Source organism: Bacillus sp. SDLI1 (genome assembly GCF_001553895.1).
In the GTDB taxonomy this organism is placed as follows: domain Bacteria; phylum Bacillota; class Bacilli; order Bacillales; family Bacillaceae; genus Bacillus; species Bacillus siamensis.
In genome coordinates this window covers 2,082,501-2,137,595 of record NZ_CP013950.1, presented here as the reverse complement: position 1 = coordinate 2,137,595, position 55,095 = coordinate 2,082,501, and the positions used below count along the sequence as shown (strand labels likewise).

Here is a 55,095-nt window from a genome sequence, read left to right as displayed (position 1 = left end):
GAGATTGCTTGAGCATATGGTCGATACCGTTCTATACTTTGAAGGAGAGCGGCACCATACATTCCGTATTTTGCGGGCTGTAAAAAACCGTTTCGGCTCAACAAATGAAATGGGCATCTTTGAAATGCGGGAAGAGGGGCTTACAGAAGTGCTGAACCCTTCGGAAATTTTCTTGGAGGAGCGTTCTGCCGGGGCTTCGGGTTCGAGTATCGTTGCGTCAATGGAAGGAACGAGACCGATTCTGGTTGAAATTCAGGCGCTCATATCACCGACCAGCTTTGGAAACCCGCGCCGCATGGCTACAGGGATTGACCACAACAGGGTGTCGTTAATCATGGCTGTGCTTGAGAAGCGGGTGGGGCTATTGCTTCAGAATCAAGATGCGTACTTAAAAGTCGCCGGCGGGGTCAAACTGGATGAACCGGCGATTGATTTGGCAGTAGCCGTCAGCATTGCTTCAAGCTTCAGAGATACACCGCCGAATCCTGCAGATTGCTTTATCGGTGAAGTGGGTCTGACAGGAGAAGTCCGCAGGGTGTCAAGAATCGAACAGCGCGTAAAAGAAGCGGCGAAACTCGGCTTCAAGCGTATGGTCATACCTGAGGCGAATGCAGGCGGATGGACAATACCAAAAGGGATTGAGGTTGTCGGAGTAGCAAATGTTGCAGAAGCGCTTCGTACTTCATTAGGAGGATCATAATAGATGGAAAAAGAGAAAAAAGGGGCGAAACAAGAGCTTGACCTGTCTGCAATTCTGCAGTTCGTTGCACCGGGCACGCCGCTCAGAGCCGGGATAGAGAATGTACTTCGGGCAAATACGGGCGGCCTGATTGTTGTCGGATACAATGATAAGGTAAAGCAAGTCGTGGATGGCGGTTTTCATATTAATACATCATTTGCGCCCGCTCACCTATACGAGCTGGCCAAAATGGACGGTGCCATTATTTTAAGTGATTCCGGTCAGAAAATTCTTTATGCGAATACACAGCTTATGCCGGAAGCGACCATTTCTTCTTCAGAAACGGGAATGAGGCACCGTACGGCGGAACGGGTGGCGAAGCAGACCGGCTGTCTCGTCATCGCCATTTCTGAACGCAGAAATGTCATTACGTTATACCAGGACAGTATGAAATACACACTGAAGGACATAGGATTTATTTTAACAAAAGCAAACCAGGCCATTCAAACGCTAGAGAAGTATAAAACCATTTTAGACAAAACGATTACGGCTTTAAACGCTTTAGAGTTTGAGGAGCTCGTGACATTCAGTGACGTGCTGTCCGTTATGCACCGCTATGAAATGGTGCTCCGTATAAAAAATGAAATCAACATGTATATTAAAGAACTCGGAACGGAAGGCCACTTAATCCGTCTGCAGGTGATTGAACTGATTACAGATATGGAAGAAGAAGCGGCTCTTTTCATCAAAGACTATGTAAAAGAAAAAATCAAAGATCCGTTCGTGCTGTTAAAAGAGCTTCAGGATATGTCCAGCTACGATCTGCTTGATGATTCCATTCTGTTTAAGCTGCTTGGATATCCCGCTTCTACCAACCTTGATGATTATGTGCTGCCGAGAGGGTACAGACTGCTGAATAAAATTCCGCGTCTGCCGATGCCGATTGTTGAAAATGTGGTTGAGGCGTTCGGATTTTTGCCAAGCATAACGGAAGCCACTGTTGAAGAGCTGGATGATGTGGAAGGCATCGGCGAGGTGCGCGCTCAAAAAATCAAAAAAGGTTTAAAACGTCTTCAAGAAAAACACTATATAGATAGACAGCTTTAAGTATCGCTTAAACCTGTCAGAATCCGGGTATATTATTGTTAGTTTTTGTTTATTCTGATATTTGTAGGCTTTGACAGCCTGCTGAAAAATGTTACTTAAAAGGAGGTGGAGGTATGTTAAAACGAATAGTTCAGGCGTTCTTCATTATTGTGGGCGGCGTTGTCGGTATCTTTTTAATACCTGAATTGTTTGTACTGTCAAATATACAGGACATACCTTTAATAACAAACGCATATACGTCTGCTGCAATTGGTGCTATTATCTTTTTTCTCATCAGTATATGGACGACAGAATATGTGATTAATTGGGTGAAATGGATTGAAGATTCTTTGCTGAGAGCTCCGGTGCCGGATCTGTTATTCGGAAGTCTCGGATTGGTTTTTGGACTTATCATCGCATATCTCATTGTAAACGTGATTCCGCTGGACAATATTCCGTACCGTATATTCAGCACCATCATCCCGGTCTTTTTGGCTTTCTTTCTCGGTTATCTGGGCTTCCAGGTCGGATTTAAGAAAAAGGATGAACTGATCGGTCTGTTCTCCATTTCTGCAAGAATGCAGAAGAAAAAGGGAAGTGCGGATGAGGAGCAAGAGGAGCAGGAGAAAAGGCTGAAAATCTTGGATACAAGTGTTATTATTGATGGGAGAATTGCAGATATTTGTCAGACGGGCTTTTTAGAAGGAGTCATTGTCATTCCTCAATTTGTGCTTGAGGAATTACAGCATATCGCTGATTCTTCAGATGTTTTAAAACGCAACAGAGGACGCCGCGGACTGGATATTTTGAATCGCATTCAAAAGGAACTGGATATTACGGTTGAAATTTATGAAGGCGACTTCGAAGACATTCAAGAGGTTGACAGCAAGCTTGTCAAACTTGCGAAGCTGACATCCGGTGTCGTTGTGACGAATGATTTTAATTTAAATAAAGTATGTGAGCTTCAGAAGGTTGCGGTACTGAATATTAATGACCTTGCAAACGCGGTGAAGCCGGTTGTGCTCCCGGGTGAAGAAATGAATGTGCAGGTGATTAAGGACGGGAAAGAGCATAATCAAGGTGTGGCTTACTTGGATGACGGAACAATGATCGTTGTGGAAGAAGGCCGCAATTATATAGGGAAACATATTGATGTGCTCGTAACCAGCGTGCTGCAGACAGCGGCGGGGCGAATGATTTTTGCCAAGCCTAAGCTGCTTGAGAAGGCTCTTTAAGAGGGAGTTAATGATGGAGTATGTCGTAGTCATTCCGGCTGCCGGACAAGGGAAACGGATGAAGGCCGGGAAAAATAAGCTGTTCATCGGCTTAAAGGGTGCGCCTGTTATTATACACACACTGCGGGTTTTTGAAAGCCACGCACCTTGTCAGAAAATAATCCTGGTGATAAACGAGAGTGAACGGGAAGATTTTCGTCAGCTGCTTGCCCAGTTTCCGGTTAAAGCGGAAATTGAGCTTGTCACCGGCGGAGCGGAGCGTCAGCATAGTGTATATGAAGGACTGAAAGTGATTAATAAGGAGTCCGTCGTCCTTGTTCATGACGGGGCGCGACCGTTTGTCACGCATCAGCATATCGATAAACTCGTTGAAACAGCAGAAGAGACGGGAGCGGCTGTCCTGGCTGTTCCTGTGAAAGACACGATAAAACGGGCGGAAGGCTCCCGGGTCGCGGAGACCTTTGACCGTTCAAGCTTGTGGGCCGTTCAAACGCCGCAGGCTTTTCGTCTTTCTTTATTGAAAAAGGCGCATAGGGAAGCGGAAAACAAAGGCTTCTTAGGTACGGATGATGCCAGTCTCGTCGAGCGTCTTGATGGATATCAGGTGAGTATCGTTGAAGGCAGTTATACCAATATTAAGCTGACAACGCCGGATGATTTGATATCAGCGGAAGCAATCATGAAAGCGGAAAGTGGGAATCATAATGTTTAGAATCGGACAAGGATTTGACGTGCATCAACTAACGGAAGGCCGTCCTCTCATCATCGGCGGAATTGAAATTCCTTATGAAAAAGGGCTGCTCGGGCATTCCGATGCGGATGTATTGCTGCACACGGTTGCAGATGCGTGCCTCGGAGCGGTGGGTGAAGGAGATATCGGCAAGCATTTCCCGGATACTGATCCGGAATTCAAGGATGCGGATTCTTTTAAGCTGCTTCAGCATGTCTGGAACATTGTCAAAGAAAAAGGGTACGTACTCGGAAATATAGACTGCACGATTATTGCGCAAAAGCCGAAAATGGCGCCGCATATTGATGCGATGAGAAAACGAATAGCGGAAGGCCTTGAGGCAGACGTCTCTCAAGTAAATGTAAAAGCAACAACGACAGAAAAGCTCGGGTTTACCGGAAGAGCCGAAGGAATTGCCGCTCAGGCGACCGTTCTGATCCAAAAAGCCTGATCATTATTTTGATGCCCGGTCTATTTGGTGGTAGAATAGATACATATATTCGGCTAGAGGCTACAGATGAGATGAAAGGAAGTATTTGAACATGGGAAATGAAGTACGCGTCCGCTATGCACCGAGTCCGACCGGACATTTGCATATCGGTAACGCCAGAACGGCGCTTTTTAACTATTTATTTGCCCGCAGCCAAGGCGGAAAGTTTATTATCCGGATTGAGGATACGGACAAAAAGCGAAATATCGAAGGCGGGGAGCAAAGCCAGCTTAACTATCTGAAATGGCTCGGCATAGACTGGGATGAAAGTGTGGATGTCGGCGGAGAATACGGCCCGTACCGCCAGTCTGAACGAAATGACATTTACAAAGAGTATTATGAAGCGCTTCTTGAGAAAGGGCTTGCTTATAAATGTTTCTGTACGGAAGAAGAACTTGAGAAAGAACGTGAAGAGCAGATCGCCCGCGGGGAAATGCCGCGCTATTCAGGCAAACACAGAAACCTGACTCAGGAAGAGCAGGAGCAGTTTTTAGCCGAAGGAAGACAGCCGAGCATCCGTTTCCGCGTGCCGGAAGGGAAAATCATCACTTTTAACGATATCGTAAAAGGCGAGATTTCTTTTGAATCAGACGGTATCGGCGACTTCGTCATCGTTAAAAAAGACGGTACACCGACGTATAACTTTGCTGTCGCAATTGACGATTACCTAATGAAAATGACGCACGTGCTCCGCGGTGAGGACCATATTTCAAATACACCGAAACAAATCATGATTTTCCAGGCGTTCGGCTGGGATATTCCTGAATTCGGACATATGACGCTTATCGTGAATGAAAGCCGCAAAAAATTAAGTAAACGTGATGAATCAATTATCCAGTTTATTGAGCAGTATGATGAGCTGGGTTACCTGCCTGAAGCGCTGTTTAACTTTATCGGACTTCTCGGCTGGTCTCCTGTCGGTGAAGAAGAGCTCTTCACAAGAGAACAATTTATTGAAATTTTTGATGTGAATCGTTTATCTAAGTCACCGGCTCTGTTTGATATGCATAAACTGAAATGGGTCAACAACCAATATGTCAAAGCGCTGGATCTTGATCAAGTTGTTGAACTGACCCTGCCTCACCTGCAAAAAGCAGGAAAAGTCGGCACTGAGCTTTCTGCTGAAGAGCAGGAATGGGTGCGTAAGTTAATCTCTCTTTACCATGAGCAATTGAGCTACGGTGCTGAAATTGTCGAGCTGACTGATTTGTTCTTTAAGGATGAGATCGAGTATAATCAAGAGGCAAAAGCCGTTCTGGCAGAAGAACAGGTGCCTGAAGTGCTCAGTGTATTTGCTGCGAAGCTTGAAGAGCTTGAAGAATTCACGCCAGAGCAGATCAAAGCCTCAATTAAAGCCGTTCAGAAAGAAACAGGCCATAAAGGCAAAAAGCTGTTCATGCCGATTCGTGTAGCGGTTACCGGCCAGACGCACGGTCCGGAGCTTCCGCAGGCTATTGAGCTGATCGGCAGAGAAACAGCCGTAAAACGCCTGAAAAGCATTTGAATATACGATTGTTGACAGGGAAGAGTATAAAACAATGACCATTACAGAAAGAATCTTCATCGGCTGAGAGAGATTCATGCGTTATGTTTTAGAAGTGCGCCCTTAAGACCTTTGAAGAACATTTCTGCGGAAATCAGTATTTAAAGGCGGCCGCCGCCGTTACCGGCTTTAAAGTTGGGAAAACATCGTTTTGTTTTTCAAACAGAGTGGAACCGCGCGGTAAAAGCGTCTCTGTCATGTTTACATGCAGAGGCGCTTTTTTTATAGGCGGAAAAACAGACTGGAGCGGGGAGAGAATGGGGGGAAGCATGTGTTTTTTAAAATGCTAAAAGAAGACATAGATACAGTGTTCGATCAAGATCCGGCAGCAAGAAGCTATTTTGAAGTTGTTTTAACTTATTCTGGTTTACATGCTATATGGGCGCATCGGATTGCACATGCTTTATATAAACGGAGATTTTTCTTCCTTGCGCGCCTGATATCACAGATTGCCCGTTTCTTTACCGGAATTGAAATCCATCCCGGCGCGACCATCGGGAGAAGGTTTTTCATTGATCACGGTATGGGGGTCGTCATAGGGGAAACATGTGAAATCGGCAATAACGTGACGGTATTCCAAGGTGTCACTCTCGGGGGAACGGGAAAAGAAAAGGGAAAGCGGCATCCGACCATTAAAGATGATGCTTTAATTGCAACGGGGGCGAAGGTGCTCGGCTCTATAACAGTCGGGCAAGGCTCTAAAGTAGGTGCCGGCTCCGTTGTGCTGCGTGATGTTCCCGACTTTTCAACCGTTGTCGGCATACCTGGAAAAGTCGTCATTCAGAACGGAAGAAAGATCAAACGCGATCTCAATCACCAAGACTTGCCCGATCCGGTTGCTGACCGGTTAAGAGCATTGGAGCAGCAGATTTTTGAGCTGCAGGCTGAACTGGAAGATAAAAAAGAAAGGATCAACCAAAAATGACCATTACACTTTATAATACATTGACACGGAAAAAGGAAACATTCGTTCCTCTTGAGGAAGGAAAAGTAAAAATGTACGTGTGCGGACCGACTGTATACAACTATATTCATATCGGAAACGCCCGTCCGGCGATTGTGTATGATACCGTACGCAACTATTTGGAGTATAAGGGATACGATGTTCAATACGTATCGAATTTTACAGATGTTGATGACAAATTGATTAAGGCGGCTAATGAGCTCGGCGAGGACGTTCCGACCGTTTCTGAGCGGTTTATTAAAGCTTATTTTGAAGATGTGGGCGCCCTCGGATGCCGGAAAGCGGACCTTCACCCTAGAGTCATGGAGAACATGGACGCCATTATTGAATTTGTCAGCGAGCTGATTAAAAAAGGCTATGCTTATGAATCGGAAGGCGACGTCTATTTCAAAACAAGAGCCTTCGAAGGCTACGGCAAGCTTTCACAGCAATCAATTGATGAACTCAGATCGGGCGCCCGTATCCGTGTCGGTGAGAAGAAAGAGGATGCGCTGGACTTTGCTCTTTGGAAAGCCGCCAAAGACGGAGAAATTTCATGGGATAGCCCTTGGGGAAAAGGCCGCCCGGGCTGGCACATTGAATGCTCCGCAATGGTGAAAAAATATTTGGGTGACGAAATCGATATTCATGCCGGCGGTCAGGACCTGACATTCCCGCACCATGAGAACGAAATCGCCCAATCTGAAGCATTAACAGGCAAGACATTCGCAAAATACTGGCTTCACAACGGTTACATCAATATAGATAATGAAAAAATGTCAAAATCGCTCGGCAACTTTGTTTTGGTGCACGATATCATTAAGCAGTATGACCCGCAGCTTTTGAGATTTTTCATGCTGTCCGTTCATTACCGCCATCCGATCAACTATTCGGAAGAGCTGCTTGAGAAAACAAAAAACGCATTTAACCGCCTGAAGACGGCCTACAGTAATTTAAACCATCGTTTGATTAGCAGCACGAATCTGACTGACAATGATGATGAATGGCTCGCTAAAATCGAAGAGCACCGCACTGCATTTGAAGAAGCGATGGATGATGATTTTAATACGGCGAATGCGATTTCTGTCTGGTTTGATTTGGCGAAGCTTGCCAACTACTACATGCAGGAGGACAATACGGCGGATCACGTCATTAAAGCCTTCATCAGCATGTTTGACCGAATCGGATCCGTTCTCGGACTTACGCTCGGCGAAGAAGAGCTTGTCGATGAAGAGATTGAAGAATTGATCGAGAAGAGAAATGAAGCCCGCCGCAATCGCGATTTTGCTTTGTCAGACCAGATTCGCGATCAGCTGAAAAGCATGAATATCATTCTTGAAGATACAGCTCAGGGAACTCGCTGGAAGCGGGGAGAGTAAGCGGATGCTTCAATTTGAACAAATCAAAGATTCAAAGCAGTTAAACGGTCTTGCGCTCGCTTATATGGGTGATGCCATTTTTGAAATATATGTCCGGCATCACCTGCTTAAGCAGGGCCATACGAAACCGAATGACCTTCATAAGAAGGCGAGCCGGATCGTATCGGCAAAATCACAGGCAGACATTCTGTTCCGCCTACAGGAAGAATCCTTTTTCACGGAGGAAGAGGAAGCCGTGGTGAGAAGAGGAAGAAACGCGAAATCAGGGACGACGCCTAAAAACACAGATGTACAGACGTACCGCCATAGTACAGCTTTTGAGGCTTTGCTCGGATATCTTTTTCTTGAGAAAAGAGAAGAAAGACTGAATCAGCTGATTACAGAAGCTATACAAGTCGGGACGTCAGGGAGGAAAACAAATGAGTCAGCAACATGATTACGTCATAGGAAAAAACGCGGTAATTGAGACGTTAAAGTCGGATCGCAAACTCTATAAGTTATGGATGGCGGAAAACACGGTAAAAGGACAGGCGCAGCAAGTGATGGAACTTGCTAAAAAGCGCGGCGTCACCATTCAATTTGTGCCGAGAAAAAAACTCGATCAGATGGTGGAGGGGCAGCATCAGGGAGTTGTCGCCCAGGTGGCGGCATATGAATATGCACAATTAGACGAATTATATAAAAGAGCGGAACAGAGAAACGAACAGCCTTTCTTTCTCATATTGGACGAGCTGGAAGACCCTCATAATCTCGGTTCTATCATGAGAACGGCTGACGCTGTCGGCGCGCACGGCATCGTGATTCCGAAACGCAGAGCGGTCGGGCTGACTTCAACAGTCGCAAAAGCATCGACCGGTGCCATTGAACATATTCCCGTCGTGAAGGTGACCAATCTTGCCCGGACACTTGATGAGATGAAGGAGCGGGGCATTTGGATCGTGGGAACGGATGCATCCGCCCGGGAAGACTACCGCGCTATGGACGGCAAAATGCCTTTGGCGCTCGTTATCGGAAGCGAAGGCAAAGGAATGGGCCGTCTTGTGAAAGAGAAATGTGATTTTCTCATTAAACTTCCGATGGCCGGAAAAGTCACGTCTCTGAATGCATCGGTAGCGGCCGGCCTTCTGATGTATGAAGTCTACCGGAAACGCAATCCTTTAGGGGAATAAAGACAAATGGACATCCTATTAGTAGACGGATACAACATGATCGGAGCTTGGCCGCAGCTAAAGGATTTAAAAGCGAACAGTTTTGAAGAAGCGAGAGATGTGCTGATTCAGAAGATGGCGGAGTATCAGTCGTACACGGGAATCAAAGTCATTGTGGTGTTTGACGCACATCTGGTAAAAGGCATAGAGAAAAAACACACGAATCACAGAGTCGAAGTGATTTTCACACGGGAGAATGAAACGGCGGATGAGCGAATTGAGAAGCTTGCACAGGCGCTGAATAATATCGCGACACAGATTCATGTCGCAACCTCTGATTACACGGAGCAGTGGGCGATTTTCGGACAAGGGGCTCTCCGCAAATCCGCCCGGGAGCTGCTGAGGGAAGTGGATGCGATAGAACGCCGGATTCAAAGACGGGTTTCAAAGATCACTTCCGAAAAACCCCCGGGTAAAATCGAACTGTCCGAAGAGGTTTTGAAAACGTTTGAAAAGTGGCGGCGCGGCGGCCTGGATTAGGTTGACGCTTTTTCGCCCATTAATGTATAATATTTCTATCTACGTGCGCCGGGGGGATCGCAGTGAATCTACAGAACAGCAAGGGAAAATTCAACAAAGTGCAGTTTTGCCAGTTGGAGGACGAGCAGGTCATTGAAAAGGTTCATGTTGGGGATAGTGATGCGTTAGATTACTTGATTACGAAGTACCGTAATTTTGTACGGGCGAAAGCCAGGTCTTATTTTTTAATAGGGGCTGACAGAGAAGATATTGTACAGGAAGGGATGATAGGCTTATATAAGTCTATCCGAGACTTTAGGGAGGACAAGCTTACTTCATTTAAAGCTTTTGCAGAATTATGCATTACCCGCCAGATTATTACCGCAATAAAGACAGCTACCCGTCAGAAACACATTCCTTTAAATTCTTATGTTTCTTTAGACAAGCCAATTTTTGATGAAGAATCAGACAGAACACTGCTTGATGTCATTTCGGGCGCAAAAACGTTAAACCCTGAAGAAATGATTATTAATCAGGAAGAATTCGATGATATTGAGATGAAAATGGGAGAACTGCTGAGTGATCTGGAGAGAAAGGTGCTTGTTTTGTACTTGGACGGAAGAAGTTACCAAGAAATTTCAGATGACTTAAACCGACACGTAAAATCAATTGATAATGCCCTGCAGCGCGTGAAGCGCAAGCTTGAGAAGTATTTAGAAATAAGAGAAATCAGCCTGTAGCGGGTTTCTATGTCATATTGACAGAATTTTTCTGACTGTGCTATTTTATTAAGATAAATGAATGTCTATTTAGGAAAAGGTGTATCGACATGAGAAAAAAGATTACGCTGGCATGCAAAACATGCGGAAATCGTAATTATACGACAATGAAAAGCTCTGCATCAGCGGCTGAGCGGTTAGAAGTTAAGAAGTACTGCAGCACTTGCAATTCACATACAGCTCATTTAGAAACAAAATAGTGTTTGCTTTTTAAATTGTGGAGGTCTTTTACATGCGCATGATGAGTTTCTTTAAAGATGTTGGGAAAGAAATGAAAAAGGTTAGCTGGCCTAAAGGCAAAGAGTTAACGCGCTATACGATCACGGTGATTTCAACGGTTATCTTTTTTGTTATCTTTTTTGCCCTCCTTGATACAGGAATTTCTCAATTAATTCGTTTAATAGTTGAATAATGATCAGCAATACGTGCTATAATAGATCATAATATCGTTTGCCAAAACCCGTTCAGCGGGTTTTTTATTGTGTTGAAAAAAGGATTCATAGGCTCTGAGCCTATTTTTTGTTTTACACTTCATTTTTAAATGCGGGGAGGGAAGGACTGCAGAGTCCTGATAGAATGGAAAAGAATTGGTATGTTGTTCATACGTATTCCGGTTATGAAAACAAAGTAAAAGCAAACCTTGAAAAACGTGTGGAATCAATGGGAATGCAGGATAAAATTTTCCGCGTGGTCGTTCCTGAAGAAGAAGAGACTGATATTAAGAACGGCAAGAAAAAAGTAGTCAAAAAGAAAGTGTTCCCGGGTTATGTGCTTGTTGAAATCGTCATGACTGATGATTCTTGGTATGTGGTCCGCAACACGCCGGGCGTTACCGGTTTCGTCGGATCAGCCGGTTCAGGCTCAAAGCCGACTCCGCTTCTTCCTGGCGAAGCGGAAACTATTTTAAAACGGATGGGCATGGATGAGCGGAAAACCGACATTGATTTTGAATTGAATGAGACAGTCAAAGTCATAGACGGGCCATTCGCCAACTTTACAGGATCAATTGAAGAGATTGATTATGATAAGAGCAAAGTGAAGGTATTCGTTAACATGTTCGGCCGTGAAACGCCGGTTGAACTGGAATTTACCCAGATCGACAAATTGTAATGTGAAAAAACTTGAAATTGCTATATATTAATGATAATATAGCAAAGGTACGTCTTGGACTAATCCAAGGCAGCTAGCTTGATATTTCGTCATTCATATAAAGAATGAAACCTTGAGTGGGAGGGTTTACCCTATTACCACATCACGGACTTAAGGAGGTGTGTCTCGTGGCTAAAAAAGTAGTAAAAGTTGTAAAATTGCAAATTCCTGCTGGAAAAGCTAACCCAGCGCCGCCAGTTGGACCTGCACTAGGTCAAGCCGGTGTAAATATCATGGGATTCTGTAAGGAGTTTAACGCTCGTACAGCTGACCAAGCTGGTTTAATCATTCCTGTTGAAATTTCGGTTTACGAAGACCGTTCATTTACATTTATTACAAAAACTCCACCTGCTGCAGTATTGCTTAAAAAAGCAGCTGGAATTGAGTCTGGTTCTGGTGAACCAAACCGTAATAAAGTGGCAACCGTTAAGCGCGATAAGGTTCGCGAAATCGCTGAAACGAAAATGCCTGACTTAAACGCAGCAGACGTTGAAGCGGCAATGCGCATGGTTGAAGGTACTGCCCGCAGTATGGGTATCGTTATCGAGGATTAATTTGTTTCTTGTCGGGTTGCGAGTTTTCACAAGTTCGCAACCCTTATTCGTGGGAGGTTATTCCGCTATAACCACATAAGGAGGAAATTTTAAAATGGCTAAAAAAGGTAAAAAGTACGTTGAAGCTGCGAAGCTTGTAGACCGTGCAAAAGCTTACGACGTCGCTGAAGCAGTGGCGCTTACTAAAAAAACAAACACAGCTAAATTCGACGCTACAGTTGAAGTTGCTTTCCGTTTAGGGGTTGACCCTCGTAAAAACGATCAGCAAATCCGCGGAGCAGTCGTTCTTCCTAACGGAACTGGTAAAACTCAGCGCGTGCTTGTATTCGCTAAAGGCGAAAAAGCGAAAGAAGCTGAAGCTGCCGGTGCAGACTATGTCGGCGATTCTGATTACATCACGAAAATCCAGCAGGGCTGGTTCGATTTCGATGTAATCGTTGCGACTCCTGACATGATGGGTGAAGTCGGTAAAATCGGCCGTGTGCTCGGACCAAAAGGTCTTATGCCAAACCCTAAAACAGGAACTGTTACATTCGAAGTAGAAAAAGCAATCGGCGAAATCAAAGCTGGTAAAGTTGAATACCGCGTTGATAAAGCTGGTAACATCCATGTTCCGATCGGAAAAGTTTCTTTCGAGGATGAAAAACTTGTTGAGAACTTCACAACAATGTATGATACAATCCTGAAAGCAAAACCGGCTGCGGCTAAAGGTGTTTACGTGAAAAACGTTGCCGTTACTTCTACTATGGGCCCTGGTGTCAAAGTAGACGCTTCTACTTTCAACGTAAAATAATATTTGACTTTAGATCAGCATTCTGATATGATTCAAAATGTTGTAAAATATAATATGTCATTTATACCGTAGACAGCAGGGGCCGCTGAGGCTTAATATCCTGCCGAGGTGTATATATATCACAGCTATTACGTTACGTATGCTTGTATATACAGCCTCCATGTCCACATGGAGGCTTTTTATATGAAATCGTCGTCACAGTCGTGATCACCTAGCGGTATAAGTGTTACACAAAATCTACAGGAGGTGTAACCATGAGCAGCGCAATTGATACAAAAAAAGTTGTTGTTGAAGAGATTGCTTCTAAACTGAAAGAAAGCAAATCAACGATCATCGTTGACTACCGCGGACTTAACGTTTCTGAAGTAACTGAACTCCGTAAACAGCTTCGCGAAGCTAACGTAGAGTTCAAAGTGTACAAAAACACAATGACTCGCCGTGCGGTTGAACAAGCTGAATTTGATGGTTTGAATGATGTCTTAACTGGACCGAATGCGATCGCATTCAGTACTGAAGATGTTGTCGCTCCGGCGAAAGTTCTTAACGAGTTCGCGAAAAATCACGAAGCTCTGGAAATCAAAGCGGGCGTTATCGAAGGTAAAGTATCTTCTGTTGAAGAAGTGAAAGCTCTTGCTGAACTTCCTTCACGCGATGGCTTACTTTCTATGTTGCTTAGCGTACTTCAAGCTCCAGTTCGCAACCTTGCACTTGCAGCTAAAGCAGTTGCAGATCAAAAGGAAGAACAAGGCGCTTAATCTGATTTTACCCTAAAATAAAACAAATGGAGGAATTTCAAATGGCTTTAAATATCGAAGAAATCATTGCTTCCGTTAAAGAAGCAACTGTACTTGAATTGAACGACCTAGTAAAAGCAATCGAAGAAGAATTTGGCGTAACTGCTGCTGCTCCTGTAGCTGTAGCTGGCGGAGCTGCTGCTGGCGGCGCTGCTGAAGAGCAAAGCGAATTCGACCTTATCCTTGCTGGTGCAGGTGCTCAGAAAATCAAAGTTATCAAAGTTGTTCGTGAAATCACTGGTCTTGGCTTGAAAGAAGCTAAAGAACTTGTTGACAACACTCCAAAACCACTTAAAGAAGGTATTGCGAAAGAAGAAGCTGAAGAGCTTAAAGCTAAACTTGAAGAAGTTGGCGCTTCTGTAGAAGTTAAGTAATCTTCACTTGCCTGTAGGGGAAGCTCGCTTTTATGAGGCGGGCTTTTTCTTTGCTTTTCTTTAAGCGCCATTAAAAAAGGAGGTTCTAATAATGAGTGAACACTATTATTCAGAAAAACCTTCAGTCAAAAGCGATAAACAGACATGGTCATTTACACTTCGGGACAGATCTTATACATTCACAAGTGACAGCGGCGTTTTCTCAAAAAAGGAAGTTGATTTCGGTTCGCGTGTCTTAATTGAAGCGTTTGAAGAGCCTGAAGTTGATGGTGACTTCCTGGATGCAGGCTGCGGCTACGGCCCGATCGGTCTGTCGCTCGCCGGTGAATTTACAGACCGGACCGTGCACATGATTGACGTGAATGAAAGAGCCGTAGAGCTGTCAAATGAAAATGCAGAAAAAAACGGAATAAAAAACGTTCGGATTTATCAGAGTGATTTATTTTCAAATATTGATTCTGCTCAAACATTTGCTTCTATTATTACAAACCCCCCAATCCGCGCCGGAAAAAAAGTTGTCCATGCCATTTTTGAAAAAAGCGCTGAGCATTTAAGGGCTTCAGGTGAGTTGTGGATCGTTATACAGAAAAAACAGGGCGGGCCTTCTGCCATTGAAAAACTGAAGGAGCTTTTTGACGAAGTTTCCGTCGTTCAAAAAAAGAAAGGCTATTATATCATAAAAGCAAAAAAAGTTTGACTTGAATTTTCAGCTATGTTAATATTGTAAAATGCCAATGTATATATTTTGCATGATATGCTGAATAATCATAGTGCATGTATAAATTATACAAACATGGAAATGCTAATAAAATCGGTATTTGTTTTTGGATGTGGTTTTCTTAATTAGAAACCCTTTTTTCTTTTGTCTTGTAAAAGTATTTCTTTATCGTAAGAGATGCTTATTACACATATAATACGCATGATTTGAGGGGTGAATCAGTTGACAGGTCAACTAGTTCAGTATGGACGACACCGCCAGCGCAGAAGCTATGCTCGCATTAGCGAAGTGTTAGAATTACCAAATCTCATTGAAATTCAAACCTCTTCTTATCAGTGGTTTCTTGATGAGGGTCTTAGAGAGATGTTTCAAGACATATCACCAATTGAGGATTTCACTGGTAACCTCTCTCTTGAGTTCATTGACTACAGTTTAGGAGATCCTAAGTATCCCGTTGAAGAGTCAAAAGAACGTGATGTGACTTACTCAGCTCCGCTGAGAGTGAAGGTTCGTTTAATTAACAAAGAAACTGGAGAGGTAAAAGACCAGGATGTCTTCATGGGTGATTTCCCTATTATGACAGATACCGGTACTTTTATCATCAACGGTGCAGAACGTGTTATCGTATCTCAGCTTGTTCGGTCTCCAAGTGTATATTTCAGTGGTAAAGTAGACAAAAACGGTAAAAAAGGTTTTACCGCGACTGTCATTCCAAACCGTGGCGCATGGTTAGAATACGAAACTGATGCGAAAGATGTTGTGTATGTCCGCATTGATCGCACACGTAAGTTGCCGGTTACGGTTCTTTTGCGTGCTCTCGGCTTCGGTTCCGATCAAGAGATTCTCGATCTCATTGGTGAGAACGAATATCTCCGCAATACACTGGATAAGGACAACACTGAAAACAGTGACAAAGCGCTTCTTGAAATCTATGAGCGCCTTCGTCCGGGAGAGCCGCCTACAGTAGAAAACGCAAAAAGTTTGCTGGATTCCCGTTTCTTTGATCCTAAGCGATACGACCTTGCGAATGTAGGACGCTATAAAATTAATAAAAAGCTTCATATCAAGAACCGTCTGTTTAACCAGCGCCTTGCAGAAACACTGGTGGATCCTGAAACAGGTGAAATCCTCGCTGAAAAAGGGCAGATTCTTGACAGAAGAACACTTGATAAAGTACTGCCATACTTAGAAAATGGAATCGGCTTCAGAAAACTTTATCCTAACGGCGGCGTTGTCGAGGATGAAGTGATGCTTCAATCCATTAAAATCTATGCTCCTACTGATGCAGAAGGAGAGCAGACGATCAATGTGATCGGCAATGCTTACATTGAAGAGGCGATTAAAAACATTACGCCTGCTGATATTATTTCTTCTATCAGCTACTTCTTCAACCTCTTGCACGGAGTGGGCGACACTGATGATATCGACCATCTCGGAAACCGACGCCTGCGTTCTGTAGGTGAGCTCCTGCAAAACCAATTCCGTATCGGTTTAAGCCGGATGGAACGTGTCGTACGTGAAAGAATGTCTATTCAAGACACAAATACAATCACGCCGCAGCAGCTGATTAACATCAGACCTGTTATTGCGTCTATTAAAGAGTTCTTCGGAAGCTCACAGCTTTCTCAATTCATGGATCAGACGAACCCGCTTGCTGAATTGACGCACAAACGCCGTCTGTCAGCTCTTGGACCGGGCGGTTTGACGCGTGAGCGTGCAGGTATGGAAGTACGTGACGTTCACTACTCTCACTACGGCCGTATGTGTCCGATTGAAACGCCTGAGGGCCCGAACATCGGTTTGATTAACTCATTGTCATCATTTGCGAAAGTAAACCGCTTTGGTTTCATTGAGACGCCATACCGCCGCGTTGATCCTGAAACAGGAAAAGTAACGCCTAGAATCGACTACTTGACTGCTGATGAAGAGGATAACTATGTCGTAGCCCAAGCGAACGCTAAGCTGAGCGATGACGGTTCTTTCTTGGATGACAGCATCGTAGCCCGTTTCAGAGGGGAAAACACCGTTGTAGCCCGCAACCGCGTGGATTACATGGACGTATCTCCTAAGCAGGTTGTATCTGCTGCGACAGCATGTATTCCGTTCTTGGAAAACGATGACTCGAACCGCGCCCTCATGGGAGCGAACATGCAGCGTCAGGCTGTGCCTTTGATGCAGCCGGAAGCTCCGATCGTCGGAACGGGTATGGAATACGTATCCGGTAAAGACTCCGGTGCAGCCGTTATTTGTAAACACCCTGGTATCGTTGAACGGGTGGAAGCGAAAAACGTATGGGTGCGCCGCTATGAAGAAATTGACGGCCAAAAAGTAAAAGGCAACCTGGATAAGTACAGCTTGCTGAAATTTGTCCGCTCCAACCAAGGTACGTGCTACAATCAGCGTCCGATCGTCAGTGTCGGCGATGAAGTAGTAAAAGGAGAAATCCTTGCTGACGGCCCTTCAATGGAGCTTGGTGAACTTGCTCTCGGCCGCAACGTAATGGTCGGCTTCATGACATGGGATGGTTACAACTATGAGGATGCCATCATCATGAGTGAACGCCTTGTGAAAGATGATGTATACACATCTATTCACATTGAAGAATATGAATCAGAAGCACGTGATACAAAGCTTGGACCGGAAGAGATCACCCGCGATATTCCAAACGTAGGGGAAGACGCGCTTCGCAACCTTGATGACCGCGGAATTATCCGTATCGGCGCGGAAGTCAACGACGGAGACCTTCTCGTAGGTAAAGTAACGCCTAAAGGTGTAACTGAGCTTACGGCTGAAGAACGCCTTCTGCATGCGATCTTTGGAGAAAAAGCGCGTGAAGTCCGTGATACTTCTCTCCGTGTGCCTCATGGCGGCGGCGGAATTATCCACGACGTAAAAGTCTTCAACCGTGAAGACGGAGACGAACTTCCTCCGGGAGTGAACCAGCTTGTACGCGTATATATCGTTCAGAAACGTAAGATTTCTGAAGGTGATAAAATGGCCGGACGTCACGGAAACAAAGGGGTTATCTCGAAGATTCTTCCTGAAGAAGATATGCCTTACCTTCCTGACGGCACGCCAATCGATATCATGCTTAACCCGCTGGGTGTACCATCACGTATGAATATCGGTCAGGTATTAGAACTTCACATGGGTATGGCTGCCCGCTACCTCGGCATTCACATCGCGTCACCTGTATTTGACGGCGCGCGTGAAGAAGATGTGTGGGAAACACTTGAAGAAGCAGGCATGTCAAGAGACGCTAAAACAGTGCTTTATGACGGCCGTACGGGAGAACCGTTCGACAACCGTGTATCTGTCGGAATCATGTACATGATCAAACTGGCACACATGGTTGATGATAAACTTCATGCCCGTTCTACAGGTCCTTACTCACTTGTTACGCAGCAGCCTCTCGGCGGTAAAGCCCAATTCGGCGGACAGCGTTTCGGTGAGATGGAGGTTTGGGCGCTTGAAGCTTACGGCGCAGCTTACACGCTTCAAGAAATCCTGACTGTGAAGTCCGATGACGTGGTCGGACGTGTGAAAACATATGAAGCCATCGTCAAAGGCGACAATGTTCCAGAGCCTGGTGTTCCGGAATCATTCAAAGTATTGATCAAAGAGCTTCAAAGCTTAGGTATGGACGTGAAAATCCTTTCAGGCGATGAAGAAGAAATAGAAATGAGAGATCTAGAAGACGAGGAAGATGCGAAACAAGCTGACGGCCTTGCATTATCAGGTGATGAAGCGCCGGAAGAAACAGCATCTCCAGACGTTGAACGTGACGCAGTAACGAAAGAATAGTCTGTGATTGATAAAGGCAAGTGACATCGGTTAATCCGAAGATAAAAAGGGAGGTAGGCCCCTTGCTAGATGTGAACAATTTTGAGTATATGAACATCGGTCTTGCTTCACCGGATAAAATCCGTTCATGGTCTTTTGGTGAAGTGAAAAAGCCTGAAACGATAAACTATCGTACATTGAAACCTGAAAAGGACGGCCTGTTCTGCGAACGCATTTTCGGACCGACTAAGGACTGGGAATGTCATTGCGGCAAGTACAAGCGGGTTCGTTATAAAGGCGTAGTTTGTGACCGTTGCGGAGTTGAAGTAACGCGGGCTAAAGTCCGTCGTGAGAGAATGGGGCATATTGAACTGGCTGCCCCGGTTTCTCACATTTGGTATTTCAAAGGTATTCCGAGCCGTATGGGTCTTGTATTGGATATGTCACCGCGTGCGTTGGAAGAAGTCATCTATTTTGCTTCTTACGTCGTAACTGACCCGGCCAATACACCGCTCGAAAAGAAACAGCTTTTATCCGAAAAGGAATACCGTGCGTATCTGGATAAGTACGGAAACAAATTCCAAGCCTCTATGGGTGCGGAAGCCATTAATAAACTTCTGCAGGACATCGACCTTGTCAAAGAAGTTGATATGTTAAAAGAAGAGCTGAAAACTTCTCAAGGCCAGCGCCGCACACGTGCGATCAAACGCCTTGAAGTGCTTGAAGCCTTCCGTAATTCAGGAAACAAGCCGTCTTGGATGATTCTCGATGTGCTTCCGGTTATTCCGCCTGAATTAAGACCGATGGTTCAGCTTGACGGCGGACGTTTCGCAACATCTGACCTGAATGACCTTTACCGTCGTGTCATCAACCGTAACAACCGTTTGAAACGCCTTTTGGACCTTGGTGCGCCAAGCATCATCGTTCAGAACGAAAAACGTATGCTTCAAGAGGCTGTCGATGCTTTAATTGACAACGGCCGCCGCGGACGTCCTGTAACAGGCCCTGGTAACAGACCGTTAAAATCTCTTTCTCACATGCTGAAAGGGAAACAAGGACGTTTCCGTCAAAACCTTCTTGGTAAACGTGTAGACTACTCAGGACGTTCCGTTATCGTCGTAGGTCCGCATCTGAAAATGTATCAGTGCGGATTGCCGAAGGAAATGGCGCTTGAGCTCTTCAAGCCATTCGTTATGAAAGAGCTTGTTGAAAAAGGTCTTGCTCACAACATCAAGAGCGCAAAACGCAAAATCGAACGCGTGCAGCCAGAAGTATGGGATGTACTTGAATCTGTCATTAAGGAGCATCCGGTCTTACTGAACCGTGCCCCTACGCTTCACAGATTAGGTATCCAGGCTTTCGAACCTACGCTTGTTGAAGGACGCGCCATCCGTCTTCACCCGTTAGTATGTACAGCTTATAACGCTGACTTTGACGGTGACCAAATGGCGGTTCACGTACCTTTATCAGCTGAGGCTCAAGCTGAAGCCCGCATTCTGATGCTTGCGGCCCAAAACATCTTGAACCCTAAAGATGGTAAACCGGTTGTTACGCCGTCTCAGGATATGGTATTAGGAAACTACTACCTGACACTTGAGCGCGCCGGAGCAGTCGGCGAGGGTATGGTCTTCAAAAATACGGATGAAGCGCTTCTTGCTTATCAAAACGGTTATGTCCACCTTCATACGAGAGTAGCTGTTGCAGCGAACTCCCTGAAGAATGTGACATTTACGGATGAGCAGCGTTCAAAACTGTTAATTACAACAGTCGGTAAGTTGGTCTTCAATGAAATTCTTCCTGAGTCATTCCCTTACATGAATGAACCTACGAAGAGCAACATTGAAGAGAAAACGCCTGACCGTTTCTTCTTAGATAAAGGTGCTGACGTAAAAGCTGTGATTGCAGAGCAGCCGATCAACGCACCGTTTAAAAAAGGTATTTTGGGTAAAATCATCGCGGAAATCTTTAAACGATTCCATATCACGGAAACGTCTAAGATGCTTGACCGCATGAAAAACCTCGGTTTCAGATATTCAACGAAAGCCGGTATCACGGTAGGGGTTTCTGATATCGTCGTTCTCGATGATAAGCAGGAAATCCTCGAAGAAGCACAAAGCAAAGTTGATAATGTCTTGAAACAGTTCAGACGCGGTTTAATCACCGAAGAAGAACGATATGAAAGAGTCATTTCAATTTGGAGTTCAGCGAAAGATGTTATCCAAGGCAAACTGATGAAATCATTAGACGAAGTCAACCCGATCTACATGATGAGTGACTCAGGAGCCCGTGGTAACGCATCTAACTTTACGCAGCTTGCGGGTATGCGCGGTCTGATGGCCAACCCGGCTGGACGAATCATTGAATTGCCTATCAAATCAAGTTTCCGTGAAGGTCTGACGGTATTGGAGTACTTTATCTCCACTCACGGTGCGCGTAAAGGTCTTGCCGATACCGCCCTGAAAACAGCTGACTCAGGTTACCTTACACGCCGTCTTGTTGATGTTGCGCAGGATGTTATCATTCGTGAAACAGATTGCGGAACTGACCGCGGTATTCTTGCAAAACCGCTTAAAGAGGGCACGGAAATCATCGAGCGTCTGGAAGAGCGTCTGATCGGACGTTTCGCCAGAAAACAGATCAAACATCCTGAGACGGGTGCTGTGCTCATTAACGAAAACGAATTGATCGATGAAGATAAAGCGCTGGAAATCGTTGAAGCCGGAATCGAAGAAGTGTGGATCCGTTCCGCGTTCACATGTAACACTCCTCATGGTGTATGTAAACGATGCTATGGACGAAACCTTGCAACCGGAACTGATGTTGAAGTCGGCGAAGCAGTAGGTATTATCGCTGCCCAATCTATCGGTGAGCCTGGAACACAGTTAACAATGCGTACGTTCCACACAGGCGGGGTTGCCGGAGACGATATCACACAAGGTCTTCCGCGTATCCAAGAGCTTTTCGAAGCGCGTAATCCTAAAGGTCAAGCGACAATTTCTGAGATTGACGGTACAATTGCCGAAATCAATGAAGTCCGCGACAAACAGCAGGAAATTGTTGTTCAAGGCGCTGTTGAGACACGTTCATACACAGCACCTTACAACTCACGCCTGAAAGTGGCTGAGGGAGATCAGATTACCCGCGGTCAAGTGCTGACAGAAGGTTCTATCGATCCGAAAGAACTTCTTAAAGTCACTGACCTGACAACGGTTCAAGAATATCTTCTGCATGAGGTTCAGAAGGTTTACCGTATGCAGGGGGTTGAAATCGGCGATAAACACGTAGAAGTAATGGTTCGCCAGATGCTTCGCAAAGTCCGTGTGATCGATGCCGGAGATACTGATGTTCTTCCTGGCACATTGCTTGATATTCACCAATTCACAGAAGCGAACAAAAAAGTGCTGCTTGAAGGCAACCGGCCTGCTACAGGGCGTCCTGTCCTTCTCGGTATCACGAAAGCTTCACTCGAGACAGATTCATTCTTGTCTGCCGCATCATTCCAAGAAACAACACGTGTTCTTACGGATGCTGCGATTAAAGGCAAGCGCGATGAGCTTCTCGGCCTGAAAGAAAATGTTATCATCGGTAAACTGGTTCCGGCCGGTACCGGTATGATGAATTACAGAAAAGTAAAACCTGTTTCAAACGTTCAGCCTTCGGAAGATATGGTTCCGGCTGAATAATAGAAACTGCTGCAGGAAAGGCTGTTTCGACAGCTTTTCCTCAGTATTACAATTATTCTGGCGGCGGACTGCACTAAAAAATGTCATACGATGTTGACATCCGTCTCGCAGAGTGATAATATAACCAAGGTGCTCGAAATAAAACCTGTTACTTTGGAGGATATGTTTATGTCTTATGATAAAGTATCACAGGCCAAATCAATTATTATTGGTACGAAGCAAACAGTGAAAGCTCTGAAACGAGGTTCAGTGAAGGAAGTCGTCGTGGCAAAAGACGCGGATACAGTTCTTACGGCTGGCGTGATCCAGCTTGCAAAGAACCGAGACATCGACGTCTGTATGGTAGATTCCATGAAAAAGCTCGGCAAAGCCTGCGGAATTGAAGTGGGAGCAGCAGCTGTTGCCATTATGTTATAGCGTACTTTTTGTTTTTATATAAGATGCCCATCTTGTGTAAAGACATTGTTTTTTGCCTAATGATGAACCACCTGGGTATGTGGGTTATAAAACGTAATGAAGGGAGGAACACAACATGCCTACAATTAATCAGCTAATTCGCAAGGGACGCGTGAGCAAAGTTGAAAACTCTAAGTCACCTGCACTAAACAAAGGATACAACAGCTTTAAAAAAGAGCACACTAACGTATCTTCTCCACAAAAACGCGGGGTATGTACTCGTGTGGGTACAATGACACCGAAAAAACCGAACTCAGCACTTCGTAAATATGCTCGTGTTCGTTTGACTAACGGAATCGAGGTTACTGCCTACATTCCTGGTATCGGTCACAACCTGCAAGAGCACAGCGTTGTACTGATCCGCGGCGGACGTGTAAAAGACTTACCGGGGGTACGCTACCACATCGTTCGTGGTGCGCTTGATACTGCCGGAGTTGAAAACCGTGCGCAAGGCCGTTCTAAGTACGGTACGAAACGCCCTAAAGCAAAGTAATTAAATAAATCATTAAAACTATGAAGGGAGGATATTCAGATGCCACGTAAAGGTCCTGTAGCAAAAAGAGATGTTTTACCTGATCCGCTTTACAACTCTAAGCTGGTATCCCGCCTGATCAACAAAATGATGATCGACGGTAAAAAAGGTAAATCTCAAACAATCCTATACAAGTCATTCGATATCATTAAAGAACGCACTGGCAATGATGCAATGGAGGTTTTCGAACAAGCATTGAAAAACATCATGCCTGTACTTGAAGTAAAAGCACGCCGTGTAGGTGGAGCTAACTACCAAGTGCCTGTAGAAGTTCGTCCTGAACGCCGTACAACTCTTGGTCTTCGCTGGTTGGTTAACTATGCGCGTCTTCGTGGAGAAAAAACAATGGAAGAGCGCCTGGCTAACGAAATTCTTGATGCAGCTAACAACACTGGTGCTGCCGTTAAGAAACGTGAAGACACTCACAAGATGGCAGAAGCGAACAAAGCATTTGCTCACTACCGCTGGTAGGATTCATATAATCAAAATAATAATTCCCTAATAAGGAAGGAGAAATTACCCAATGGCAAGAGAGTTCTCCTTAGAAAAAACTCGTAATATCGGGATCATGGCTCACATCGATGCCGGTAAAACGACGACTACAGAACGGATCTTGTTCTACACAGGCCGTATCCACAAAATTGGCGAAACTCACGAAGGTGCTTCGCAAATGGACTGGATGGAGCAGGAACAAGAACGCGGTATCACAATCACTTCTGCAGCAACAACTGCACAGTGGAAAGGTTACCGTGTAAACATCATCGATACACCGGGACACGTGGACTTCACAGTTGAAGTTGAACGTTCACTCCGTGTACTGGATGGTGCGGTTGCCGTACTTGATGCTCAATCAGGTGTTGAGCCTCAGACAGAAACTGTTTGGCGCCAGGCAACAACTTACGGAGTGCCGCGTGTTGTATTTGTCAACAAAATGGACAAAATCGGCGCAGACTTCCTTTACTCTGTAGGAACTTTAAGAGACCGTCTTCAAGCTAACGCTCACGCAATTCAATTGCCGATCGGTGCTGAAGACAACTTCGAAGGTATCATCGACTTAGTAGAAAACGTTGCGTATTTCTACGAAGATGACCTTGGAACTCGTTCAGATGCGAAAGAAATCCCTGAAGAGTACAAAGAACAAGCTGAAGAGCTTCGCAACAGCCTGATTGAAGCTGTAGCCGAGCTTGATGAAGAGCTTATGGAAAAGTACCTTGAAGGTGAAGAAATCACTATCCCTGAACTGAAAGCTGCAATTCGTAAAGGTACACTGAATGTTGAATTCTACCCTGTACTTGTTGGTTCTGCTTTCAAAAACAAAGGTGTTCAGCTTGTACTTGATGCTGTTCTTGACTACCTTCCTGCGCCAACTGATGTTGCTGCAATCAAAGGTGTACGTCCTGATACAGATGAAGAGATCGTTCGTCATTCTTCTGATGAAGAGCCATTCTCTGCACTTGCATTTAAAGTTATGACTGACCCTTATGTCGGTAAGCTGACGTTCTTCCGCGTATATTCCGGTACACTTGATTCCGGTTCATATGTAAAGAACTCTACAAAAGGCAAGCGTGAGCGCGTAGGACGTATCCTTCAAATGCACGCTAACAGCCGTGAAGAGATCTCTACTGTTTACGCTGGAGACATCGCAGCTGCTGTAGGTCTAAAAGATACTTCTACTGGAGATACTCTTTGTGATGAGAAGGATCTTGTAATCCTTGAATCCATGGAATTCCCAGAGCCAGTTATCGACGTAGCGATTGAGCCTAAATCAAAAGCTGACCAAGATAAAATGGGTATCGCTTTAGCAAAACTTGCTGAAGAGGATCCTACATTCCGCACACAAACAAACCCTGAAACGGGTCAAACAATCATCTCTGGTATGGGTGAGCTTCACCTTGATATCATTGTTGATCGTATGAAGCGTGAGTTCAAAGTTGAAGCTAACGTTGGTGCTCCTCAAGTTGCGTACCGTGAGACATTCCGTACCGGTGCAAAAGTTGAAGGTAAATTCGTACGTCAATCAGGCGGACGCGGTCAGTTCGGTCACGTTTGGATCGAATTTGAACCGAACGAAGAAGGCGCAGGCTTTGAATTCGAAAACGCAATCGTCGGTGGTGTTGTTCCTCGTGAATACATCCCAGCCGTACAAGCAGGTCTTGAAGACTCTCTTGAAAATGGTGTCCTAGCAGGATTCCCGCTAATCGACATCAAGGCGAAACTTTTTGATGGATCTTACCATGATGTTGACTCAAACGAAATGGCGTTTAAAGTCGCTGCTTCTATGGCATTGAAAAATGCAGTCAGCAAATGTAACCCAGTTCTTCTTGAACCAGTCATGAAAGTTGAAGTGGTTATTCCTGAAGAATACATGGGAGACATCATGGGCGATATTACTTCTCGCCGCGGACGCGTAGAAGGTATGGAAGCGCGCGGTAACGCTCAAGTTGTGCGTGCGATGGTACCTCTTGCTGAAATGTTCGGTTACGCTACTGCCCTTCGTTCTAACACGCAAGGTCGCGGTACGTTCACTATGTTCATGGATCACTACGAAGAAGTGCCGAAGAGCATTGCTGAAGAAATTATCAAAAAAAATAAAGGCGAATAATTGATTTTGCCACTTAACTCAAGTATAACTACTATTGTAAGATGAGGAAGTGAAAGCTTGCTTTCACTTTCTATCACTCTATACATCACTAATTAAAAGCTCTTAAGGAGGATTTTAGAATGGCTAAAGAAAAATTCGACCGTTCCAAATCACATGCCAATATCGGTACAATTGGACACGTTGACCATGGTAAAACAACATTAACTGCTGCTATCTCAACAGTACTTCATAAGAAATCTGGTAAAGGTACAGCTATGGCGTACGATCAAATTGATGGTGCTCCAGAAGAACGTGAGCGCGGTATCACAATCTCTACTGCACACGTTGAGTACGAAACTGACACTCGTCACTATGCACACGTTGACTGCCCAGGACACGCTGACTATGTTAAAAACATGATCACTGGTGCTGCGCAAATGGACGGAGCTATCCTTGTAGTATCTGCTGCTGATGGCCCAATGCCACAAACTCGTGAGCACATCCTTCTTTCTAAAAACGTTGGTGTACCATACATCGTTGTATTCCTTAACAAATGCGACATGGTAGACGACGAAGAGCTTCTTGAGCTTGTTGAAATGGAAGTTCGCGATCTTCTTAGCGAATACGACTTCCCTGGTGACGATGTACCAGTTGTTAAAGGTTCTGCTCTTAAAGCTCTTGAAGGCGACGCTGAGTACGAAGAAAAAATTCTTGAACTAATGGCTGCAGTTGACGAGTACATCCCAACTCCAGAACGCGACACTGAAAAACCATTCATGATGCCAGTTGAGGACGTATTCTCAATCACTGGTCGTGGTACAGTTGCTACTGGCCGTGTAGAACGCGGACAAGTTAAAGTCGGTGACGAAGTTGAAATCATCGGTCTTCAAGAAGAAAACAGCAAAACAACTGTTACAGGTGTTGAAATGTTCCGTAAGCTTCTTGATTACGCTGAAGCTGGAGACAACATCGGTGCACTTCTTCGCGGTGTAGCTCGTGAAGACATCCAACGTGGGCAAGTACTTGCTAAACCAGGTACAATCACTCCACACAGCAAATTCAAAGCTGAAGTTTACGTTCTTTCTAAAGAAGAGGGTGGACGTCATACTCCATTCTTCTCTAACTACCGTCCTCAGTTCTACTTCCGTACAACTGACGTAACTGGTATCATCAATCTTCCAGAAGGCGTAGAAATGGTTATGCCTGGAGATAACACTGAAATGATCGTTGAACTTATCTCTACAATCGCTATCGAAGAAGGAACTCGTTTCTCTATTCGTGAAGGCGGACGTACAGTTGGTTCAGGCGTTGTTTCTACAATCACTGAGTAATCGACTCGTTTATACATGCGGGGTCCCTTATGGGGCCTCGTTTTTTTTGTTTCCCGGCTGATTCAATGTATAATAGAGATTATACAAATTTTAGGAGCAGAGTGATGAATGATAACTTCAAGACAAACAAACGGATTTCAATGCTTCAGCAATTGCTGATTAACGACTGCGAACAGACCGTTATGATTAATGGCGACGACAGGAGTAATCCGCTGCTTCTGTTTTTGCACGGCGGCCCCGGCACCCCTCAAATCGGCTATGCGAGAAAATACCAAAAAAAGCTGGAAGAGCATTTCACTGTTGTGAACTGGGATCAGAGAGGGGCGGGACTCTCGTATTCAAAAGATATTCCAGAATCATCTATGACTTTGGATCAGCTGACGGCCGACACCATTCATTTGACCGAACGTTTATGTAAGCAATTCGGCAGGCAAAAAGTATATATCGCAGGCTATTCGTGGGGATCAGTTTTGGCGCTTCACGTTCTTCAAAAGAGATCTGATTTGTATTATGCGTATATCGGTATCAGTCAAGTGGTTAATATCCAAAAGGAGGAAGCAGAAGCTTACCGGCAGCTGACAGCATGGAGCAGGGAGCGTAAGCACCGCCTGCTGCAAAAGACGCTGGATTTTATCGGTGCACCTCCATGGGACGGACAGGTGCAGCGGTCTTTGTTTCTGCTTTGTATCGAGATGAAGGGAGGAGGCTTCACCCACAATCCGATCGGCGCTCTAAAAGCAGGCGGACGAATGCTGTTTGGGGAACCGTACGGTGTGAGAGGGAGCTTTTTGGCTGCGCGGGGACAAATGTTCAGCCTGAAACATCTGTGGGAGGATCTCATTTTCTTTGATGCCGGGAAATCAGTTTCTTCTATTGAAATACCATGCTGTTTTATGTCAGGCAAATTCGATTTGACGGTTCCGGGAACGACATCTTACGAATATTATCAGAAGGTTGAAGCGCCGTATAAAGAATGGCACTGGTTTGAAAACTCAGCCCATTCGCCTCACTTGGAGGAGCCTGACCGCTTTGCCGAAGTTGTCAGCCGATTCGCATCTTTCCATCTCTGAAAGAAAACAGGCATATCCTTGATTAATCAAGACATCACCTGTATAATAATCAAAGTGTGAAAACCACAAGGTTCTTCAAATAAACCTTGCAACATACGTCTATTTTCTGTATAATAGTGTATGTTGGTCTTTGACTGCGATGAAGTGAGAGGTTGCTGACACACCCGGCCGCTTTGCCATGGCAAGGTGATCAGGTTTTTCTCACGGAGAACTGTCTAACGTGATGTAGGCGAAAAGGAGGGAAAATAATGGCAAAACAAAAAATTCGTATTCGTTTAAAAGCATATGATCATAGAATCCTTGATCAATCTGCAGAGAAGATTGTTGAAACGGCAAAACGTTCTGGTGCCAGCGTATCTGGTCCGATTCCGTTGCCAACTGAAAAATCAGTTTACACAATCCTTCGTGCGGTGCACAAATACAAAGATTCTCGTGAGCAATTTGAAATGCGTACACATAAACGTTTAATCGACATTGTGAACCCAACACCACAAACTGTTGATGCTCTCATGCGATTAGACTTACCATCTGGTGTCGATATCGAAATCAAACTTTAATTCAAAAATATAGAATGATCTTAATAGGAGGTGTGACGAATGACCAAAGGAATCTTAGGAAGAAAAATTGGTATGACGCAAGTATTCGCAGAGAACGGTGATCTTATCCCGGTAACTGTTATTGAAGCAGCTCCAAACGTTGTTCTTCAAAAGAAAACAGCTGAAAACGATGGCTATGAAGCGATCCAGCTTGGTTTTGACGATAAGCGTGAAAAGCTTTCAAACAAACCGGAAAAAGGACACGTTGCAAAAGCGGAAACTGCTCCTAAGCGCTTCGTTAAAGAATTACGCGGCGTGGATATGGATGCGTATGAAATTGGTCAGGAAGTCAAGGTTGAAATTTTCTCTGCAGGAGAAATCGTAGATGTAACAGGAGTATCTAAAGGTAAAGGTTTCCAAGGTGCGATCAAGCGCCACGGACAATCTCGCGGACCTATGTCTCACGGTTCACGCTACCACCGTCGTCCTGGTTCAATGGGACCTGTAGATCCTAACCGTGTATTCAAAGGTAAACTATTACCTGGACGCATGGGCGGAGATCAAATCACTGTCCAAAACCTTGAAATCGTAAAAGTTGATGCTGAGCGCAATCTTCTTTTGATTAAAGGTAACGTACCTGGTGCGAGAAAAACTTTAATCACTGTAAAAAGTGCTGTTAAATCTAAATAAGTCTCTTAGGAAAGGAGGAAATTGATCATGCCAAAAGTAGCATTATACAACCAAAACGGTTCTACTGCTGGTGATATCGAATTAAACGCTTCTGTATTTGGAATTGAGCCAAATGAGAGCGTAGTATTCGACGCTATTCTTATGCAAAGAGCTTCCTTACGTCAAGGATCTCACAAAGTAAAAAATCGTTCTGAAGTACGCGGCGGAGGTCGCAAACCATGGCGTCAAAAAGGTACAGGTCGTGCCCGTCAAGGTTCAATCCGTTCACCGCAATGGCGCGGAGGTGGTGTCGTATTCGGCCCAACACCACGCAGCTATTCTTACAAATTACCTAAAAAAGTTCGCCGCTTGGCAATCAAATCAGTATTGTCTTCTAAAGTGAACGACAACAACATTATTGTTCTTGAAGATCTTACTCTTGATACGGTTAAAACAAAAGAAATGACAGCTATCCTTAAAGGATTGTCTGTTGAGAAAAAAGCTTTAATCGTAACTGCGGATGCAAACGAAGCAGTATCTCTTTCTGCACGCAACATCCCTGGAGTTACAGTTGTTCAAGCTAACGGAATCAACGTGTTAGACGTTGTCAACCACGAGAAGCTTCTGATTACAAAAGCTGCGGTTGAAAAAGTAGAGGAGGTGCTTGCATAATGAAAGATCCTCGTGATGTTCTTAAGCGCCCCGTCATTACTGAACGTTCTGCTGATTTAATGACTGAAAAGAAATATACTTTTGAAGTTGATGTAAGAGCTAATAAAACAGAAGTGAAAGATGCAGTTGAAAGTATCTTTGGAGTGAAAGTTGACAAAGTCAACATCATGAACTACAAAGGGAAATCAAAACGTGTCGGCCGCTATACTGGTATGACTAGCCGTCGCAGAAAAGCGATCGTAAAACTTACTGCAGACAGCAAAGAAATCGAAATTTTTGAAGCTTAATTATCTGTAAAAAGAAGGAGGGAAATTCAAAATGGCGATTAAAAAGTATAAACCGACCTCTAACGGACGTCGTGGCATGACAACTTCAGATTTTGCTGAAATCACGACTGACCAGCCGGAAAAATCCTTGCTTGCTCCCCTTCACAAAAAAGGCGGACGTAACAACCAAGGTAAATTGACTGTACGTCACCAAGGTGGCGGACACAAACGCCAATACCGTGTTATCGACTTCAAACGCGATAAAGATGGTATACCTGGACGCGTTGCTACAGTTGAATACGATCCAAACCGTTCAGCTAACATCGCACTAATCAACTATGTAGACGGAGAAAAACGTTACATTCTTGCACCAAAAGGAATTCAAGTAGGTACTGAAATCATGTCCGGCCCTGAAGCTGACATCAAAGTAGGTAACGCACTTCCGCTTATCAACATCCCTGTTGGTACTGTTGTGCATAACATTGAATTAAAACCTGGTAAAGGCGGACAGCTTGTACGTTCAGCTGGTACATCTGCTCAGGTTCTTGGTAAAGAAGGCAAATACGTTCTTGTACGTCTTAACTCTGGTGAAGTTCGCATGATCCTTTCTGCTTGCCGCGCTTCTATCGGTCAAGTAGGTAACGAGCAGCACGAACTTATCAACGTTGGTAAAGCAGGACGCTCTCGCTGGAAAGGCATCCGCCCTACAGTCCGCGGTTCTGTAATGAACCCTAACGATCACCCGCACGGTGGTGGTGAAGGTCGCGCGCCAATCGGACGTAAATCACCAATGTCTCCTTGGGGCAAACCGACTCTTGGATTCAAGACACGTAAGAAAAAGAACAAATCTGATAAATTTATCGTACGTCGTCGTAAAAATAAATAACGGGGTTGTCTACGGTTCATTTCGGACCGTAGTGCAATCACGAAGGGAGGTTCCAAAATGGCTCGCAGCTTGAAAAAAGGACCATTTGTCGATGGACACTTGATGACAAAAATCGAGAAATTAAATGAAACGGACAAGAAACAAGTTGTAAAAACTTGGTCTCGCCGTTCAACTATTTTCCCACAATTTATCGGTCACACAATCGCAGTATATGACGGACGTAAACACGTGCCTGTATTCATTTCTGAAGACATGGTAGGCCACAAGTTGGGCGAATTCGCACCGACTCGTACTTACAAAGGCCACGCCAGTGACGATAAAAAAACAAGACGCTAAGAGAGGAGGCTTTTAAATGCAAGCTAAAGCTGTTGCAAGAACAGTCCGTATTGCTCCTCGTAAAGCACGTCTAGTAATGGACCTGATTCGAGGTAAGCAAGTAGGCGAAGCAGTATCTATCTTGAACCTAACACCGAGAGCTGCTTCTCCAATCATCGAAAAAGTTTTAAAATCTGCTATCGCAAATGCTGAGCACAACTACGAGATGGACGCTAACAATCTGGTTATTTCTCAGGCATTTGTTGACGAAGGCCCAACGTTAAAAAGATTCCGCCCGCGTGCTATGGGACGTGCGAGCCAAATCAACAAACGTACGAGCCACATTACAATCGTTGTATCAGAAAAGAAGGAGGGATAAGTAGTGGGTCAAAAGGTAAATCCAGTCGGTCTTCGTATCGGAGTCATTCGTGATTGGGAATCTAAGTGGTACGCTGGTAAAGATTACGCTGACTTCCTGCACGAAGATTTAAAAATTCGTGAATTCATTAGCAAACGCCTTTCTGACGCTTCTGTTTCTAAAGTAGAAATCGAGCGCGCAGCAAACCGCGTTAACATTACGATCCACACTGCTAAGCCTGGTATGGTAATCGGTAAAGGCGGATCTGAAGTTGAAGCACTTCGTAAAGCCCTTAACAGCCTAACTGGCAAGCGTGTACACATTAACATTCTTGAAATCAAAAGAGCAGATCTTGATGCTCAGCTTGTAGCTGACAACATCGCTCGTCAACTAGAAAACCGTATTTCTTTCCGCCGTGCGCAGAAACAACAAATCCAACGCACTATGCGTGCTGGAGCACAAGGTGTGAAAACAATGGTTTCCGGCCGTCTTGGCGGAGCTGACATCGCTCGTTCTGAATACTACAGTGAAGGAACTGTTCCATTGCACACTTTACGTGCTGACATCGACTATGCAACATCTGAAGCTGACACAACTTACGGTAAGCTCGGTGTAAAAGTCTGGATCTATCGTGGAGAGGTTCTTCCTACTAAGAAGAAAACTGAGGAAGGAGGAAAATAATATGTTATTACCAAAACGCGTTAAATATCGCAGAGAGCATCGCGGAAAAATGCGCGGTCGCGCTAAAGGCGGTACTGAAGTACATTTTGGTGAGTACGGTATCCAGGCTCTTGAAGCTTCTTGGATCACGAACCGCCAAATCGAAGCTGCACGTATTGCGATGACTCGTTACATGAAACGTGGCGGTAAAGTTTGGATTAAAATTTTCCCTTCAAAACCTTACACTGCTAAACCGCTTGAGGTACGGATGGGTTCCGGTAAAGGGGCTCCTGAAGGCTGGGTAGCTGTTGTAAAACCTGGCAAAGTTTTATTTGAAATTTCTGGTGTGTCTGAAGAGGTAGCTCGTGAAGCGCTTCGTCTTGCATCTCACAAATTGCCAATTAAAACGAAGTTCGTAAAACGTGAAGAAATTGGTGGTGAATCAAATGAAAGCTAATGAAATTCGTGACCTTACCACTGCTGAAATTGAACAAAAAGTAAAGTCTCTTAAAGAAGAACTTTTCAATCTTCGCTTTCAATTAGCGACAGGACAACTTGAAAATACTGCTCGCATTCGTGAAGTGCGCAAAGCTATCGCGCGCATGAAAACTGTGATTCGTGAAAGAGAAATTGCTGCTAACAAATAATCACTGAGGGGAGGTCGTGAGCATGAGCGAACGTAACCAACGCAAGGTTTACCAAGGCCGTGTTGTTTCTGACAAAATGGATAAAACCATCACTGTTGTTGTTGAAACATACAAAAAGGATCCTATTTACGGTAAACGCGTAAAATACTCAAAGAAATTAAAAGCACATGATGAAAATAATCAAGCTAAAATCGGAGACATCGTGAAGATCATGGAAACTCGTCCATTATCTGCAACTAAACGTTTTCGTCTAGTAGAAGTTGTCGAAGAAGCTGTTATTATCTAATAAAGTTCGGAATTCTTTTTCCGAAGGGAGGTAACAAATAATGATTCAACAAGAGACTCGTTTAAAAGTTGCTGACAACTCCGGTGCGCGTGAGGTACTTACTATTAAAGTTCTTGGCGGTTCTGGACGTAAAACGGCTAACATTGGTGATGTAATTGTTTGCACGGTTAAACAAGCAACACCAGGAGGCGTTGTCAAAAAAGGTGAAGTCGTAAGAGCTGTTATCGTTCGCACAAAAAGCGGAGCACGCAGAACTGACGGATCATACATCAGCTTCGATGAGAATGCATGTGTTATCATCCGTGACGACAAGAGCCCGCGTGGAACTCGTATCTTCGGACCGGTTGCTCGTGAATTACGTGAAAACAACTTCATGAAAATTGTTTCTCTGGCTCCAGAAGTTATCTAATGAAATAAATGCCTTACTCAAGGAGGTGCGATCAGGATGCATGTGAAAAAAGGCGATAAAGTAATGGTTATCTCTGGTAAAGATAAAGGCAAACAAGGTACGATCCTTGCTGCTTTCCCTAAAAAGGACCGCGTTCTAGTTGAGGGCGTAAACATGGTGAAGAAACACTCTAAACCGACTCAAACAAACCCTCAAGGCGGTATTTCTAATCAAGAGGCGCCAATTCATGTATCAAACGTTATGCCGCTCGATCCTAAAACAGGTGAAGTGACTCGCGTAGGATACAAAGTGGAAGATGGCAAAAAAGTTCGTATTGCTAAAAAATCTGGGCAAGTTTTAGATAAATAGTAATTAAAGGAAGGGAGGTCTATCTCATGAACCGCCTTAAAGAAAAGTACAATAAAGAAATTTCACCTGCTTTAATGACGAAGTTCAACTACGACTCTGTTATGCAGGTGCCAAAAATCGAAAAAATCGTAATCAACATGGGTGTTGGTGATGCTGTTCAAAATGCGAAAGCAATCGACAGTGCTGTTGAAGAATTAACGTTTATCGCAGGTCAAAAACCTGTCGTTACTCGTGCGAAGAAATCAATTGCTGGATTCCGTCTTCGTGAGGGAATGCCTATCGGTGCGAAAGTAACTCTTCGCGGAGAGCGCATGTATGATTTCCTTGATAAACTTATTTCTGTATCTTTACCGCGTGTACGTGACTTCCGCGGGATTTCTAAGAAATCTTTCGACGGTCGCGGAAACTACACTCTTGGTATCAAAGAACAGTTAATCTTCCCTGAAATTGACTACGATAAAGTAACAAAGGTTCGCGGAATGGACATCGTTATCGTAACGACTGCTAACTCTGACGAAGAGGCTCGTGAGCTATTAACTCAAGTAGGTATGCCGTTCCAGAAATAATCAATGAAAGGGAGGCGAAATCGTGGCTAAAAAGTCAATGATTGCGAAACAACAACGTACACCAAAGTTTAAAGTGCAAGAGTACACTCGCTGTGAACGCTGCGGACGTCCGCACTCAGTCATTCGTAAATTTAAACTTTGCCGTATTTGTTTCCGTGAGCTTGCATATAAAGGACAAATTCCTGGCGTGAAAAAAGCCAGCTGGTAATCCCCAAGAATGGGAAGGAGGTAATTATATAATGGTTATGACAGATCCAATTGCAGATATGCTGACTCGTATTCGCAATGCAAACATGGTACGTCATGAGAAGCTTGAAATTCCTGCTTCTAAATTGAAAAGAGAAATTGCTGACATTTTAAAGCGTGAAGGTTTCATTCGTGACGTTGAGTTCGTAGAAGACAGCAAACAAGGTATCATCCGCGTTTTCTTGAAATACGGACAAAACAACGAGCGCGTTATCACTGGTCTTAAAAGAATCAGCAAACCAGGTTTGCGTGTATACGCTAAATCAAATGAAGTACCTCGCGTACTTAACGGTCTTGGAATTGCGATTATTTCTACATCACAAGGTGTTTTAACGGACAAAGAAGCCCGTGCAAAACAAGCTGGTGGAGAAGTTCTAGCATACGTTTGGTAAGAAGTTTAACAAGAATGGAGGTGTTTTAGTATGTCTCGTGTAGGTAAAAAACTGCTTGAGATCCCATCTGGAGTTACAGTAACGCTGAACGAAGGCAACACTGTAGCTGTAAAAGGACCAAAAGGAGAATTAACTCGTACTTTCCATCCTGATATGGAAATCAAAATTGAGGACAACGTGCTTACAGTCACTCGTCCTTCTGATCATAAAGAGCACCGTGCGTTGCATGGTACGACTCGCAGTCTGCTTGGAAACATGGTTGAAGGCGTATCTAAAGGATTTGAAAGAGGTTTGGAATTAGTCGGTGTCGGTTATCGTGCGGCTAAATCCGGTAACAAACTTGTTTTAAACGTTGGATACTCTCACCCTGTTGAGATGGTTCCTGAAGAGGGCATCGAAATCGAAGTTCCTTCTCAAACAAAAGTAGTTGTAAAAGGTACAGACAAAGAGCGTGTAGGAGCTACTGCTGCTAACATCCGCGCTGTACGTTCTCCAGAGCCTTACAAAGGTAAAGGAATCCGCTACGAAGGTGAAGTTGTTCGCCGTAAAGAAGGTAAATCTGCTAAGTAAGACCGCTTAAAGTGAAGAAAGGAGTGACCAAGGATGATTACGAAAACTAGCAAAAATGCTGCTCGTCAAAAAAGACATGCTCGTGTTCGTGCTAAACTTTCAGGCACAGCTGAAAGACCTCGTCTGAATGTGTTCCGTTCAAACAAACACATTTATGCTCAAATCATCGATGATGTAAATGGCGTTACACTTGTTAGTGCCTCTACTCTCGACAAAGATTTGAACGTGGAAAGCACTGGTGACAGCGCTGCTGCTGCTAAAGTCGGTGAACTCGTTGCGAAACGCGCTTCTGAGAAAGGTGTTTCTGACGTAGTATTTGACCGCGGCGGATACTTATACCATGGACGTGTAAAAGCTCTGGCCGATGCAGCTCGTGAAGCTGGACTGAAATTTTAATAAAAAAAGGAGGGACACATGATTATGCGTCGTATTGACCCAAGCAAATTAGAGTTAGAAGAACGCTTAGTTACGGTTAACCGCGTAGCGAAAGTTGTTAAAGGTGGTCGTCGTTTCCGTTTCGCAGCTCTAGTCGTTGTCGGTGACAAAAACGGTCACGTAGGTTTCGGTACTGGTAAAGCACAAGAAGTACCTGAAGCAATCCGCAAAGCTGTTGAAGATGCGAAAAAGAATTTGATTGAAGTACCAATGGTTGGAACTACGATTCCACACGAAATCATCGGACGTTTCGGTGCAGGCAATATCTTGTTGAAACCTGCTTCTGAAGGTACTGGAGTTATCGCTGGAGGCCCTGTACGTGCGGTACTTGAGCTTGCTGGCGTTGCTGATATCCTTTCTAAGTCTTTAGGTTCTAACACACCGATCAACATGATCCGTGCAACACTTCAAGGTTTAAGTGAGCTTAAACGTGCCGAAGATGTTGCGAAGCTTCGTGGAAAATCTGTAGAAGAACTGTTAGGATAAGGAGGGAACATTAATGGCTAAATTAGAAATTACCCTCAAACGCAGTGTAATCGGTCGCCCGGAAGATCAGCGCGTTACTGTCAGAACACTTGGTTTAAAGAAAACGAACCAAACTGTCGTTCATGAAGATAACGCTGCGATCCGCGGTATGATTAATAAAGTATCTCATCTAGTTTCTGTTAAAGAACAATAAAAATAAATTATAGGCTAAGGAGGTGTCCTAATGAAACTTCATGAATTAAAGCCTTCAGAAGGTTCACGCAAAGTGCGCAATCGCGTAGGTCGTGGTATTGGTTCTGGTAACGGTAAAACAGCTGGTAAAGGTCACAAAGGTCAAAACGCTCGTTCCGGCGGCGGTGTGCGCCCTGGATTCGAGGGGGGACAAATGCCTTTATTCCAACGTCTTCCTAAGCGTGGTTTTACAAACATCAACCGTAAGGAATACGCTATTGTGAACGTAGACAAATTGAACGGTTTTGCGGAAGGAACGGAAGTCACTCCTGAACTTCTTCTTGAGACTGGTGTTATTAGCAAACTAAATGCAGGAGTAAAGATTCTTGGCAACGGTAAATTAGAGAAAAAATTAACTGTAAAAGCCAATAAATTCTCTGCTTCTGCGAAAGAAGCTGTTGAAGCTGCTGGCGGTACAGCTGAGGTGATCTAACTTGTTTAAGACAATCTCCAACTTTATGCGTGTGAGTGATATTCGGAATAAAATCATTTTCACATTACTCATGCTTATCGTCTTTCGCATAGGTGCGTTTATCCCTGTGCCATATGTTAATGCTCAGGCGTTACAGACACAAAGTTCGATGGGGGTTTTTGATCTCCTTAATACATTTGGCGGCGGTGCGCTTTATCAGTTCTCCATCTTTGCGATGGGAATTACGCCTTACATCACTGCTTCGATCATCATTCAGCTGCTTCAGATGGATGTTGTGCCGAAGTTTACCGAGTGGTCTAAGCAAGGTGAAGTCGGCCGCCGTAAATTAGCTCAGTTCACGAGATATTCTACGATTGTGCTTGGTTTTATCCAGGCATTAGGTATGTCTTATGGATTTAACAACCTGGCAAACGGTATGCTGATTGAGAAATCCGGTATATCGACATATCTGATTATTGCTTTAGTACTCACTGGAGGAACTGCTTTTTTAATGTGGCTGGGAGAACAAATTACTTCCAATGGAGTAGGAAACGGAATTTCGATCATCATCTTCGCGGGGATTGTGGCTAGTATTCCGAAAACTGTTGGGCAGATTTATGAGACTCAATTTGTCGGCAGCAGCGATCAGCTGTTTATTCATATTGTGAAAATCGCCTTACTGGTGATTGCGATTTTGGCCGTAATTGTTGGTGTTATTTTCATTCAGCAGGCCGTACGCAAAATCGCGATTCAATATGCAAAAGGGCAAGGTCGTTCACCTGCTGGCGGAGGCCAGTCAACTCACCTTCCGCTTAAAGTGAATCCGGCAGGGGTTATTCCGGTAATCTTTGCGGTTGCGTTTCTTATAACGCCGCGTACTATCGCGTCATTTTTCGGAACAAACGATGTGACAAAGTGGATTCAAGCCAACTTTGACAATACACATCCGGTGGGCATGACGGTTTATGTCGCATTAATTATCGCCTTTACGTACTTCTATGCTTTTGTGCAGGTAAACCCTGAACAAATGGCAGATAACCTTAAAAAACAGGGTGGCTATATCCCGGGGGTTCGTCCAGGGAAAATGACTCAAGATAGAATTACGAGCATTTTGTATCGACTTACGTTTGTGGGTTCTATATTCTTAGCCGTGATTTCCATTCTTCCTATCTTTTTCATTCAATTCGCTGGATTGCCTCAAAGTGCACAGATTGGCGGAACATCTTTGTTAATTGTCGTGGGGGTAGCCTTGGAGACAATGAAGCAGCTGGAGAGCCAGTTAGTGAAACGTAATTACCGAGGATTTATGAAAAGTTAGAGGACTGGTTTTAACCATTCCTCTAAATAAGAGAGGACGGGGGAAATCCGAATGAACTTAGTCTTAATGGGACTTCCTGGAGCCGGTAAAGGCACACAGGGAGAACGAATTGTTGAGGATTATGGGATACCTCATATCTCAACGGGAGATATGTTCCGTGCTGCTATGAAAGAAGAAACACCACTCGGACTCGAAGCAAAGTCTTATATCGATAAAGGCGAGCTCGTACCGGACGAAGTCACAATCGGCATTGTCAAAGAAAGACTTGGCAAAGATGATTGTGAAAGAGGTTTTCTTCTGGACGGATTTCCGCGAACAGTCGCTCAGGCTGAAGCTCTTGAAAACATTCTTGAGGAATACGGCAAGCCGATTGATTATGTCATCAACATTAAAGTAGACAAAGACTCTTTAATGGAACGTTTGACTGGACGCAGAATTTGCAGTGTTTGCGGCACAACCTATCATTTGGTTTTCAATCCGCCGAAAACGCCGGGTGTTTGTGATAAAGACGGAGGAGACCTTTATCAACGGGCAGATGATAATGAGGAAACCGTCTCAAAACGGCTTGAGGTGAACATGAAGCAGACTCAGCCTTTACTCGATTTTTATTCCGGGAAAGGATATCTTGTCAACGTCAATGGCCAGCAGGACATTAATGACGTGTACAATGATGTGAAAGAGCTTCTTGGAGGATTGAGCAAATGATTATCTGTAAGACCCCTCGTGAGCTTAGCATCATGCGGGAAGCAGGGCGAATCGTGGCTTTGACTCATGAAGAGATGAAAAAGCACATTAAACCAGGAATCTCGACAAAAGAATTGGATCAAATTGCCGAACGTTTTATTGAGAAGCAGGGTGCAATCCCATCTTTTAAGGGGTATAATGGGTTTCGCGGGAGCATTTGTGTATCAGTTAATGAAGAACTCGTTCACGGAATTCCCGGTAAAAGGGTTTTGCGTGACGGTGACATTATCAGCATTGATATCGGTGCTAAATTAAATGGTTATCATGGTGACTCTGCTTGGACATATCCGGTAGGAAACATCAGTGATGATGATAAACGACTGCTGGAAGTGACAGAGGAGTCTTTATATAAAGGCTTGAAGGAAGCAAAACCAGGTGAACGTTTGTCGAATATTTCCCACGCCATACAAACGTATGTCGAAAATGAGCAGTTTTCAGTTGTTAGGGAGTATGTCGGACATGGTGTTGGTCAAGACTTGCATGAGGATCCGCAAATTCCTCATTACGGTCCGCCAAACAAAGGACCTAGGCTGAAGCCTGGTATGGTTCTCGCTATAGAACCGATGGTTAACGCTGGCAGCCGGTATGTGAAAACATTGGCTGATAACTGGACGGTTGTAACGGTAGATGGGAAAAAGTGTGCTCATTTTGAACATACGATTGCGATTACGGAAACGGGTTTTGATATACTGACAAAAGTCTAGATGATGCAATGAATTCCGTGACACATGTTTTTCATTCCGCACCTGGGCAGATTTTAGGTTTACAATTGGTCGGAGGAAAAACCGGCTAGCTGCTGTTATCGGAATGACGATTCATCATCATGTACTAAAGCAGACGGAGAAAAGCGTACATTTCATTCTCCTTAGAAAAAGAATATCAATCATTCACCCTTTATGATTGCGTATCTCCGGAAGTTCAGAACAGTATAAACGAAACAGGGCGTGTGACAAACGGATAACTGAGATTTTCTCTTTTGAAATTTGTCAGAGAGCAAGTTACTGATTTGAAGAAGGGAGAACACTTGAATGGCGAAAGACGATGTAATTGAAGTGGAAGGTACGATAGTCGAAACTCTGCCAAACGCGATGTTCAAAGTTGAACTCGAAAATGGCCATACGGTTTTGGCTCACGTATCTGGTAAAATCCGCATGCACTTCATTCGCATTTTACCTGGAGACAAAGTTACGGTAGAATTATCTCCATATGACTTAACTCGTGGCAGGATTACGTACCGTTACAAATAAAGCACTCCGGAAACTGAAGGAGGTTGGAAACACATGAAAGTGAGACCATCAGTTAAACCAATCTGCGAGAAATGTAAAGTTATTCGCAGAAAAGGAAAAGTAATGGTGATCTGTGAAAATCCAAAGCATAAGCAAAAACAAGGATAATTAATAAGGAGGTGCCCAGAGAATGGCTCGTATTGCTGGTGTAGATATCCCACGTGACAAACGTGTTGTTATTTCTTTAACATATGTCTTCGGAATTGGCCGCACAACGGCTCAGCAAGTCTTGAAAGAGGCTGGTGTTTCTGAAGATACTCGTGTGCGTGATCTTACTGAAGAAGAACTTGGTAAAATCCGTGATGTTATTGACAAACTGAAAGTAGAAGGTGACCTTCGCCGTGAAGTTTCTCTTAACATCAAGCGTCTGATCGAAATCGGAAGCTACCGCGGAATCCGCCATCGCAGAGGTTTGCCTGTTCGCGGACAAAACTCTAAAAACAATGCGCGTACTCGTAAAGGTCCGCGTCGTACTGTAGCTAACAAGAAAAAATAAGTAAGTAAGGGAGGTACCTAAACAATGGCTGCTGCTCGTAAACAAAACACGCGTAAACGTCGCGTGAAAAAGAATATTGAGTCAGGAATCGCTCATATTCGTTCAACTTTCAATAACACGATCGTTACGATCACTGATACTCATGGTAATGCTATTTCTTGGTCAAGTGCCGGAGCTCTAGGATTCAGAGGTTCTCGTAAATCTACTCCTTTTGCTGCGCAAATGGCTGCTGAAACAGCTGCTAAAGGTTCAATCGAACACGGACTTAAAACTCTTGAAGTAACTGTTAAAGGACCAGGTTCTGGCCGTGAAGCTGCAATCCGTGCTTTACAAGCTGCCGGACTTGAAGTTACAGCTATCAGAGACGTAACTCCTGTTCCTCATAATGGATGCCGTCCACCAAAACGTCGCCGCGTGTAATTTGTTTGTATAGATTTTGTGTCCCTGTCAATAATGGGTTATGATACAGTTATTTATGAAACGAATGCACCGACTCGTTGCCTGAGCACATACGGGACTAAACAATGGGGAATTTCGGATGGAATCTCATATGATTCTATTCGAGGTTTCGACGTTTTGAAGGAGGGTTTTAAGTAATGATCGAGATTGAAAAACCAAAAATCGAAACGGTTGAAATCAGCGACGATGCCAAATTTGGTAAGTTTGTCGTAGAGCCGCTTGAGCGTGGATATGGTACAACTCTGGGTAACTCCTTACGTCGTATCCTCTTATCCTCACTCCCTGGTGCCGCTGTAACATCGATCCAGATAGATGGTGTACTGCACGAATTCTCGACAATCGAAGGCGTTGTGGAAGATGTTACAACGATAATCTTGCACATTAAAAAGCTTGCATTGAAAATCTACTCTGATGAAGAGAAGACGCTCGAAATTGATGTACAGGGTGAAGGAACTGTCACAGCAGCTGATATTACACACGACAGCGATGTTGAAATCCTTAATCCGGATCTTCATATCGCGACTCTTGGTGAGAATGCGAGTTTCCGAGTTCGCCTTACTGCACAAAGAGGACGTGGGTATACACCTGCTGATTCGAACAAAAGAGACGATCAGCCAATCGGCGTGATTCCGATCGATTCAATCTTTACACCAGTTTCTCGTTTATCTTATCAGGTAGAAAACACTCGTGTAGGCCAGGTTGCAAACTATGACAAACTTACACTTGATGTTTGGACTGACGGAAGCACTGGACCGAAGGAAGCAATTGCTCTCGGTTCTAAGATTTTAACTGAACACCTTAATATATTCGTTGGTTTAACTGACGAAGCTCAGCATGCTGAAATCATGGTTGAGAAAGAAGAGGATCAAAAGGAAAAAGTTCTTGAAATGACGATTGAGGAACTTGATCTTTCTGTCCGTTCTTACAACTGCTTGAAGCGTGCGGGCATTAACACGGTTCAAGAACTTGCGAACAAGACGGAAGAAGATATGATGAAAGTTCGCAACCTGGGACGCAAATCACTTGAAGAAGTGAAAGCGAAACTAGAAGAACTTGGACTCGGCCTTCGCAAAGACGATTGATCTAGTTTCCATGTGAACTAGGATTTTCGTGTGTTTTTTATTTAGAAACAGCATTCCATTAAAGGAGGGGACATCACATGTCATACAGAAAACTAGGACGTACGAGTTCACAGCGTAAAGCTATGCTTCGTGATCTTACAACAGATTTGATCATCAACGAAAGAATTGAAACAACTGAAACACGTGCGAAAGAACTTCGCTCTGTTGTTGAAAAGATGATCACTCTTGGTAAGCGCGGTGACTTGCATGCTCGTCGTCAAGCTGCTGCATACATTCGCAACGAGGTTGCAAATGAAGAAAATAACCAAGATGCACTTCAAAAATTATTCTCTGACATTGCAACTCGTTACGAGGAGCGCCAAGGCGGATACACACGTATTATGAAGCTTGGTCCTCGCCGTGGTGACGGTGCACCAATGGCAATCATCGAATTGGTTTAATCACATATTTTTGTGTATCTAAAGAAGGGCGGGACAGTTTCTAACTGGATCTATGCCCTTTTTTTAGATACCAGAACTTTTTATTATGAGACAGAAAAGCAGAGCTATAGCTGAGAGGAGGCCAGGCACCCGTGGATCAAAAACAGCTTATATCCGTAAAAGACATCTTATTTCGATACCGCAAAGATGCAGAAAGACCGGCGCTGGACGGTGTGAGTCTGGAGGTATACGAAGGAGAATGGCTTGCTATCGTAGGCCACAACGGTTCAGGGAAGTCGACTTTGGCCAGAGCGCTGAACGGACTGATTTTGCCTGAGGCCGGAGATATTGAAGTCGGCGGCATCAAACTGACTGAAGATACCGTGTGGGATGTGCGAAAAAAAATAGGGATGGTCTTTCAGAATCCCGATAACCAATTTGTCGGAACAACGGTTCGCGATGATGTGGCTTTTGGTTTAGAAAACAATGGTGTTCCGCGCGAAGAAATGATCGAGAGAGTAGATTGGGCTGTCAAACAAGTCAATATGCAGGATTTTCTTGATCAAGAGCCGCACCATCTCTCCGGAGGTCAAAAACAAAGAGTGGCGATCGCAGGGATTATTGCTGCGCGTCCTGATATTATGATTTTGGATGAAGCGACATCCATGCTTGACCCGATCGGGAGAGAAGAAGTCCTTGATACTGTCAGACGCTTAAAAGATCAGGGCACGGCCACCGTCATTTCGATTACACATGACCTGGAAGAAGCCGCAAGGGCGGACAGAATCATTGTAATGAACGGCGGCAGGAAGTATGCAGAAGGCCCGCCTGAAGAGATTTTTAAATTAAATGAAGACTTGGTTCGCATCGGTCTTGATTTGCCTTTCTCATTCCAGCTCAGCCTGCTTTTGAAAGAAAGCGGACTGGCGTTAACGAAAAACCATCTGACTCAGGAAGGGCTGGTGAATGAGCTGTGGACATTAAAATCAAAGATGTAGAACATCGCTATCAAATGAAAACACCGTTTGAACGGCTTGCTCTGTATGATATCAATATCGTGATAAAAGAGGGCAGCTATGTGGCCGTCATCGGACATACAGGGTCGGGCAAATCGACGCTCTTACAGCATTTAAACGGTTTGCTGAGACCTACTAAAGGGCAGCTGGAACTCGGCAGCACGATTTTGGCAGCCGGTAAAAAGAATAAAAAACTTAAGACTTTGCGGAAAAAAGTCGGAATCGTTTTCCAATTTCCCGAACATCAGCTGTTTGAGGAGACTGTGCTGAAGGACATCTCATTCGGACCGATGAATTTCGGTGTGAAAAAAGAAGACGCTGAACGAAAGGCGAAAGAGATGCTGGAGCTTGTGGGCCTCCCGGAAGACATTTTGGATCGTTCGCCGTTTGAGCTCAGCGGCGGTCAGATGCGCAGAGTGGCGATTGCGGGCGTTCTCGCGATGGAGCCGGAAGTGCTGGTTTTGGATGAACCGACGGCCGGCCTTGATCCCAGAGGGCGCCAGGACATTATGGACATGTTCTATGCGCTTCATAAGCGTGGGAACTTAACTACCATTCTCGTCACCCACAGTATGGAGGATGCTGCCCGCTATGCCGACGAGATGATCGTCATGCACAAAGGAACCATTAAAGCGACGGGAAGTCCGCGCGACTTGTTTGCAAAAGGTGAAGAGATGGCCGAAATGGGTCTGGATCTTCCTGAATCGGTGAAGTTTCAGAGACGGCTTGAAACGGCTCTCGGCGTCAAGTATGAGAAACCCATGCTGACCCTGCAGGATGCCGCCAGCGAAATTAAGGCTTTCTTTCAGGAGGAAAAGGACCAATGATGGACAGCATGATTATCGGAAAGTATGTTCCCGGTTCATCGCTTATTCACCGGTTGGACCCGCGAACAAAACTTGTCAGCATCTTTCTTTTTGTATGTATCGTCTTTTTGGCAAACAACGTGCAGACGTACGCTTTGCTCGGTTTATTTACATTTGGGGTGATCGCCTTAACGCGAGTGCCTTTCAGCTTTTTACTGAAGGGGCTTAAGCCGATTATCTGGATTGTGGCGTTTACGTTTTTACTGCACATCTTCATGACGCATGAAGGGTCTGTCATTTTTCAGCTTGGCTGGTTTAAAGTATATGAGGGCGGACTTGTACAGGGGATTTTTATCTCTCTCCGTTTCGTCTATCTCATCTTTATGACGACGCTGCTGACGCTGACGACAACGCCGATTGAAATAACGGATGGAATGGAGCGGCTCTTGAATCCATTTAAAAAGGTGAAGCTGCCCGTACACGAACTCGCGTTAATGATGTCGATTTCGCTGCGCTTTATCCCGACGCTGATGGAAGAGACGGATAAAATCATGAAGGCGCAAATGGCGAGGGGGGCGGATTTTACAAGCGGTCCGGTGAAAGACAGAATCAAAGCTGTTGTTCCGCTGCTTGTTCCGCTGTTTGTCAGCGCCTTTAAACGCGCGGAAGAGCTCGCGGTCGCCATGGAGGCGAGAGGCTACCAGGGCGGTGAGGGGAGAACGAAATACAGAAAGCTTGTCTGGACCGGAAAGGATACCGGAGCCATTCTGCTCATCATCGTATTAGCCGTATTATTGTTTTTCTTAAGAAGTTAGAGGTGCTGCTGAATGAGAATGAAATGTACCATTGCTTATGACGGGCATTTGTTTAACGGATATCAGGTTCAGCCTGGAAAACGGACCGTTCAAAGTGAATTGGAAAAGGCGCTCGCCGTCATCCACAAAACGGACGGCAGGGTGCCTGTCATCTCATCGGGCCGCACTGACAGCGATGTTCATGCTGCCGGGCAGGTCATTCATTTTGATACGCCGCTGTCCATTCCGGCTGAAAAATGGCCGTTTGCGCTCAATGCCCTGCTGCCTGATGATATTGCCGTCAAAACAGCAGAGATTGCGGATGATGGGTTCCATGCACGATTTAGCGCAGTCCAAAAGGAATATCGCTACTTTGTATATACGGAGAAACACCCGGACGTATTTAAACGACATTACGCTTACCATTTTGCATATCAGCTTAATGTGCAGAAAATGAGGGAAGCTTCAAGGCACCTCATCGGGACACATGATTTCACAAGTTTTTGCGCGGCTGATACCGCGGTTCAGGATAAAGTCAGAACAGTTTACGAACTGGATTGGACTGAGACCGGAGACGGTCTGCAAATGCGGATCACCGGAAACGGATTTCTGTATAATATGGTCAGAATCATTGCCGGAACGTTATTGGACACAGGAACTGGAAAATTTTCTCCTGATGATGTAAAAGCAATGCTGGAAGTGAAGGATCGCGAAGCCGCGGGGCGCACCGCACCGGGGCACGGGCTGTATTTATGGCGCGTTTGCTATGACAACTAAACCAGGTGTAACATTTTCTTGACAGAGTCTGCATAAAGTTATAAGATATCATATGGTATGTATTTCAACCCCACGATAAGCCCCGGAACTTATTGTGTTGTGAAATAGAACGTAACAGAAGTTTATGAAAAAATGACAGATCATTTAGGAGGGAATTAAATGCGTACAACACCTATGGCTAACGCAAGTACTATTGAACGCAAGTGGTTAGTTGTTGATGCAGCTGGCAAGACTTTAGGACGTCTTTCTACAGAAGTTGCATCTATCCTTCGCGGGAAACACAAACCGACTTACACACCGCACGTTGATACTGGAGATCATGTGATCATCATCAACGCTGAAAAAATCGAGTTAACTGGTAAAAAGTTAACTGATAAAATCTACTACCGTCACACAATGCACCCAGGCGGTCTGAAATCAAGAACTGCTCTTGAAATGCGTACAAACTACCCTGAGAAAATGCTTGAGCTTGCTATCAAAGGCATGCTTCCAAAAGGTTCTCTAGGTCGTCAAATGTTCAAAAAATTGAACGTATACCGTGGTTCTGAGCATCCACATGAAGCACAAAAACCTGAAGTTTACGAACTTCGCGGTTAATTAAAAAGGAGGTTACCAATTTGGCACAGGTTCAATATTACGGTACTGGCCGTCGTAAAAGTTCTGTAGCGCGTGTGCGCTTAGTTCCAGGAGAAGGTCGTATCGTCGTTAATAATCGTGAAATCAGCGAGCACATTCCATCTCCAGCTCTAATCGAAGATATCAAACAACCATTAACTTTAACTGAAACAGCTGGTACTTATGATGTTTTAGTAAACGTACATGGAGGCGGCTTATCTGGTCAAGCTGGAGCAATCCGTCATGGTATCGCTCGTGCTTTGCTTGAAGCAGATCCAGAATACCGTGCAACACTTAAACGTGCTGGTCTTCTGACTCGTGACGCTCGTATGAAAGAACGTAAAAAATACGGTCTTAAAGGCGCTCGTCGTGCACCTCAGTTCTCAAAACGTTAATCGTTTTGGATTGCAAAAACCACAACTTCTTGGTTGTGGTTTTTTTGTATTTTTTTCTCATATCGAAGAGGTTATCCAATGTTTTTCTAGAATTGTTTTGTTATACTCTATTCATTACCAATAAGGAGCGCAGTTATAATGAATAAGTTAGCCATACATAACAGCAAGGCATGGGATAAAAAAGTCGAAACGGGCAATGAATGGACGGTTGCGGTTGATTCCCATACGATTGGTGAAGCGAAAAAAGGCAATTGGAGCATCAGAATGACCCCTGGGAAAGACGTGCCGGAGGATTGGTTCCCATCCATAGACGGGTTGAAGGTTCTTTGTCTCGCTTCAGGAGGAGGACAGCAAGGCCCGGTGCTGGCTGCTGCAGGAGCTGATGTCACCGTCTTTGACAATTCGGAAAAGCAGCTTGCGCAAGACAGAATGGTTGCCGAACGGGATCACCTTACACTTCGGACTGTCAAAGGCAGCATGAATGATCTGAGCTGTTTTGATGATGAGTCATTTGATTTTATCGTGCATCCGGTATCGAATTGCTTTGTTGATTCAGTTCTTCCGGTATGGAAAGAAGCCTATCGCGTATTAAAAAAGGGCGGATCGTTAGTCTCCGGTTTTGTAAATCCCGTCGTGTTCTTATTTGATATGGATTTAGAGCAGGAGGGCGTCCTAAAAGTAAAGTATTCCATTCCGTTTTCGGATGAAAAAGATCTGAGCAAGAAAAAAGTACAGGAACTTATTGAGAATCATGAAGCATTTGAATTCGGCCATACGTTAGAGGATCAAATTAAAGGCCAGATTGACGCAGGCTTCATGGTTGCGGGCTTTTATGAGGACAAGGGCGGCCTCGTTCTGGATGAATACATTAATACATACTCCGTAACAAGAAGCATCAAAATATAAAAACAGCATCCCGTCACGGTGCTGTTTTTTTGCGGCTTTTTACTGCTGGCGGCTGATCACATTAGCTGAAACCGGTTCTATTCCAATTTCTCTGGCCCAAACCGACAGTTGTCCCATATGGTGAATCTCATGCGCAAGGATGTGGCGGAGAATATCATCTTTATGAAAGGTTTGGTCCATCCAGCCCGGCTTAACAAGATCCGTTCCTTTGCCGGAGACCGCTTGAATGACATCCTCCCGATACTGTTCAGAGAGCTTCCTGAGATCCTGTATGCTGGCATAATCAGACTCAGCATGCAAAACATCAGCTTTACCTAAAATGGCGCGAGCCCAGCTGATCTCGACATCAATGATATGAAATAAAGTCCGCAAGATGCTCTCCATTCCGCCCGTTCGGGATTTCGTCAGTTCCTCTCGGCTCAGCTTTTCACATATCGCAAGCCACTCATTACGCACCGTCCAATTGTATTGAAACAGCTTTCTCATAACGTCACCTCTGCTCTTTATTCTCCCAGTTAACATGAAACCCCTTCATTTGGGGGGATTTCCACTATCAACAAAGCATGCTTTTTCCTTATTCCTTTCAAAATAACAGTAAAAAGGAGAGTGAAATGGCAATGGCAGAGGTTTTATCTTTTTCAGACGTGAAACGGCAGAAGGATTATGAGCTTGAGAAAAACTTACTCAAGGAACTGTCACTGACGCAAATTATTCAATCCGTAAAAGCGTGTCTCACCCCCTTATTTCCCTTTTTTCAGGACGAAAACGGCATTCTCAGTGAAGGGTGCATAGATTTTGCAATCGAAGCGTATTTATTAGGCGGCCGGTTCGGCGTCTTTGGCTATTATGGCGAGTCCCTGCAGAGGGCAAACGCGCGTTCGGCTGAAGAAGAGGAAGAACTGACGGTCGATTTTTTTGAATATCTTTGCAATTGGACACATGAGCAATATTCTTCCGTAGAACAAAAAGTAATCTATGAAGCGTCCTGCCGGTTTATCAACAGCTGGTGGACGGAAGGATTCCTGCAAAGAGAAAAACAATGTAAGCTCCGCATGAGGTAATCATAATTTCTTCCCTTGTCCCATACTTATTAATAACGGGGACAAGCGGGAGGGAAAAGTATGAGAAAAAAACTGAAATGGCTCGGTTTTTTACTTGGCTTTATCATATTATTGTGTTTATTCCGGTTTCAATTTCATAATGATGATTCCTGGCGGCCGTGGAGCCTGCCGCTGAGCGGGAAAATCATCTATCTCGATCCGGGACACGGCGGACCGGACGGCGGCGCCACAGGAGGCAGTCATCTTGAAAAAGATATTACTCTTGAGGTGGCCTCCAGGGTGAGAGACTATTTACAGGAGCAAGGGGCTTTGGTCATCATGACGCGGGAGACGGATACCGACTTGGCGCCTGAAGGGACGAAAGGCTACAGCAGACGCAAAGCGGAAGACCTTAGAAAGCGTGTGGAACTCATCAACCGTTCAGAGGCGGAGCTTTATATCAGCATTCATCTGAACGCCATACCGTCACCGAGATGGAGCGGCGCCCAAAGTTTTTACTATGGAAAATACGAAGAGAATGAAAAAGTGGCAAAGTATATACAAGATGAACTGAGAATTAACCTGGAGAATACGACGAGAAAGGCGAAACGGATACACGGCATATACTTAATGCAGAATGTAACCAAACCGGGCGCGCTGGTGGAGATCGGATTTTTATCCAATCCGGCTGAAGCGAAAAGGCTCGGCCAGCCTAAATATCAGGATATCATCGCTTCTTCCGTGTATAAGGGCGTATTGAGATACTTCACAGAGAAAGGAGACCCTCCAGAGTAAGGAGGGTTTTTCGCCGATTCTATAATTAATATATGGTATAATACCACTTGAAAACGAATACACAAAGGGTGAGGGTTCGATGATAAGAGAAGATGAAGTTAGAAATATAATCGGAAAAATGCGCGAACCTTTTCTTCATAGACCGCTGGGAGAATTGGATGCCGTTAAGGAAGTAAAGATCAAGCCGGAAAAACGGCATGTCAGTGTGAAAATTGCATTGGCAAAAACGGGGACGGCTGAGCAAATGAGCATTCAGCAGGAAATGGTATCTATTCTGAAAGAAGCAGGAGCGGAAACTGTCGGTCTTCGGTTTGAAGAGCTGCCGGAAGAGACATTGGCGAAATTCAGCCAGCCGGCGTCCGAAAGCGAAACCTTGCTGAATAGGAAACATCCGCCGGTCTTTCTGGCAGTGGCAAGCGGAAAAGGCGGGGTCGGCAAATCAACGGTTTCCGTCAATCTGGCCATTTCTCTTGCTCGGCTCGGCAAAAAAGTCGGCCTGATCGATGCGGATATATACGGATTCAGCGTGCCTGACATGATGGGTATTACAGTTCGTCCGACAGTAGAAGGAGAAAAACTGCTTCCTGTCGAAAGATTTGGAGTAAAGGTCATGTCTATGGGCTTTTTCGTCGAAGAAAACGCTCCGGTTGTTTGGAGAGGGCCTATGCTCGGTAAGATGCTGAACAACTTCTTCCATGAGGTTGACTGGGGAGAGGTTGACTACATCGTTCTCGATCTGCCGCCGGGCACGGGGGATGTTGCGCTCGATGTACACACGATGCTTCCGAGCTGCAAAGAGATTATCGTATCAACGCCGCATCCTACGGCTGCATTTGTAGCGGCGAGAGCGGGTTCTATGGCGATTAAGACAGATCATGAAGTTGTAGGGGTCATTGAAAATATGGCTTACTATGAAAGTGCAAAAACCGGCGAGAAAGAATATGTGTTCGGCCAAGGCGGAGGGGATAAGCTTGCAGAGGAATTGCAGGTGCCGCTGCTTGGCAGAATTCCTTTAAAACAGCCTGATTGGGACAAAGACCAGTTTGCGCCTTCTGTTTATGACAGAAGCCATCCGATCGGAGAAATTTATATGGGGATCGCCCAAAAAGTTATTGAAAAAACAGCTGAATAAAAAAGGGGCCGGGATCAATACGGCCCGGCCTTTTATTAGCTTTCTTTTTCAGAGCTTGAAGCCGCTTTTTTCAGTTCATCCTCAAATTGCTTTTTGAAAAGCGGGCTGGAAAGTGTCTCTGTAATCACATCTTCTAAGTAACTGCGGAATTTTTGGCTTTTCACCAGCTCGTAGTATTTTTTATCCATGCCGGGGTCCTGCATGATCTGCATAAAACTTTTCTGATAATCAGGGTCTTTCATCAGTTTTTTTATGATTTTTTCGTGCTCGGGCTGAAGTGTCTTTGCAAAGCTCTCGGCGAACTTTGAGTCTTCGAAGATGGTTTTCCAGAACTCCGCCCCTTTTTTAGAGGTGAGGGTTTTCTCTATTGTGCCTTTAATGGCATTCTGATCAATCACCAATGCCTCATTCATCGCATCGTCATTTAATATTTCCTTAATTGCTTTTTTTCCATCATCTGTTTTTAATATATCGACAACCATTTTTTTAGTCTGGTCATAATCCATATCCGCTGCTTGGTCTTTTGGAGCGCAAGCTGTTACAGATAATACAACAAAACAGCTTATCAATAGCGTTTTGGCTTTTGACATGCGTAAGCTCCTTCCTTACTTGTTCTTACTTTTAATATGATTCACCGGAATGGATTTATACATAACAAAATATCGCTGAACGCGATTGTCAGGGGGATGAATAAGAGATGAAAAGCCGCGGGCTTGTTCGATTTTTCTTTTCGATTTTAGCTGTGGGCGCTCTTATTACAAGCGTCGTGGGATTTGCACTGAAGTGGGGGGAGTATAAGGGGTTCTTTCTGAATTTTGAGGCCGGTCAGATTTTCTCCGTTCTAATCTGGTTTATCGGAGTAGGCATGATCTTCAGTGTGATCAGTCAAATGGGATTTTTTGTATTTTTGACAGTGCACCGTTTTGCCCTTGAAATCCTCAGATCAAGCTCGCTTTGGAATCTGCTTCAGCTGTTTATCATTCTGTTTGTTGCTTTTGATTTAATGTATGTGAGATTTTTGTTTTTTGGTGAGCGGGATGACTCGATTGCAGGGTTTGTCTGGCTTCCGCTTGCCCTTCTTGCTGTCGGCCTGTTGACGGCATATATAAAACAAAAGCAGTCCTCAAAAAATACGTTCGTTTCATCGTTATTTTTAATGGTTGTTATTACAGCGCTTGAATGGGTTCCTGCGTTAAGGGTGAATAATGAGGACTGGCTTTATTTGATGCTGATTCCGCTGATGGGCTGCAACGCATTTCAGCTGTTAATGCTGCCGAAGTTTGCCCAGAGGTAGCCTATTTCACTTCTGATGACTTGACGTCAGTATTTGCGATCAGATCACCGACAGTCACGTTTTTAAGACCCTTTTGTTTTAAATTGTGAATGATGGCGGGGAGCGCTTCTTCCGTTTGCGTTGCTGAATCAGAGGCGTGCAGCAGAACAATGTCGCCGCCTTTTATATGACTGTTTACATTTTCAATGATTTTATCAGGGCCGGGATTTCTCCAATCCTGTGAGTTAATGCTGTAATGAACCACTGAATAGTGGTACTGCTGTGCAATGGTAAGAACCTTTTTATTAAATTGTCCGGTCGGCGGGCGGAGTAAATGAACATTCTTCACACCCATTTTCTTAAATGCTGTCTGGGCTCTGAGGATATCCTTCTTGATGTCTTGATCCTCTAGACTGGTATAGTTCTTATACGCATAGCCCATGCTTCCGATTTGATGCCCGTCTTTAATCATACGTTCGACTGTGTCCGGGTGCCGTTCCGCCCAAGAAGCTGACAGAAAAAAAGTGGCGTTTTTAATGCCGTTTGCCTTCAGCGCGTTCAGAATCGGAACCGCCTTTTCATCGCCCCAGCTGATATCGAATGTTAATGCCACTTCGTCTGATTTCGTCTCCCCTTTAGAAATCGCTTTTGGACCGTTATCGGTTAAAAATACAGGAAGGGGGACAGCTCTCTGTATATAAAAAAAGCTGGCTGCTGCAAATGCGGCAATAATAATAATAAGCAGCTGTTTTATCCTTTTGATGTGCCACACGTAGAAGTGGTTCACTGATGACGCCTCCTTATCTTGTCCATGCTTGATTACATCGTATGCCGCAGCGGAGATGAATATAACGAATTATAGTTTTAAAAAAAGATGAAAAAAACACTTGCTATATTTAGCGGGTGCATGGTATATTATTAAACGTCGCTGATGAACAGCAGACAACAACAAAAAGCTTCGAAAACGACTTGAAAAAAGTTGTTGACATAAAAGAAGCTGAGTGGTAAGATAATAAAGCTGCTTCAACAAGCGGTGATGATCTTTGAAAACTAAACAAGACAAAACGTACCTGTTAATTCAAAGTTTTAAATAAATCGCACAGCGATGTGCGTAGTCAGTCAAACTAAGGTCTGCACGATGCAGATCACACAGACGTTACTGCAGGATGCAGTGAACTTAGTCTGTGATCCATTTATCGGAGAGTTTGATCCTGGCTCAGGACGAACGCTGGCGGCGTGCCTAATACATGCAAGTCGAGCGGACAGATGGGAGCTTGCTCCCTGATGTTAGCGGCGGACGGGTGAGTAACACGTGGGTAACCTGCCTGTAAGACTGGGATAACTCCGGGAAACCGGGGCTAATACCGGATGCTTGTTTGAACCGCATGGTTCAAACATAAAAGGTGGCTTCGGCTACCACTTACAGATGGACCCGCGGCGCATTAGCTAGTTGGTGAGGTAACGGCTCACCAAGGCGACGATGCGTAGCCGACCTGAGAGGGTGATCGGCCACACTGGGACTGAGACACGGCCCAGACTCCTACGGGAGGCAGCAGTAGGGAATCTTCCGCAATGGACGAAAGTCTGACGGAGCAACGCCGCGTGAGTGATGAAGGTTTTCGGATCGTAAAGCTCTGTTGTTAGGGAAGAACAAGTGCCGTTCAAATAGGGCGGCACCTTGACGGTACCTAACCAGAAAGCCACGGCTAACTACGTGCCAGCAGCCGCGGTAATACGTAGGTGGCAAGCGTTGTCCGGAATTATTGGGCGTAAAGGGCTCGCAGGCGGTTTCTTAAGTCTGATGTGAAAGCCCCCGGCTCAACCGGGGAGGGTCATTGGAAACTGGGGAACTTGAGTGCAGAAGAGGAGAGTGGAATTCCACGTGTAGCGGTGAAATGCGTAGAGATGTGGAGGAACACCAGTGGCGAAGGCGACTCTCTGGTCTGTAACTGACGCTGAGGAGCGAAAGCGTGGGGAGCGAACAGGATTAGATACCCTGGTAG

At 44.7% G+C, this 55,095-nt stretch carries 72 protein-coding genes, 1 rRNA gene, 1 pseudogene and 2 other annotated features (2 of these 76 running past the window's edge); of the genes and pseudogenes, 71 read left to right on the top strand and 3 right to left on the bottom strand.

All coding sequences use genetic code 11. The features are described 5' to 3' along the window. The 66 genes and pseudogenes from radA to AUL54_RS09860 all read left to right on the top strand — a co-directional run. Positions 1-700 carry the 3' portion of a DNA repair protein RadA gene (gene radA / locus AUL54_RS10175; protein WP_060963752.1) on the top strand. Its footprint begins 680 nt before the window's first position, so only the last 700 of its 1,380 coding nucleotides appear in the window; its start codon lies off the left edge, out of view; the stop codon is at positions 698-700. A gap of 3 nt (positions 701-703) precedes the next feature. Then, entirely contained in the window at positions 704-1,786 is a 1,083-nt protein-coding gene (disA, locus tag AUL54_RS10170) for a DNA integrity scanning diadenylate cyclase DisA (RefSeq protein ID WP_003156401.1), read from the top strand. Between the two features lie 113 nt (positions 1,787-1,899). Beyond that, on the top strand, positions 1,900-3,000 hold the full coding sequence (locus AUL54_RS10165) for a PIN/TRAM domain-containing protein (RefSeq protein ID WP_016935914.1): 1,101 nt from the start codon (positions 1,900-1,902) through the stop codon (positions 2,998-3,000). Between the two features lie 13 nt (positions 3,001-3,013). After that, entirely contained in the window at positions 3,014-3,712 is a 699-nt protein-coding gene (ispD, locus tag AUL54_RS10160) for a 2-C-methyl-D-erythritol 4-phosphate cytidylyltransferase (protein ID WP_060965083.1), read from the top strand. Next, on the top strand, positions 3,705-4,181 hold the full coding sequence (gene ispF, locus AUL54_RS10155; RefSeq protein ID WP_016935912.1) for a 2-C-methyl-D-erythritol 2,4-cyclodiphosphate synthase: 477 nt from the start codon (positions 3,705-3,707) through the stop codon (positions 4,179-4,181). Before ispD ends, ispF begins: the two co-directional genes overlap by 8 nt. A 91-nt stretch (positions 4,182-4,272) precedes the next feature. Next, positions 4,273-5,724, top strand: a complete 1,452-nt coding sequence (gltX, locus tag AUL54_RS10150; RefSeq protein ID WP_060963751.1) for a glutamate--tRNA ligase — start codon at positions 4,273-4,275, stop codon at positions 5,722-5,724. 2 nt (positions 5,725-5,726) lie between these two features. Beyond that, positions 5,727-5,960 (top strand) — a binding site (T-box leader). A 74-nt stretch (positions 5,961-6,034) separates the two neighbouring features. Continuing rightward, positions 6,035-6,688, top strand: a complete 654-nt coding sequence (cysE, locus tag AUL54_RS10145; protein ID WP_007410393.1) for a serine O-acetyltransferase — start codon at positions 6,035-6,037, stop codon at positions 6,686-6,688. Next, positions 6,685-8,085, top strand: a complete 1,401-nt coding sequence (cysS, locus tag AUL54_RS10140; protein WP_013350799.1) for a cysteine--tRNA ligase — start codon at positions 6,685-6,687, stop codon at positions 8,083-8,085. The genes cysE and cysS overlap by 4 nt, the downstream gene beginning before the upstream one ends. Positions 8,086-8,089: 4 nt before the next feature. Then, positions 8,090-8,521 (top strand): Mini-ribonuclease 3, encoded by a 432-nt coding sequence (locus AUL54_RS10135; RefSeq protein ID WP_016935909.1) that lies wholly within the window; start codon positions 8,090-8,092, stop codon positions 8,519-8,521. Next, the gene (rlmB, locus tag AUL54_RS10130; protein WP_060963750.1) at positions 8,505-9,254 is read left to right on the top strand and encodes a 23S rRNA (guanosine(2251)-2'-O)-methyltransferase RlmB; all 750 of its coding nucleotides are present in this window, start codon (positions 8,505-8,507) and stop codon (positions 9,252-9,254) included. The genes AUL54_RS10135 and rlmB overlap by 17 nt, the downstream gene beginning before the upstream one ends. A gap of 6 nt (positions 9,255-9,260) precedes the next feature. Further along, positions 9,261-9,773 (top strand): ribosome-dependent mRNA decay endonuclease Rae1/YacP, encoded by a 513-nt coding sequence (gene rae1, locus AUL54_RS10125; RefSeq protein WP_013350802.1) that lies wholly within the window; start codon positions 9,261-9,263, stop codon positions 9,771-9,773. Positions 9,774-9,835: 62 nt separating this feature from the next. Continuing rightward, a complete protein-coding gene (sigH, locus tag AUL54_RS10120; RefSeq protein ID WP_003156415.1) occupies positions 9,836-10,492 on the top strand; it encodes an RNA polymerase sporulation sigma factor SigH in 657 nt (218 codons plus the stop codon). Positions 10,493-10,581: 89 nt separating this feature from the next. Beyond that, on the top strand, positions 10,582-10,731 hold the full coding sequence (gene rpmG / locus AUL54_RS10115) for a 50S ribosomal protein L33 (protein WP_003156421.1): 150 nt from the start codon (positions 10,582-10,584) through the stop codon (positions 10,729-10,731). Positions 10,732-10,763: 32 nt separating this feature from the next. Continuing rightward, complete coding sequence (gene secE, locus AUL54_RS10110) at positions 10,764-10,943, top strand: preprotein translocase subunit SecE (protein WP_003156422.1); 180 nt, start codon at positions 10,764-10,766, stop codon at positions 10,941-10,943. Between the two features lie 164 nt (positions 10,944-11,107). Next, positions 11,108-11,641, top strand: a complete 534-nt coding sequence (gene nusG, locus AUL54_RS10105) for a transcription termination/antitermination protein NusG (RefSeq protein ID WP_003156423.1) — start codon at positions 11,108-11,110, stop codon at positions 11,639-11,641. A gap of 167 nt (positions 11,642-11,808) precedes the next feature. Beyond that, positions 11,809-12,234: a 50S ribosomal protein L11 gene (rplK, locus tag AUL54_RS10100; protein WP_003156430.1), complete on the top strand. Its 426-nt coding sequence runs from the start codon at positions 11,809-11,811 to the stop codon at positions 12,232-12,234. Between the two features lie 94 nt (positions 12,235-12,328). Next, positions 12,329-13,027: a 50S ribosomal protein L1 gene (rplA, locus tag AUL54_RS10095; RefSeq protein ID WP_013350805.1), complete on the top strand. Its 699-nt coding sequence runs from the start codon at positions 12,329-12,331 to the stop codon at positions 13,025-13,027. A gap of 48 nt (positions 13,028-13,075) precedes the next feature. Further along, positions 13,076-13,218, top strand: a sequence feature (ribosomal protein L10 leader region). Positions 13,219-13,281: 63 nt separating this feature from the next. Beyond that, entirely contained in the window at positions 13,282-13,782 is a 501-nt protein-coding gene (gene rplJ / locus AUL54_RS10090; protein WP_060963749.1) for a 50S ribosomal protein L10, read from the top strand. Between the two features lie 41 nt (positions 13,783-13,823). After that, positions 13,824-14,195: a 50S ribosomal protein L7/L12 gene (gene rplL / locus AUL54_RS10085; RefSeq protein ID WP_045927006.1), complete on the top strand. Its 372-nt coding sequence runs from the start codon at positions 13,824-13,826 to the stop codon at positions 14,193-14,195. Between the two features lie 91 nt (positions 14,196-14,286). Continuing rightward, positions 14,287-14,892 (top strand): class I SAM-dependent methyltransferase, encoded by a 606-nt coding sequence (locus AUL54_RS10080; RefSeq protein ID WP_060963748.1) that lies wholly within the window; start codon positions 14,287-14,289, stop codon positions 14,890-14,892. 243 nt (positions 14,893-15,135) lie between these two features. Continuing rightward, on the top strand, positions 15,136-18,717 hold the full coding sequence (gene rpoB / locus AUL54_RS10075; protein WP_003156440.1) for a DNA-directed RNA polymerase subunit beta: 3,582 nt from the start codon (positions 15,136-15,138) through the stop codon (positions 18,715-18,717). Between the two features lie 62 nt (positions 18,718-18,779). Then, positions 18,780-22,379, top strand: coding sequence for a DNA-directed RNA polymerase subunit beta' (rpoC, locus tag AUL54_RS10070; RefSeq protein WP_016935905.1), 3,600 nt, complete (start codon positions 18,780-18,782; stop codon positions 22,377-22,379). A gap of 168 nt (positions 22,380-22,547) precedes the next feature. Continuing rightward, positions 22,548-22,796, top strand: coding sequence for a 50S ribosomal protein L7ae-like protein (locus tag AUL54_RS10065; protein ID WP_045927004.1), 249 nt, complete (start codon positions 22,548-22,550; stop codon positions 22,794-22,796). Positions 22,797-22,911: 115 nt separating this feature from the next. Then, complete coding sequence (rpsL, locus tag AUL54_RS10060; RefSeq protein ID WP_003156445.1) at positions 22,912-23,328, top strand: 30S ribosomal protein S12; 417 nt, start codon at positions 22,912-22,914, stop codon at positions 23,326-23,328. 39 nt (positions 23,329-23,367) lie between these two features. Beyond that, a complete protein-coding gene (rpsG, locus tag AUL54_RS10055; protein WP_003156447.1) occupies positions 23,368-23,838 on the top strand; it encodes a 30S ribosomal protein S7 in 471 nt (156 codons plus the stop codon). Positions 23,839-23,890: 52 nt separating this feature from the next. Further along, positions 23,891-25,969, top strand: coding sequence for an elongation factor G (gene fusA / locus AUL54_RS10050; protein WP_060963747.1), 2,079 nt, complete (start codon positions 23,891-23,893; stop codon positions 25,967-25,969). A 119-nt stretch (positions 25,970-26,088) separates the two neighbouring features. Continuing rightward, the gene (gene tuf, locus AUL54_RS10045) at positions 26,089-27,279 is read left to right on the top strand and encodes an elongation factor Tu (protein ID WP_003156451.1); all 1,191 of its coding nucleotides are present in this window, start codon (positions 26,089-26,091) and stop codon (positions 27,277-27,279) included. 104 nt (positions 27,280-27,383) lie between these two features. After that, entirely contained in the window at positions 27,384-28,349 is a 966-nt protein-coding gene (locus AUL54_RS10040) for an alpha/beta fold hydrolase (RefSeq protein ID WP_060963746.1), read from the top strand. Between the two features lie 248 nt (positions 28,350-28,597). Next, positions 28,598-28,906: a 30S ribosomal protein S10 gene (gene rpsJ / locus AUL54_RS10035; RefSeq protein WP_003156464.1), complete on the top strand. Its 309-nt coding sequence runs from the start codon at positions 28,598-28,600 to the stop codon at positions 28,904-28,906. Between the two features lie 39 nt (positions 28,907-28,945). Beyond that, the gene (rplC, locus tag AUL54_RS10030; RefSeq protein WP_007410402.1) at positions 28,946-29,575 is read left to right on the top strand and encodes a 50S ribosomal protein L3; all 630 of its coding nucleotides are present in this window, start codon (positions 28,946-28,948) and stop codon (positions 29,573-29,575) included. A gap of 27 nt (positions 29,576-29,602) precedes the next feature. Beyond that, positions 29,603-30,226 (top strand): 50S ribosomal protein L4, encoded by a 624-nt coding sequence (rplD, locus tag AUL54_RS10025; protein ID WP_016935901.1) that lies wholly within the window; start codon positions 29,603-29,605, stop codon positions 30,224-30,226. Then, entirely contained in the window at positions 30,226-30,513 is a 288-nt protein-coding gene (rplW, locus tag AUL54_RS10020) for a 50S ribosomal protein L23 (protein ID WP_003156467.1), read from the top strand. Before rplD ends, rplW begins: the two co-directional genes overlap by 1 nt. Positions 30,514-30,544: 31 nt before the next feature. Beyond that, positions 30,545-31,378, top strand: a complete 834-nt coding sequence (gene rplB, locus AUL54_RS10015; RefSeq protein ID WP_003156470.1) for a 50S ribosomal protein L2 — start codon at positions 30,545-30,547, stop codon at positions 31,376-31,378. Between the two features lie 57 nt (positions 31,379-31,435). Further along, positions 31,436-31,714 (top strand): 30S ribosomal protein S19, encoded by a 279-nt coding sequence (gene rpsS / locus AUL54_RS10010; protein WP_003156472.1) that lies wholly within the window; start codon positions 31,436-31,438, stop codon positions 31,712-31,714. Positions 31,715-31,730: 16 nt separating this feature from the next. Beyond that, a complete protein-coding gene (gene rplV / locus AUL54_RS10005) occupies positions 31,731-32,072 on the top strand; it encodes a 50S ribosomal protein L22 (RefSeq protein WP_003156475.1) in 342 nt (113 codons plus the stop codon). A 3-nt stretch (positions 32,073-32,075) separates the two neighbouring features. Then, complete coding sequence (rpsC, locus tag AUL54_RS10000; RefSeq protein WP_003156476.1) at positions 32,076-32,732, top strand: 30S ribosomal protein S3; 657 nt, start codon at positions 32,076-32,078, stop codon at positions 32,730-32,732. Position 32,733: 1 nt separating this feature from the next. Then, positions 32,734-33,168 (top strand): 50S ribosomal protein L16, encoded by a 435-nt coding sequence (gene rplP / locus AUL54_RS09995; RefSeq protein ID WP_003156478.1) that lies wholly within the window; start codon positions 32,734-32,736, stop codon positions 33,166-33,168. Continuing rightward, on the top strand, positions 33,158-33,358 hold the full coding sequence (rpmC, locus tag AUL54_RS09990) for a 50S ribosomal protein L29 (protein WP_003156482.1): 201 nt from the start codon (positions 33,158-33,160) through the stop codon (positions 33,356-33,358). Before rplP ends, rpmC begins: the two co-directional genes overlap by 11 nt. Before the next feature lie 22 nt (positions 33,359-33,380). After that, positions 33,381-33,644 (top strand): 30S ribosomal protein S17, encoded by a 264-nt coding sequence (rpsQ, locus tag AUL54_RS09985; RefSeq protein WP_016935900.1) that lies wholly within the window; start codon positions 33,381-33,383, stop codon positions 33,642-33,644. A 40-nt stretch (positions 33,645-33,684) separates the two neighbouring features. Then, positions 33,685-34,053 (top strand): 50S ribosomal protein L14, encoded by a 369-nt coding sequence (rplN, locus tag AUL54_RS09980; RefSeq protein ID WP_007410404.1) that lies wholly within the window; start codon positions 33,685-33,687, stop codon positions 34,051-34,053. 36 nt (positions 34,054-34,089) lie between these two features. Continuing rightward, positions 34,090-34,401: a 50S ribosomal protein L24 gene (gene rplX / locus AUL54_RS09975; protein WP_014469620.1), complete on the top strand. Its 312-nt coding sequence runs from the start codon at positions 34,090-34,092 to the stop codon at positions 34,399-34,401. Between the two features lie 26 nt (positions 34,402-34,427). Beyond that, entirely contained in the window at positions 34,428-34,967 is a 540-nt protein-coding gene (rplE, locus tag AUL54_RS09970; protein ID WP_003156487.1) for a 50S ribosomal protein L5, read from the top strand. Positions 34,968-34,989: 22 nt separating this feature from the next. Next, positions 34,990-35,175 (top strand): 30S ribosomal protein S14, encoded by a 186-nt coding sequence (gene rpsN / locus AUL54_RS20695; protein WP_003156488.1) that lies wholly within the window; start codon positions 34,990-34,992, stop codon positions 35,173-35,175. A 31-nt stretch (positions 35,176-35,206) separates the two neighbouring features. Next, positions 35,207-35,605, top strand: a complete 399-nt coding sequence (gene rpsH, locus AUL54_RS09965; RefSeq protein WP_003156489.1) for a 30S ribosomal protein S8 — start codon at positions 35,207-35,209, stop codon at positions 35,603-35,605. Positions 35,606-35,635: 30 nt separating this feature from the next. Next, positions 35,636-36,175, top strand: coding sequence for a 50S ribosomal protein L6 (gene rplF / locus AUL54_RS09960; RefSeq protein WP_060963745.1), 540 nt, complete (start codon positions 35,636-35,638; stop codon positions 36,173-36,175). Positions 36,176-36,208: 33 nt separating this feature from the next. Continuing rightward, positions 36,209-36,571, top strand: coding sequence for a 50S ribosomal protein L18 (gene rplR / locus AUL54_RS09955; RefSeq protein WP_013350816.1), 363 nt, complete (start codon positions 36,209-36,211; stop codon positions 36,569-36,571). 24 nt (positions 36,572-36,595) lie between these two features. Further along, entirely contained in the window at positions 36,596-37,096 is a 501-nt protein-coding gene (gene rpsE, locus AUL54_RS09950) for a 30S ribosomal protein S5 (protein WP_003328273.1), read from the top strand. A 13-nt stretch (positions 37,097-37,109) separates the two neighbouring features. Continuing rightward, positions 37,110-37,289 (top strand): 50S ribosomal protein L30, encoded by a 180-nt coding sequence (gene rpmD / locus AUL54_RS09945; RefSeq protein WP_003156497.1) that lies wholly within the window; start codon positions 37,110-37,112, stop codon positions 37,287-37,289. Positions 37,290-37,319: 30 nt separating this feature from the next. Beyond that, entirely contained in the window at positions 37,320-37,760 is a 441-nt protein-coding gene (gene rplO / locus AUL54_RS09940) for a 50S ribosomal protein L15 (protein WP_003156499.1), read from the top strand. A gap of 1 nt (position 37,761) precedes the next feature. After that, complete coding sequence (gene secY, locus AUL54_RS09935; protein WP_060963744.1) at positions 37,762-39,057, top strand: preprotein translocase subunit SecY; 1,296 nt, start codon at positions 37,762-37,764, stop codon at positions 39,055-39,057. Between the two features lie 51 nt (positions 39,058-39,108). Continuing rightward, positions 39,109-39,762, top strand: coding sequence for an adenylate kinase (locus AUL54_RS09930; RefSeq protein ID WP_060963743.1), 654 nt, complete (start codon positions 39,109-39,111; stop codon positions 39,760-39,762). Beyond that, positions 39,759-40,505, top strand: coding sequence for a type I methionyl aminopeptidase (gene map, locus AUL54_RS09925; RefSeq protein ID WP_003156505.1), 747 nt, complete (start codon positions 39,759-39,761; stop codon positions 40,503-40,505). Before AUL54_RS09930 ends, map begins: the two co-directional genes overlap by 4 nt. Before the next feature lie 64 nt (positions 40,506-40,569). Beyond that, a pseudogene (locus AUL54_RS21720) lies at positions 40,570-40,852 on the top strand (KOW domain-containing RNA-binding protein). Next, positions 40,830-41,048: a translation initiation factor IF-1 gene (gene infA, locus AUL54_RS09920; RefSeq protein ID WP_003156508.1), complete on the top strand. Its 219-nt coding sequence runs from the start codon at positions 40,830-40,832 to the stop codon at positions 41,046-41,048. Before AUL54_RS21720 ends, infA begins: the two are co-directional and overlap by 23 nt. A 33-nt stretch (positions 41,049-41,081) precedes the next feature. After that, entirely contained in the window at positions 41,082-41,195 is a 114-nt protein-coding gene (gene rpmJ / locus AUL54_RS09915; protein WP_003156543.1) for a 50S ribosomal protein L36, read from the top strand. Positions 41,196-41,217: 22 nt separating this feature from the next. Then, a complete protein-coding gene (rpsM, locus tag AUL54_RS09910) occupies positions 41,218-41,583 on the top strand; it encodes a 30S ribosomal protein S13 (protein WP_003156545.1) in 366 nt (121 codons plus the stop codon). A 24-nt stretch (positions 41,584-41,607) separates the two neighbouring features. Further along, the gene (gene rpsK / locus AUL54_RS09905; RefSeq protein WP_003156547.1) at positions 41,608-42,003 is read left to right on the top strand and encodes a 30S ribosomal protein S11; all 396 of its coding nucleotides are present in this window, start codon (positions 41,608-41,610) and stop codon (positions 42,001-42,003) included. 176 nt (positions 42,004-42,179) lie between these two features. Beyond that, a complete protein-coding gene (locus AUL54_RS09900; RefSeq protein WP_003156549.1) occupies positions 42,180-43,124 on the top strand; it encodes a DNA-directed RNA polymerase subunit alpha in 945 nt (314 codons plus the stop codon). A 77-nt stretch (positions 43,125-43,201) separates the two neighbouring features. Then, entirely contained in the window at positions 43,202-43,564 is a 363-nt protein-coding gene (gene rplQ / locus AUL54_RS09895; protein WP_003156550.1) for a 50S ribosomal protein L17, read from the top strand. A gap of 131 nt (positions 43,565-43,695) precedes the next feature. After that, positions 43,696-44,541: an energy-coupling factor ABC transporter ATP-binding protein gene (locus tag AUL54_RS09890; protein WP_016935896.1), complete on the top strand. Its 846-nt coding sequence runs from the start codon at positions 43,696-43,698 to the stop codon at positions 44,539-44,541. Further along, positions 44,517-45,386 (top strand): energy-coupling factor ABC transporter ATP-binding protein, encoded by an 870-nt coding sequence (locus AUL54_RS09885; RefSeq protein ID WP_060963742.1) that lies wholly within the window; start codon positions 44,517-44,519, stop codon positions 45,384-45,386. Before AUL54_RS09890 ends, AUL54_RS09885 begins: the two co-directional genes overlap by 25 nt. Beyond that, a complete protein-coding gene (locus AUL54_RS09880; RefSeq protein WP_060963741.1) occupies positions 45,383-46,180 on the top strand; it encodes an energy-coupling factor transporter transmembrane component T family protein in 798 nt (265 codons plus the stop codon). Before AUL54_RS09885 ends, AUL54_RS09880 begins: the two co-directional genes overlap by 4 nt. Positions 46,181-46,192: 12 nt before the next feature. Next, on the top strand, positions 46,193-46,936 hold the full coding sequence (gene truA / locus AUL54_RS09875; protein WP_060963740.1) for a tRNA pseudouridine(38-40) synthase TruA: 744 nt from the start codon (positions 46,193-46,195) through the stop codon (positions 46,934-46,936). A gap of 159 nt (positions 46,937-47,095) precedes the next feature. After that, positions 47,096-47,533, top strand: a complete 438-nt coding sequence (gene rplM, locus AUL54_RS09870; protein ID WP_003156556.1) for a 50S ribosomal protein L13 — start codon at positions 47,096-47,098, stop codon at positions 47,531-47,533. A 20-nt stretch (positions 47,534-47,553) separates the two neighbouring features. Beyond that, positions 47,554-47,946, top strand: a complete 393-nt coding sequence (rpsI, locus tag AUL54_RS09865) for a 30S ribosomal protein S9 (protein WP_003225846.1) — start codon at positions 47,554-47,556, stop codon at positions 47,944-47,946. Positions 47,947-48,084: 138 nt separating this feature from the next. After that, the gene (locus tag AUL54_RS09860) at positions 48,085-48,852 is read left to right on the top strand and encodes a class I SAM-dependent methyltransferase (RefSeq protein ID WP_060963739.1); all 768 of its coding nucleotides are present in this window, start codon (positions 48,085-48,087) and stop codon (positions 48,850-48,852) included. Between the two features lie 39 nt (positions 48,853-48,891). On the opposite strand, the gene AUL54_RS09855 is transcribed toward AUL54_RS09860, so the two are convergent. Continuing rightward, positions 48,892-49,338, bottom strand: a complete 447-nt coding sequence (locus tag AUL54_RS09855) for a DinB family protein (RefSeq protein ID WP_060963738.1) — start codon at positions 49,336-49,338, stop codon at positions 48,892-48,894. A 131-nt stretch (positions 49,339-49,469) separates the two neighbouring features. Here AUL54_RS09855 and AUL54_RS09850 point away from each other — a divergent pair, with 131 nt between their 5' ends. From AUL54_RS09850 to AUL54_RS09840, 3 genes are all read left to right on the top strand, one after another. Next, the gene (locus AUL54_RS09850; protein ID WP_060965082.1) at positions 49,470-49,913 is read left to right on the top strand and encodes a DUF2521 family protein; all 444 of its coding nucleotides are present in this window, start codon (positions 49,470-49,472) and stop codon (positions 49,911-49,913) included. Between the two features lie 60 nt (positions 49,914-49,973). Beyond that, positions 49,974-50,687, top strand: coding sequence for an N-acetylmuramoyl-L-alanine amidase CwlD (gene cwlD / locus AUL54_RS09845; RefSeq protein ID WP_016935889.1), 714 nt, complete (start codon positions 49,974-49,976; stop codon positions 50,685-50,687). Positions 50,688-50,766: 79 nt separating this feature from the next. After that, positions 50,767-51,819 carry an Mrp/NBP35 family ATP-binding protein gene (locus AUL54_RS09840; protein ID WP_060963737.1) on the top strand — a complete coding sequence of 351 codons (1,053 nt, stop codon included), beginning with the start codon at positions 50,767-50,769 and terminating at the stop codon, positions 51,817-51,819. 35 nt (positions 51,820-51,854) lie between these two features. On the opposite strand, the gene gerD is transcribed toward AUL54_RS09840, so the two are convergent. Then, positions 51,855-52,409 carry a spore germination lipoprotein GerD gene (gene gerD, locus AUL54_RS09835; RefSeq protein ID WP_016935887.1) on the bottom strand — a complete coding sequence of 185 codons (555 nt, stop codon included), beginning with the start codon at positions 52,407-52,409 and terminating at the stop codon, positions 51,855-51,857. A gap of 107 nt (positions 52,410-52,516) precedes the next feature. Here gerD and kbaA point away from each other — a divergent pair, with 107 nt between their 5' ends. Then, complete coding sequence (gene kbaA / locus AUL54_RS09830) at positions 52,517-53,113, top strand: KinB-signaling pathway activation protein (protein ID WP_007410420.1); 597 nt, start codon at positions 52,517-52,519, stop codon at positions 53,111-53,113. A gap of 1 nt (position 53,114) precedes the next feature. Here kbaA and pdaB read toward each other — a convergent pair whose 3' ends face one another. Beyond that, on the bottom strand, positions 53,115-53,879 hold the full coding sequence (gene pdaB / locus AUL54_RS09825; RefSeq protein WP_045926996.1) for a polysaccharide deacetylase family sporulation protein PdaB: 765 nt from the start codon (positions 53,877-53,879) through the stop codon (positions 53,115-53,117). A 406-nt stretch (positions 53,880-54,285) separates the two neighbouring features. On the opposite strand from pdaB, the gene AUL54_RS09820 reads away from it, so the two are divergent. After that, a 16S ribosomal RNA gene (locus AUL54_RS09820) occupies positions 54,286-55,095 on the top strand (it continues 740 nt past the right edge of the window).

Excerpts from the sequence above, each read along its gene's own strand:
- disA (WP_003156401.1), top strand. The coding sequence starts at position 704 with ATGGAAAAAGAGAAAAAAGGGGCGAAACAAGAGCTTGACCTGTCTGCA.
- AUL54_RS10165 (WP_016935914.1), top strand. The coding sequence starts at position 1,900 with ATGTTAAAACGAATAGTTCAGGCGTTCTTCATTATTGTGGGCGGCGTT.
- ispD (WP_060965083.1), top strand. The coding sequence starts at position 3,014 with ATGGAGTATGTCGTAGTCATTCCGGCTGCCGGACAAGGGAAACGGATG.
- ispF (WP_016935912.1), top strand. The coding sequence starts at position 3,705 with ATGTTTAGAATCGGACAAGGATTTGACGTGCATCAACTAACGGAAGGC.
- gltX (WP_060963751.1), top strand. The coding sequence starts at position 4,273 with ATGGGAAATGAAGTACGCGTCCGCTATGCACCGAGTCCGACCGGACAT.
- cysS (WP_013350799.1), top strand. The coding sequence starts at position 6,685 with ATGACCATTACACTTTATAATACATTGACACGGAAAAAGGAAACATTC.
- AUL54_RS10135 (WP_016935909.1), top strand. The coding sequence starts at position 8,090 with ATGCTTCAATTTGAACAAATCAAAGATTCAAAGCAGTTAAACGGTCTT.
- rlmB (WP_060963750.1), top strand. The coding sequence starts at position 8,505 with ATGAGTCAGCAACATGATTACGTCATAGGAAAAAACGCGGTAATTGAG.
- rae1 (WP_013350802.1), top strand. The coding sequence starts at position 9,261 with ATGGACATCCTATTAGTAGACGGATACAACATGATCGGAGCTTGGCCG.
- rpmG (WP_003156421.1), top strand. The coding sequence starts at position 10,582 with ATGAGAAAAAAGATTACGCTGGCATGCAAAACATGCGGAAATCGTAAT.
- secE (WP_003156422.1), top strand. The coding sequence starts at position 10,764 with ATGCGCATGATGAGTTTCTTTAAAGATGTTGGGAAAGAAATGAAAAAG.
- nusG (WP_003156423.1), top strand. The coding sequence starts at position 11,108 with ATGGAAAAGAATTGGTATGTTGTTCATACGTATTCCGGTTATGAAAAC.
- rplA (WP_013350805.1), top strand. The coding sequence starts at position 12,329 with ATGGCTAAAAAAGGTAAAAAGTACGTTGAAGCTGCGAAGCTTGTAGAC.
- rplJ (WP_060963749.1), top strand. The coding sequence starts at position 13,282 with ATGAGCAGCGCAATTGATACAAAAAAAGTTGTTGTTGAAGAGATTGCT.
- rplL (WP_045927006.1), top strand. The coding sequence starts at position 13,824 with ATGGCTTTAAATATCGAAGAAATCATTGCTTCCGTTAAAGAAGCAACT.
- AUL54_RS10080 (WP_060963748.1), top strand. The coding sequence starts at position 14,287 with ATGAGTGAACACTATTATTCAGAAAAACCTTCAGTCAAAAGCGATAAA.
- AUL54_RS10065 (WP_045927004.1), top strand. The coding sequence starts at position 22,548 with ATGTCTTATGATAAAGTATCACAGGCCAAATCAATTATTATTGGTACG.
- rpsL (WP_003156445.1), top strand. The coding sequence starts at position 22,912 with ATGCCTACAATTAATCAGCTAATTCGCAAGGGACGCGTGAGCAAAGTT.
- rpsG (WP_003156447.1), top strand. The coding sequence starts at position 23,368 with ATGCCACGTAAAGGTCCTGTAGCAAAAAGAGATGTTTTACCTGATCCG.
- fusA (WP_060963747.1), top strand. The coding sequence starts at position 23,891 with ATGGCAAGAGAGTTCTCCTTAGAAAAAACTCGTAATATCGGGATCATG.
- tuf (WP_003156451.1), top strand. The coding sequence starts at position 26,089 with ATGGCTAAAGAAAAATTCGACCGTTCCAAATCACATGCCAATATCGGT.
- AUL54_RS10040 (WP_060963746.1), top strand. The coding sequence starts at position 27,384 with ATGAATGATAACTTCAAGACAAACAAACGGATTTCAATGCTTCAGCAA.
- rpsJ (WP_003156464.1), top strand. The coding sequence starts at position 28,598 with ATGGCAAAACAAAAAATTCGTATTCGTTTAAAAGCATATGATCATAGA.
- rplC (WP_007410402.1), top strand. The coding sequence starts at position 28,946 with ATGACCAAAGGAATCTTAGGAAGAAAAATTGGTATGACGCAAGTATTC.
- rplD (WP_016935901.1), top strand. The coding sequence starts at position 29,603 with ATGCCAAAAGTAGCATTATACAACCAAAACGGTTCTACTGCTGGTGAT.
- rplW (WP_003156467.1), top strand. The coding sequence starts at position 30,226 with ATGAAAGATCCTCGTGATGTTCTTAAGCGCCCCGTCATTACTGAACGT.
- rplB (WP_003156470.1), top strand. The coding sequence starts at position 30,545 with ATGGCGATTAAAAAGTATAAACCGACCTCTAACGGACGTCGTGGCATG.
- rpsS (WP_003156472.1), top strand. The coding sequence starts at position 31,436 with ATGGCTCGCAGCTTGAAAAAAGGACCATTTGTCGATGGACACTTGATG.
- rplV (WP_003156475.1), top strand. The coding sequence starts at position 31,731 with ATGCAAGCTAAAGCTGTTGCAAGAACAGTCCGTATTGCTCCTCGTAAA.
- rplP (WP_003156478.1), top strand. The coding sequence starts at position 32,734 with ATGTTATTACCAAAACGCGTTAAATATCGCAGAGAGCATCGCGGAAAA.
- rpmC (WP_003156482.1), top strand. The coding sequence starts at position 33,158 with ATGAAAGCTAATGAAATTCGTGACCTTACCACTGCTGAAATTGAACAA.
- rpsQ (WP_016935900.1), top strand. The coding sequence starts at position 33,381 with ATGAGCGAACGTAACCAACGCAAGGTTTACCAAGGCCGTGTTGTTTCT.
- rplN (WP_007410404.1), top strand. The coding sequence starts at position 33,685 with ATGATTCAACAAGAGACTCGTTTAAAAGTTGCTGACAACTCCGGTGCG.
- rplX (WP_014469620.1), top strand. The coding sequence starts at position 34,090 with ATGCATGTGAAAAAAGGCGATAAAGTAATGGTTATCTCTGGTAAAGAT.
- rplE (WP_003156487.1), top strand. The coding sequence starts at position 34,428 with ATGAACCGCCTTAAAGAAAAGTACAATAAAGAAATTTCACCTGCTTTA.
- rpsH (WP_003156489.1), top strand. The coding sequence starts at position 35,207 with ATGGTTATGACAGATCCAATTGCAGATATGCTGACTCGTATTCGCAAT.
- rplF (WP_060963745.1), top strand. The coding sequence starts at position 35,636 with ATGTCTCGTGTAGGTAAAAAACTGCTTGAGATCCCATCTGGAGTTACA.
- rplR (WP_013350816.1), top strand. The coding sequence starts at position 36,209 with ATGATTACGAAAACTAGCAAAAATGCTGCTCGTCAAAAAAGACATGCT.
- rpsE (WP_003328273.1), top strand. The coding sequence starts at position 36,596 with ATGCGTCGTATTGACCCAAGCAAATTAGAGTTAGAAGAACGCTTAGTT.
- rpmD (WP_003156497.1), top strand. The coding sequence starts at position 37,110 with ATGGCTAAATTAGAAATTACCCTCAAACGCAGTGTAATCGGTCGCCCG.
- rplO (WP_003156499.1), top strand. The coding sequence starts at position 37,320 with ATGAAACTTCATGAATTAAAGCCTTCAGAAGGTTCACGCAAAGTGCGC.
- AUL54_RS09930 (WP_060963743.1), top strand. The coding sequence starts at position 39,109 with ATGAACTTAGTCTTAATGGGACTTCCTGGAGCCGGTAAAGGCACACAG.
- map (WP_003156505.1), top strand. The coding sequence starts at position 39,759 with ATGATTATCTGTAAGACCCCTCGTGAGCTTAGCATCATGCGGGAAGCA.
- infA (WP_003156508.1), top strand. The coding sequence starts at position 40,830 with ATGGCGAAAGACGATGTAATTGAAGTGGAAGGTACGATAGTCGAAACT.
- rpmJ (WP_003156543.1), top strand. The coding sequence starts at position 41,082 with ATGAAAGTGAGACCATCAGTTAAACCAATCTGCGAGAAATGTAAAGTT.
- rpsM (WP_003156545.1), top strand. The coding sequence starts at position 41,218 with ATGGCTCGTATTGCTGGTGTAGATATCCCACGTGACAAACGTGTTGTT.
- rpsK (WP_003156547.1), top strand. The coding sequence starts at position 41,608 with ATGGCTGCTGCTCGTAAACAAAACACGCGTAAACGTCGCGTGAAAAAG.
- AUL54_RS09900 (WP_003156549.1), top strand. The coding sequence starts at position 42,180 with ATGATCGAGATTGAAAAACCAAAAATCGAAACGGTTGAAATCAGCGAC.
- rplQ (WP_003156550.1), top strand. The coding sequence starts at position 43,202 with ATGTCATACAGAAAACTAGGACGTACGAGTTCACAGCGTAAAGCTATG.
- AUL54_RS09880 (WP_060963741.1), top strand. The coding sequence starts at position 45,383 with ATGATGGACAGCATGATTATCGGAAAGTATGTTCCCGGTTCATCGCTT.
- truA (WP_060963740.1), top strand. The coding sequence starts at position 46,193 with ATGAGAATGAAATGTACCATTGCTTATGACGGGCATTTGTTTAACGGA.
- rplM (WP_003156556.1), top strand. The coding sequence starts at position 47,096 with ATGCGTACAACACCTATGGCTAACGCAAGTACTATTGAACGCAAGTGG.
- AUL54_RS09860 (WP_060963739.1), top strand. The coding sequence starts at position 48,085 with ATGAATAAGTTAGCCATACATAACAGCAAGGCATGGGATAAAAAAGTC.
- AUL54_RS09855 (WP_060963738.1), bottom strand. The coding sequence starts at position 49,338 with ATGAGAAAGCTGTTTCAATACAATTGGACGGTGCGTAATGAGTGGCTT.
- AUL54_RS09850 (WP_060965082.1), top strand. The coding sequence starts at position 49,470 with ATGGCAGAGGTTTTATCTTTTTCAGACGTGAAACGGCAGAAGGATTAT.
- cwlD (WP_016935889.1), top strand. The coding sequence starts at position 49,974 with ATGAGAAAAAAACTGAAATGGCTCGGTTTTTTACTTGGCTTTATCATA.
- AUL54_RS09840 (WP_060963737.1), top strand. The coding sequence starts at position 50,767 with ATGATAAGAGAAGATGAAGTTAGAAATATAATCGGAAAAATGCGCGAA.
- gerD (WP_016935887.1), bottom strand. The coding sequence starts at position 52,409 with ATGTCAAAAGCCAAAACGCTATTGATAAGCTGTTTTGTTGTATTATCT.
- kbaA (WP_007410420.1), top strand. The coding sequence starts at position 52,517 with ATGAAAAGCCGCGGGCTTGTTCGATTTTTCTTTTCGATTTTAGCTGTG.